Here is a 57,671-nt window from a genome sequence, read left to right on the forward strand (position 1 = left end):
GTCGCTCCTGGACGTAGGGCCCGGTGTGAGCCGGGTCTCGCATGTCCCGCTCTGTGTAACCGCTTACAGAAAGCGGTGTCAAGCCCTGACGCGTCGCTGACCTGGGCTGATGCGTCGAGGTACCGGAACACGCCAGCAACCCCCTCCCGCATGCGGGAGGGGGTCGCGGGGAGAGCGGTCAGACGAGGACGACGACCACGCCGGGGCCCTGGTCCTGGGCCAGCAGGTGGGCCAACACCTCCGGCGAGGTGCTCGCCGGGACCTCGCGGAGCCTGAACCCCGCCGCGTACAGCGCCGCCGCGACGCCGGCGGGGACCGAGCCGGCCGCCACCACCGGGGTGCGCGACGGCGGGGCACTGCACCCCGGGTCCCCCGGCACCTCGCAGGGCAGGTCCGGTCGCGGGGAGTTGCGACGACCCAGCGCCTGCGCCGCCGGGTCGGGCGCCCAGTCCAACACCGTCATGGCCGCCTGCACCCGGGCCCGGGTGGCCACGGCGACGTGGGGGTGCTCGTTGAGCACGCGGGACACCGTCTGCCGGCTCACCCCGGCCATCCGGGCGACGTCCTCGACCGTGGTCGGGTGGTCCGGCGCCACCCGAGCACGGTCGAGCGCGGGCGGGTCAGCCCGCAGCGTCGACGCGGGCACCGTCGCCTCCCCGGAACAGGTGCACCTCGTCGGGCCGCAGACCCACGTGCACGGTGCTGCCGGCCCGCGGCGGGGTGCGCCCGTCGACCCGCACCACCAGGGGGCGACGGCCGTCGCCGGCCCCGAGGGAGCCGTGCAGGTAGGCGTCGGCGCCCAGCTCCTCCACGACGGCGACGTCGAGCCGCAGGCCGGTCCCGTCGCCGGTCAGGTGCAGGGCCTCGGGACGCACCCCGAGCTGGGCGCCCTCCCCCGACCCCAGGGCGCCGCGGGCCGCCGGGCCGACCGGGACCGTGAGGTCACCCAGTTGCACCCCCTCCGCCGTCAGCGTCACCGGCAGCACGTTCATCGCCGGGGAGCCGATGAAGCCCGCGACGAACACGTTCACCGGCCGGTCGTAGAGCTCCCGAGGGGTGGCGACCTGCTGCAGCACCCCGTCCTTCAGGACGGCGACCCGGTCGCCCATCGTCATCGCCTCGGTCTGGTCGTGGGTGACGTAGACGGTGGTGGTGCCCAGCTCCCGCTGCAGCGAGGCGATCTCGGTGCGGGTCTGCACCCGCAGCTTGGCGTCCAGGTTCGACAGCGGCTCGTCCATCAGGAACACCCGCGGCGAGCGCACGATCGCCCGGCCCATGGCCACCCGCTGCCGCTGGCCGCCCGACAGCGCCTTGGGCTTGCGGTCCAGGTGGCCGGTGAGGTCCAGCATCGCCGCGGCCCGGGCCACCCGGGTGGCGATGTCGGCCTTGCCGACCCCGGCCAGCCGCAGCGCGAAGCCCATGTTCTCCCCCACCGTCATGTGCGGGTACAGGGCGTAGGACTGGAACACCATCGCGATGTCACGGTCCTTGGGCGAGGCGTCGGAGACGTCGACCCCGTCGATCCGGATCTCCCCCGAGGTCACCTCCTCGAGCCCGGCCAGCATCCGCAGCGCGGTGGACTTGCCCGACCCCGACGGACCGACCAGCACCAGGAACTCCCCGTCGGCGATCTCCAGGGACAGCTCGTCGACCGCGGGGACCGGGTTGCCCGGGTAGAGCCGGGAGGCCTTGACGTACTCGACGGTGGACATCAGTGGCTCTCCGGTGCGGTCGGGGGTGGGGGTGCGGTGCTGTCCCGGAGGACCAGCAGGGGTCGGTCGGCGGAGAAGGCGGGCACGTCCTCGTCGGAGAGCAACGCCAGCAGCAGGCCGAAGGCCCGCCTGCCCAGGGCCGCGAAGTCCTGGGCCACGGTGGTGAGGCTGGGCGACCAGAGCTCGGCCAGCGGGTGGTCGTCGAAGCCGACGACGCTGACGTCCTCGGGCACCCGGCGGCCGGCGTCGGTGAGGCCGCGGACCACGCCCATGGCGATCTCGTCGTTGCCGGCGAAGACCGCGGTCACCTCGTGGTCCTCGGCCAGCGCGCGGCCGATGGTGCGGCCGGTGGCCGCCGACCAGTCGGCGTCCCACAGTGGGGGGACCGGGGCACCGGCGTCGGCCAGCGCCCGGCGCCACCCGGTGGTGCGCCCGTCCTCGTCGCGCGAGGGCGGGATGCGGACGTGGTGCACGGTCCGGTGCCCCAGGGACAGCAGGTGCTCGATGAGCTCGACCGCCGCGCTGTACTCGTCGAGGACGGCCTGGGGTGCGTCGCTGCCCGGCGCCCCACCGGCGACGACGAGGGGCACGTCGGCCGGGATGCGCTCACGCAGGGCCACCCCGGCCGGGTCGAACTTCAGCAGCACGATGCCCGCCGCGGTCTGGCCGAGCACCAGGTCGATGGCGCGGTCGACCTCGGCGTCGTCGGTGGTCTCGGCGACGGTGATGGACACCGTGTAGCCCGCGGCGCGGGCGGCTTCCTCCACCCCGCGGATGGTCTCGGCGTAGCCGTAGTGCGAGGTGTTGCCGGCCAGCAGCGCGATGTTGCGGGTCTGCCGCAGCGACAGCGCCCGGGCCGTGGCGCTGGGGCGGAAGTTCAGCTCGGCGATGGCGTCGAGCACCCGGTCGCGCTTGTCCGGACGGACCACGGCGGACCCGTTGAGCACCCGGGAGACGGTGGGCACGGAGACGCCGGCGAGCTTGGCGACGTCGGCCATGACAGCCGGCCGCTGACGTCGGACAGGAGGGGCCATGGGGGTCATGGTGCCGGGCTCCCCGGCACCCGCGGGTGCTGGATGCGGCGCACTGGTGGGGGCGTGCGTGAGGGTCACTTCACCGCACCCCCGGTGATGCCCGAGATGATCTTCCGCTGGGCGATGACGAAGGTGAGCAGCAGCGGCAGGCTCATCACGATCACGTAGGCGAAGATCAGGTGCCAGTTCTGCAGGTACAGCCCGGCACTGGCCACCCGGAACAGGTTCAGCGGCAACGTGTCCAGCTGCCCGCCCAGCACGAACAACGCGTAGAACACGTCGTTCCAGATGTAGAGCACGATCAGGATCGTCGCGGTCGAGAGCACCGGGGTGAGCAGCGGCAGGATGACCGTGAAGAACACCCGGACCGGGCCGGCCCCGTCGACGCGGGCGGCCTCCTCCAGCTCGTGCGGGACCGTGCGGATGAAGCCGGTCACGAAGAACACGACCGTGGACAGGTACATCCCGGTGTAGACCCCGACCATCCCGGTGGGCGTGCCGGCCAGGCCGAGCTGACGCAGCAGCAACACGATCGTGACCACGGCGGGCGGCAGCACGATGCCGCTGATCATCAGCGCGTAGACCACGGCCATGCCGCGGCCGCCGCGGCGGGCCAGCACCCAGGAGGCCATGGACCCCAGCACCAGGACCAGGAAGACCGAGGGCGCGACGACCAGGACGCTGCCGAAGAACGCTCGGACCATGTCGCCGTCGGTGACCACCTCCCGCACGTTGGTGAGCAGCTGCCAGCTGCCCGGCGGGGACAGGTCGGGGTCGAAGGCCTCGGCCTGGCTCTTGCTGGCGGTGGACACCACCAGCCAGAACGGCACCCCCAGCAGCGCCAGGGTCGCCAGCACCGCGACGACCGGCTGCAGCGCACCGCGTCCGCGGCGGCGCCGGGACGCCGGCTGCCGGGTGGGGGCCCGCAGGTCGGCCGGGACGGGGGCAGCGGCGATCGTCACAGCACGTCCTCACGCTTGCGCAGGTACCAGATGACCGGGACGGCCATGAGCGTGACGGTCACGAACAGGACCAGGCTCATGGTCGTGGCCTGGGCGAACAGCCCCTGCCCGAAGGTCCGGAAGATGAAGATGTTGAGCAGCTCGGTCGTGCCGCCGGGCCCGCCCTCGGTGGTGGCCTGGACGACGTCGAAGCCGTTCATGGACCCGAGCAGGGCGGTGGCGAAGTTGAAGGTGACCGCCGGGGCCAGCAGGGGGAAGCGGATCCGGCGGAAGGTGTCCCACCAGGTGGCGCCGTCGAGGCGGGCGGCTTCCAGCACGTCCTCGTTGATGGTCTTGAGACCGGCGAGGTAGATGAGCATCGACAGGCCCATCCACTTCCAGGCGTGGATGAGCGCGACGACGACGATGGTCCAGGTCGTGTTGCCCAGCCAGGCGATCTGGACCTCGGTACCGGAGAGGAACCCCAGGGCCTGGTTGAGGCCGCCGTCGGGCTTCAGCAGCGCCTGGAAGACGTAGCCCACGGCGAGCGCGGACATGATCACCGGGATGAAGAACAGCACCCGGCAGACCCGGTTGAGCCGGTTGTCCCGCTCCAGCAGCAGGGCCAGGACCAGGCCGAAGAGGTTCTGGAAGACCGCGACCAGCACCGCGTAGACGACGGTCACCCGCAGGGCGTCGAGCAGGGTGCCGTTGTCGAAGAGCGCCGTGAGGTTGTCGGTGCCGACGAAGGAGATCTCGGACTTGAAGCTGGACCAGTCGGTCAGCGCGTAGAAGAAGTTCGACAGGGTGGGCAGGAAGAAGAAGACGAAGACGACCACGAGGGCGGGGGCCAGGAACCACAGCGGGTGGTCGCTGCGTCGTCGTCGCTTGCCCCGGGGGGCCGCGGGTGGCTGGTCGCCGCCGTCCAGTCTCGGGCGTTCCCGCAGGTCGGTCATGGTCATCGCGAGTCCCTCGTCGGAGTCGGGAGGGGCGACCCGTGGCGGGTCCCCCACCTCGTCGTGGGTCGAGCTGGTGGTGGACCGGTCCGGGACGCGGACCGGTGGTGCCGGGGCGGGCGGTGCGCCCGCCCCGGCACCGTGGGTCAGAAGCCGTCGGCTCCCTGGGCGCGGGCCAGCTCGGCGAACTGCGCCTGCGTGGCCTCGGCGACCTCGGCCGGGGTCTTCGTGCCGGCGATCATGTCGGCGAGGTAGATGTACAGGTCCGGGTTGGCGATCGCCAGGGCCTGCATGGAGCCCACCGAGCCGGACACGGAGTCGGCCGCGGCCTGCAGGGCGTCCGGCACGGTGTCCGGCGTCGTCACGTCGGGCATCAGGGAGACCGTCGACTGGTCGTCGACGAAGTCCTGGTACCCGTCGCCCAGCCAGTAGGACAGCAGCTGACGCGCCGCGGCCTCCTGGTCGTCGTCGCCGGTGTTGAAGGCGACCAGGGCGTTGGTCTGGTCCGGGATGTAGGTGGCGGTGTTGCCCGAGGGCGAGATCGGGAAGAACCCGATGTCGGAGTTCAGGGTCTCGGTGTCGCTGAGCTCCTGCAGCTGGTTGAAGAAGCTGTTGACCTGCACGACCATCGCGGCGTCACCGGCGAGCAGGGCGGCGCCCTGGTCCTCGAAGGTGGCGGTGGCGATGTCCTCGTTGAACAGCCCCTCCTGGATGAGGGCGTCGTAGCCGTCGATCGCGCCCTGGATGGTCGGGTCGGTGAAGGACTCCTCGTTGGCGTTCACCCGGTCCCAGAGCCCGTCCTGCGCTGCGTCGGCGAGCTGCACCTGGACCCACCACTGGGTGGCCCAGCGGTCCCCGCCCATCTCGAAGAACGGCGTGACGCCCTGGCTGTCGAGCTGCCGGCCCAGCGCCAGGAAGGAGTCCCAGTCGGTGGGCAGGTCGGTGACACCGGCGGTCTCGAAGACGCTCTTGTTGTAGTAGACGCCCTCCACGGAGGGCATCGAGACCAGCGCCGCGTACCGGGTGTCGTCCAGGATCCCGGTGATGTCGCGCAGGTCCGGGTCGTAGCCGTCCAGCCACGGCGCACCGTCGAGGGACTGCAGGTTCTCACTGGCGTTGAGCGCGGTGAGCTGGGACGCAGTCGGCTGCCAGAAGGCCAGGTCCGGCATGTCACCGGTGGCCACCCGGGTCTGCACACCCTGCTCGTAGGGGTCGGCGATGGTCTCGACCTCGACCTCGGCGCCGGTGAGCTGCTCGAACCCGGCGATGACCGAGTCGGGCACCGAGGTGGAGTTCTGCGCCGCCCAGATGGTGAGCGTGGTGCCGGACAGGTCGCTGTCCTGGGCGGGCCAGGACGCGGCCTCCCCCGACCCGTCACCGCCGCCGGTACCAGGGTCGCTGCAGCCGGTGAGCGCCATGGACGCGGCCACGACGGTGACCGCCATGCCTCGCAGGGCCTTGGACATGGGTGTGCCTCTCTCGTACAGGGGACGTCCGGACCAACGGTGGTCCGGACGATCGTGCCGGTGGGGTCGTGGGCTCACGACGGCCTCGGGACGACGTCGAAGACCCGGGCGCCGACCCCGGGTGCGGGCGCGTGCACGGTGAGCACGCCGGCGGTGTGGTCCCAGGAGGTGTCCCAGGACGGGAGACCGGCCGGGAAGGCGACGGTGACGTCGACCTCGCGTCCGGCCAGGTGCGGGAGGTGCAGGTGCACCGGGGTGGCCGCCTCGCCGCGCTGCCAGACGGCCACGAGGTCGCCCTCGGCGGTGCGCAGGCCCAGCGACAGCGTGGGGTCGGTCCACCCGGGCAGGCCGGTCGGCCACACCGGGGACGACGTCCGGATGCGGTGCCGCAGGACCTTCGCGACCTCCACCGCCTCCACGACCAGTGCCAGCTCCGACGGGGCCATCCGGTTCAGGTAGCCGGACAGGTAGAACCGGCCGAGCAGCCCGGTGACCAGGCAGAAGGCCACCTGCTCGGGGCTCATGCCCGGCTGCGGGTAGGCCCAGTTGGCGACCTGCTCGGGCAGCACGGACAGCGGGGTGCTGGCTGCGATCGGCGGGTACTTCCACGGGTCCTGCTGGTCGGAGCTGGACTGCATCGCGCTGCGGGACAGGATGGCGGCGTCGGCGCGCATGGCGCCCGAGGAGCAGCTCTCCAGCACCAGGGTCGGGTGCCGGTCCAGGACACCGTCGAGCCAGGCCAGCACGGCGCGGCTGTGGCCGAGCAGCCCGTCGCCGAGGCTGTCGCTGTCGTGGTCGGTCCCCGCGCCGGGGTCGATGTTGTAGTCGAGCTTGAAGAAGCCGACCCCGAACTCGGCGACCAGCCGGTCGACGACGGCGTCCAGGTGCGCGACGGCAGCCGGGTGCCGCAGGTCCAGGTGGTACCGGTCGTGCTCGACCACGCGCTGACCGTGCCGGAGCAGGAACGCCTCGTCGGGCAACCGGCCGGCCAGCGGGCTGGCGACCCCGACGACCTCGGGCTCCAGCCACAGGCCCGGCACCATGCCGGCTGCGCGGATGTGCTCGACGACCTCGCCCAGTCCGCCGGGGAAGCGGGTGGTGGAGGGCAGCCACTCACCGACGGAGTCCCACCAGTGCCCGCTGTCGTCGTACCAGCCGGCGTCGATGCAGAAGACCTCGGCACCCACCGCCGCCGCGGCGTCGACGAGCGGGAGCAGCTTGTCCGTCGTCGGGTCGCCGTCGAGGGTGTTCATGTAGTCGTTGAAGACCACGGGCATCGCGGTGTTGTCCGCGTGCTCGCGGCGGGCGGCCCGGCGGTGGGCGGTGAGTGCCGCAGCAGCCCCGGGCAGCCCCGCCCCGACGGCCACGGTGGCCGGCACCGAGGTGAACGAGGCGCCGGGCGCCAGCACGCAGGTCCACCCGGCGAGGCGCTCGGTCGGTCCGGACAGGGTCAGCGTCCACCCGGCCGTGTCCTCGGCGACCTCGGTGGCCCAGGGGCCGTTGTGCTCCACCTGCCAGGCCCAGGCCAGGTCCCACGGCTCGGAGACCAGCAGCCCCACGGGGAGCGGACCCGAGGTGGACCAGGTGCCAGTCGAGCTGGCCGTGTGGGCGTCCCTCGGGTCGTGACCGGTCAGCTCCTCGGCCAGCTCGGGGAACAGATCGGCCCGCAGCGACCGGGTGCTCCAGCGGTTCTCGGCGAGCCAGTCACTGCGCCCGGAGACCAGCTGCCACTCCGCGGGGAGGTCACCGGTCGAGCCGGCCGGGACGCCCAGCGACATCGACCAGGAGGGGACCGCCTGCAGCACGAGGGGCCGGTCGGAGGTGTTGGTGACGGTGACGGTGGCGCGGAAGGCGGCCACCCCCTCGTGGGCCTGCAGGCTCAACCGGGCGCGGAGCGCGCCGTCCGGGGTCTCCTGGTCCACGACCAGCCCGTCGTCGACCAGCTCGTGACCGGTGTACCGGAGCCGGCCGCCCAGGGTCGTGTGGTCCAGCCGGGGCGACGCCGGTGCGTGCCCACCCCCGACCGCCAGCAGCTCGACCACCGGGACACGGTGGGCGAACCGGACGTCGTGGTCGGGGGTGCGCACGGCGGCCAGCGACACGGGTCCGTCGATGGGTCGGTCGAGGGTCAGCGTCAGCTCGGACGAGCCCCAGACCAGCACAGGTGCCTGCTGGTCGGTGCTGCTCGCACGGTCTGTGATTGCGGTCACGAGCACAAGATACCGATTTCAAGGAGCTTTGCAAGCGCTTTCTCCGCGGTGGCTGACACGTGTCCCGCCTCCGGGTCCGCTGGTGAAACCGCTTGCACCACGTGCATGATGCCGGGCATGCAGACACGAGCCCTCGGGCGCAGCGGATGTGCGGTCTCGGCCCTGGCGCTGGGCACCATGACCTTCGGGGCGGAGGCCGACGAGGACACCTCGCACGCCCTGCTGGACGAGTTCGTGTGCGCGGGCGGCACACTCGTCGACACCGCCGACGTCTACGGCGCCGGGGTGTCCGAGGAGATCATCGGCCGGTGGTTGCGGACCCGACCCGCCGACGTCACCGCCGAGGTGGTGCTGGCCACCAAGGGCAGGTTCCCGATGGGCGAGGGTGCCAACGACGTGGGCCTGTCCCGGCGACACCTGCGCCGCGCCCTGGAGGACTCCCTCCGCCGCCTGGGGGTCGAGCACGTGGACCTCTACCAGGTGCACGGCTTCGATCCGGCCACCCCGCTAGAGGAGACGCTGTCCTTCCTCGACGACGCCGTGCGCAGCGGCAAGGTCTCCTACGTCGGGCTGTCGAACCACACCGGCTGGCAGGTGCAGAAGACCGTCGACCTCGCCGTCCACCGGGGTCTGACCGTGCCGGTGACGCTGCAGCCGCAGTACAACCTGCTGGTCCGCGAGGTGGAGTGGGAGATCGTGCCCGCCTGCGTCTCCACCGGGCTGGGGCTGCTGCCCTGGGGCCCGCTCGGCGGCGGCTGGCTGACCGGCAAGTACCGCCGGGACGAGCAGCCGACCGGGGCGACGCGGCTCGGGGAGGACCCGGCCCGCGGGGTCGAGCACTGGGCCCGGCGCAGCAGCCGGGAGCGGACCTGGGACGTGGTCGACGCCGTCGTCTCCGTCGCCGACTCCCGTGGCTGCACCCCCGGCGAGGTGGCCATCGCCTGGCTGCTGGCCCGTCCCCAGGTCAGTTCGGTGCTCCTGGGCGCCCGGGACCTCGCGCAGCTGCGGGCCAACCTCCCCGCCGCCGACCTGGTGCTGGCAGTGGAGGAGACCGCCGTCCTCGACCGGGCCAGCGACCCCGCTCCGGCCGACTACCCCTACGGGGCGTTCGGCGAGGAGCAGCGGGCCCGCTCGATCTGAGCCCCGGACACGACTGCGCCCCCGGGCCCCGACAGGGCACGGGGGCGCAGCCCGGAGAGGTCAGGCGGTGGGGCGGCGCGCGCCGGCGTAGCCGGGCTTGTCCACGCTGGTGACGGCGACCGGGCGGCCGGAGACGCTGGCGTGCACCATCTGGCCGTTGCCGATGTACATGCCGACGTGGCTGACCGGGCTGTAGAAGAACACCAGGTCACCGGGCTGTAGGTCACCGCGGGAGACGGCGGGGCCCATGCCGGACTGGGTGCGGCTGGAGTGCGGCAGGGAGACGCCGGCCGCGGCGTAGGCGTACTGGGTCAGGCCGGAGCAGTCGAAGCCGTCGGGGCCGGCGGCGCCGACGACGTAGGGCTTGCCGACCTGGGCGAGAGCGGTCTGCACGGCGATGGCGGCGGCCTCGGTCGGCGCAGCGGCCGGGGCTGCCTCCGCGGCGGCCGCGGTGGCGTCCTCGGACACCGCCGGGCCCACGACGGTGCGGAAGACGGTGGCCTGCGCGGTGGCGGTGAGCCGGGCGAAGTCGGCCTCGTAGCCGGCGAGCTGGGTCTCCAGCTCGGCCTGCTGCGCCTGGACGGCGGTCAGTGCCGCGGTGGCGGTCGCGGCGGCCTCGTCGGCGGCGGACCGGGCGGCGGCGGCCTCGGCCTGGGCGGCGGTGAGCTCCCCGACGGTGGCGTTGGTGCTGCGGGTCAGCTGCTCCAGCGTGGCCAGCCGGGTCACCAGGTCCTCGGCGGACGTGCTGGTCAGCATCGCCTCGAGGCCCGAGGGGGTGCCGCCCATGTAGCCGGTGGTGACGATGGCGTGCACCCGCGGGGCGAGCCGGGCGACGGCGGCGTCCGCGGCGTCGGCGAGGGCGTCGGCCTGCGCGGCGGTGGCCAGCTGGGTGTCGGCGGCCAGCTGGGCGTCGTTGACCTGCTCGCCCAGTGCCTCGACCTGCTGGGCGGCGGCGGCCACGGCGGCAGCGGCCTCGGCCGGGGTGTCGGGGGCCGCCGTGGCGGTCCCGGGCACCAGGGCCACGGCGAAGCCGGCCGCCACGGCGAGCGCGGCGACGCGGGTGCTGCGTCGGGTCGTCCAGGTCACGAGGGCCTCCAACGGTGCGCCGTCCACCGGGGAAGGGGTGGATCTCCGAGCGCGTCTCGACGGACGGTAACGACGAGTTGGCTCAGCGTGTGCTCGCCACGCGGGGCACGATCGACGTGTCGACCGGCGCGTCGGGCTCGCGGATCAGCCGGCGGCCGGCTCCTGGCACTCCAGGGCGGCGACGGCGGCGGTGTCCCGGAGCACGGCGAGGAGCTCGGCCGACGTCCACGGCTCGCAGCAGTCGCACTCCCCGCCGTCGGCGAAGCTGCGCAGCCCGAGGGTGCCCCCGGCCCCGTCCTCCCTGATGCGGAGCTGGCCGTCGGCGGGGTCGCGGTGGCACGTGCACTGGGAGGCACACATGCCCAGCCCCCAGCCGGCGACGACGGTGGCGTCCCCGTCCTCCCGGACCTCGCCCAGTTGGAAGACCGACGGCTTCTGGCTCCGCGTCACGCTGCTGCCCCCTCGCCCCGCCCCGTCCTGGACGGACTCGTTCCTGCCGGGCCCCGAGTCTGGGACCGGGTCGTTTCCGGGCCGTGTCGGTGCCGTGAGGGGTGGGTTCCGATCACCGCAGGTCGTCGTAGAGCCCCAGGTGGGCAGCGGCAGCGGCATCCCAGTCGTGCGCCCCCGCCAGCACCCGGCCCGCTCGGGCACGGGCCGGGTCGCGGGTCCCGGCGGCGCTCACCAGCGCGTCGGCGAACCCCGGTGGGTCGACGGCGAAGGCGGCCGTGGCACCGAAGACCTCGCGCAGCACCGGCAGGTCCCGGGTCACCACCGGCACCCCCGCGGCCAGGGCCTCCATCGCGGCCAGCCCGAAGCCCTCCTTGGTCGAGGGGAAGGCGAACACGGCCGCGCCGGCGACCAGCGCGGGCAGCTCGTCGTGGTCGACCGGGCCCAGCACGACCGGCCGGACGCCGAGCTCCGCGGCCCGGGCATCGACCTCGGCCCGGTAGGTCCGGTAGTCGAAGAGCGTCTCCCCGCCGGCGACGACGAGCTCGAGGTCGGGCCGCTGCCGGTGGACCAGGGCCATCGCCTCGACCAGGTCGCGGGTGCCCTTGCGCGGCTCGATCCCGCCGACGGCCAGCACGTAGGCCCCCAGCCGGTCCCGCCACCGTCGTCGCCCGGCCGCGCCCGCCGGGCCGGCGGACCGGGCGAACCGGGCGGCGTCCACGCCGTTGGGGATGACCGTGGCCACCCGACCCCAGCCGGTCGCCACCTCGGCGGCCACGGCGGCCGAGACGCAGACCAGTGCCCGCGGTTCGACGACGGCCCGCTCGTGGCAGGCCGCGAGCTCCGGGGTGGTGAACACGTCCAGGTGGTGCACGGTGCGGACGCAGCCGGGCACGGCGTTGGCCGAGATGCAGTCCTGGGCGTGCACGACGTCGTAGGCCTCGTCCCGGAAGGCCGCGCCCAGCACCGCGATGGAACGCAGGATCCGCGCCCCGACGTCCTCACCCGGGACGTCGGGGAAGGGCACCAGTCGCAGGGTCACCCGGGGGTCGACGGCGCGGAAGAACGCGCTGTCCCCGCCGCGGCCCAGCGACCAGACGTCCACGTCGTGACCGGCCCGGGCCAGCGCCTCGGCCAACGCCAGGGTGTGCACGACCCCGCCGCGGGGCTTCGTCGAGTAGGTGAGCAGCGCGAGCCTCACGAGTAGGCGTCCGGACGGCGCTCGCGCAGGTGGGACAGCACCAGCCGGGAACGGCTGACCTCGCCGGCGACGTCGAGGTCGGCGACGGCGAGACCGGCCTTGGCCCAGGTCCGGGCCAGCACGTCACCGCCGGGTCCGACCACCTTGGACTGGCCCAGGAACCGCAGTCGGCCCATCGTGCCGGTCTGGTTGGCCGAGACCACCACGACCTGGTTCTCCGCGGCCCGGGCGCAGTCGTAGAGGTCGAAGAGCCGGGACTGCCGGTCCTGCAGCAGCCGCGGCGCCCGGTCGGTCAGCGAGGCCGGCCACGCCGACAGGCAGGCCAGCAGGTGGACGCCGTCCCCGGCGAGGGCGCGGGCGGCCTCGGGGAAGGTCTTGTCGTAGTCGACCAGCATGCCCAGCCGGCCGACCGGGGTGTCGAAGGCGGTGAACGCGTCACCGGCCGAGTAGGCGGCCACCTCGCCCGCGGGCTGGTGCACCTTGCGGTGCCTGCCCAGCACACCGTCCCCGGTCAGGCAGACGGCGCTGTTGAAGAACCGGCCGTCAGCGGCCTCGCGGTAGGCCAGGCAGACCACCGTCGGACCGGCCGCGGCGGCCACCCGGGCGAAGACCTCGTCGTCGGCGGCCAGCGCCGGCGGCAGCCCGGTCTCCCCCACCGCACCGAACCCGCCGAGGTAGCCGCCCAGCGTGGCGTCGGGGAAGACCAGCAGGTCCACCCCCTGTGCCCGGGCGTCGGAGGTGATGGCCTCCACCTTGGCCACGCAGGCGCCGACGTCCCGGCCGAAGTGCGCCGAGACCGCGGCGAGCCTCACGCCGTCCGGGACGCCGACGCCGCGGCGGCCGTGTCCGGTGCGCTGCCCAGCCCGGTGCGGGTACCCGCCGCCGTGAGCTCGGTGATCCGTTCGGCGACGAACTCGGCGTCCCGGGCGATGCCGGCGAACCGGCCCGATCCCCAGGTGTGCAGCCACGGCAGCCCGAGCACGAAGAGCCCGGGCGCGGCGGTGACCCCACGGACGTGGGTGGGGTACCCGGCGCCGTCGAAGACCGGCACGTCCACCCACGACCAGTCGGCCCGGAACCCGATCGCCCAGACCACGCTGCTGATCTCGGCGACGTCGAGTGCGGTCGGGTCCTCGTGGGGTGCCCAGACCGGCACGTAGCGGGGCTCGGTGGGCGCGTCGATGCCGGCGGCGTCCACGTGCCGGTCGATGACGTCCTTGGCGCTGTCGTCCACGGCGTCCGCGCGGTCCAGGTGCTCGGTCAGGTTCGGCGCGAAGGTGAGGGTCGTGCCGGCCAGCCCGGTGAGCGTGCCGTAGAGCCGCATGCCCTCCGCGGCGAACGTGCGCAGGTCGATGTCGCGGCCGCCGTCCCGGCCGGTGACGTAGTGGTTGGTGCCGACCCGGGCGGCCTCGCCGTCCCGGTGCTGCTCGACGGGCAGGTCGTAGTGGCCCATGTCGTGCAGCCAGGCGACGACGTCGCGGCCGCGGTACCGGCGCGCGATCCGGGGCGCGCTCCCCACCGCCAGGTGCACCCGGCGGCCGGCCAGGTGCAGGTCCTCGGCGATCTGCGCGCCGGACTGCCCGGTGCCGACGACGAGCACCTCGCCGTCGGGCAGCTGCCCGGGGTTCCGGTAGGCCTGCGAGTGCAGCTGGGTGATCCCGTCGGGCAGCGCCGAGGCGTAGGGCGGGACGACGGGCAGGTGGTAGCCGCCGACGGCCAGCACGACCTGGTCGGCGTGCAGCTCCCCGGCGCTGGTGGCCAGCGTGTAGCCGCCCCCGGCGGCGGGGGCGAGCCGGGTGACGGCCACGCCCTCGTGCACCGGCGGGTCGAACGACGCCGCGTAGGACCGCACGTAGTCGACGATCTCCTCGCGCAGCATGAAGCCGTCGGGGTCGTCACCGGCGTACGGCCAGCCCGGGAGCTGGCACTGCCAGTTGGGCGTGACCAGGCAGAAGGTGTCCCAACGGGCGTCGACCCACTCGTGTGCGACGGTCTCCCGCTCCAGCACGACGTGCTCGACGCCGCGCTGGACCAGGTGCCAGCTGATCGACAGCCCGGCCTGGCCCCCGCCGACGACCGCGACCGGCACGTGTGCCGGCAGGCCGGTGCGGGTGCCGGCGGCCTCGGTGAGCGTCATGCCGGCACCGCCAGCCCGTAGGTCTCGGGACGGCGGTCCCGCAGGTGCCCCATCGACCGCCGCGCCCCGGCGAGCACCTCGCCGACGTCGACGGTGGCGACCGCGGTCCCGGGCGCGACGCCGGTCGTGGCCAGCACGTCACCGCCCGGTCCGACCACCTTGGCGCTGCACACGAAGCGCAGCGAGCCGAAGGTGCCCGACTGGTTCGCCGACACCCAGACGATCTGGTTCTCCAGCGCCCGGGCCTGGTCGAACAGGTCGAACCGGCGGGTCCAGCGGTCCTCCGCCAGGTCGGCGGCAGCACCGGTCCGCGAGCCGGGCCAGGCCGACATGCAGACCACGATCTCGGCCCCGTCGACGGCCAGCGTGCGGGCCGCCTCGGGGAAGGCCTTGTCGTAGCAGATCATCATCCCGATCCGGCCGACCGGCGTCTGGAAGGCACGGAACCCGTCGCCGGCCGCGTAGGAGTTCGACTCCCCCAGCGGCTGGTGCACCTTGCGGTGCACGCCGAGGACGCCGTCCCCGGTGACGGCGACCGCGGTGTTGTACCGCCGGGTGCCGTCGGACTCGCAGAACCCGGCGGTGACCACCACGTCGCCGGCGATCGCGGCCAGCCGGGCGACCTCGGGTCCGTCGACGTCCAGGGCGGGGGGCAGGGCGTGCTCAGGAAGCACCTCGGTCACGCCGTGGTCACCCAGGGATGCCAGGTACCCACCGAGGGTGGCCTCGGGCAGGGCCAGCAGGTGGACGCCGCGGGCCCGGGCGTCGTCCACCAGGGACTGGATCCGGGCAAAGGTGGCGTCGAGGTCGCGGCCGAACGGTGCGGCGACGGCGGCGAGCGTGGTGGTCACGAGCTCTCCTGGGGGTTGCCGGGTGGAGTGCCACGGCGCGGGATCTGCGTCCCTGCCACTCCACGGGAGGCGCCCAGACCGGTCACCGGACCGGTCAGGGCGGAGGTGGTGGAGCCGTCGGGCCAGCGCAGTCGCACGCCGGAGCCGGGGACGAGCTCGCCGCAGGTGCCGGTCGTCGCCGGCCCGGCGGGGGCGACGGCGCGGTCGGCGTCGTCGGTGGTGAGGAAGGCCGAGCCGGGGAAGCAGGTGAACCAGTCGCCGACGTTCGCAGCGTCCGGTCGGGGCACGGCCGCGACGTCCAGGACGGCGCCGCACCCGCTGGCCTCGGCGAGCATCCCCAGCGTCCCGACCAGGCCGGCCATCGAGACGTCCTTGGCCGCGGCGGGGGCGGTCCGGGCGACGACCGAGCCCATCAACTGCAGCTCGGCCGTCGTCCGGCCGGTGGTGGAGTCCCACTGCCGGCCGGTGGCACCGGGCCGCCAGTCCCCGCCGAGGTCGGCCGTCAGCCGGACCTGCTGGCCCGGTCGCCCGCCCGAGGCCGGGACCGGGCGGTCGGTACGACCCAGCGCGGTCACGCTCAACGCCGCGGGGACGCCGAGCTGGGTGTGCCCGCCGAGCACCGGCACGCCCCAGGCCTGCGACCCGGCGCGCAGGCCGGCGACGACCCGGGCCGCGAAGGAGGCGTCCCGCGCGCCGACGGAGTCCAGCAGCCCGAGCGGGGCCGCACCCATGGCGCTGAGGTCGTTGACGTTGACCAGCACGCCGCACCAGCCGGCCCAGCCCGGGTCGCGCTCGACCATCGAGGGCAGGATCGCGTCGCACGCGGCGACGACGTCGGTGCCCGGGACCGGGGCGCCGTCGTCGCCGACGAAGCCCGGGCCGCCCAGGTGCAGGCCGGCCAGCAGGCCGCCCAGCGGGGACTTCGTCGCCTGCGCCAGCGCGGCCAGCCGGCCGATCGGCCAGGTGACGGCGGTGTGCGGCCGCCCGGCGACCTCGGCGGGGCCGACGGTCAGCCAGCCGAGCCGGGTGAACATCGACACGAAGCGGTCCTGCACGGTCGCGTCGAAGCGCAGCGCCCCGGCCTGCTCGGCGCGGGCGCAGGCCGCGGCCACCAGGGCCGGCCCGGTGCCCGGTGCGCTGCCCGGGGCGACGACCAGGCGGGAACCGGTCCACCAGCCGACGTCCGGGCCGTCCGGGTCGGCGGGGGCGAGCCGCACGCCGCCCAGCACCTCGCCCGTTGTTCCACGTGCAACCAGGACGACGGTCCGCCCGTCCAGGTCGGTCGCGTCCAGGTCGGAGCCCGCGAAGAGGCCCTGGTCCTCGACGAACGCCCGCCGCCGGAGCTGCTGGTGCGCCCGGACCCCGTCGTCGTCGGCCTGCTCGAGGCGCCATGCCGGCGGCACGGCGGGCAGCCGGTGGTCGACCAGCAGCACGTTGCGCTCGAGGGAGTCCACGGGCGCCCTCATGCTCCGGCTGCCTGGAGCGCACTGCAGGCACCGCATGCCGCGCACCCGGCGCCCTGGTCGGCACCGCGCATGCCCAGCGCGCGCAGCCCCGCCGCGACCCGGGTGGTGACGTCCTCGAGCACCGCGGGGTCCGGGGGGCCGACGCCGTCGGCCACCGCCAGCGTGCCGGCGAGCGGGCGGTAGGGGACGACGAAGGGGTAGACACCGCGGCGGGCGAGGTCCAGCGCGCCGGCGACCAGCTCGTCGGGGTCCTCCCCCAGCCCGACCAGCAGGTAGGTCGAGACCCTGTTGCGCCCGAAGACGCGCACCGCCTCGTCCCACGCGGCGTCGTACTGGCTCATCGGCACGGTGGCCTTGCCGGGCATCCAGCGGGCCCGTACGTCGTCGTCCAGGGACTCGACGTGGATGCCGATCGCGGTGGCCCCGGCGTCCTTCAGCTCACCGATGGCATCCAGGTCCTGCGGGGCCGGCGGCTCGCACTGCACCTGGACCGGCAGCCCGGGCACCGCCGCGGTGACCGCCCGGACGCAGCGGGCCAGGTGCCGGGCGCCCCGGTCGCGGCCGTTGGTGGTGCCGGTGGTCATCACCATCTGCGCGACGCCGTCCAGCCGCACGGCGGCCTCGGCGACCTCGGCCAGCTGGGCCGGCGTCTTCACCGCGGTGGTCGACCCAGCCGTCAGCGAGGCCTCGATGGCGCAGAACCGGCAGCGGTCGGCCTCGTCGTACCGGATGCAGGTCTGCACGACGGTGGTGGCCAGGACGTCCTTGCCGTGCAGCCGGGCCAGCTGCTCGTAGGGCACGCCGTCGGCGGTGGTGAGGTCGTAGAAGCGGGGGCGCTCGATGGCCTCGGCGTCGAAGCCGAGGTCGGCGCCGTCGAGCAGCAGCCGGCCGCCGCTGATCGAGTACGGGCTGTCGGCGTTGAGCGGCAGCGCCGTCCCCATGCCGTTGAGCAGGACGTGGCCGTCGTCGCTGGGGCCAGCCCCGGCCCGTCTCCGGACCGGGGCGTCGACCCGGACGCCGAGGATCGCGACGTCCACGCGGGTGCTCGTCGTCCGGGTCATGGCCGCGCGACTCAGAGGTTGTAGGTGCTGTTGATGATCGCGCCCTTGCGGGCGTAGTGGATGAGCGCGTCCTGCACGTCCAGCGGGTGGCAGGGGATGCAGCCGGCGATCAGGTCCTCCTCGCGGAGGCCGTGCAGGCTCAGCCCGAAGCGGCAGACGTAGACCGTGCCGCCCTCCTCGATGAACTTCTCGATCTGGGAGTTGATGTTCTGCTCGCCCGGGAAGGCGGAGTCCCCGGTGGTCGGGAAGCCACGGGTGGCCATCGCGTTCATCGCGGCCGGGCCGTAGAAGTACAGGACCGAGTCGTAGCCCTTGCGCAGCGCGCGCAGCGCCTGCAGGCACGCCACGAAGCTGACCGAGGACTCGTGCGCGATGCCGTGCACCAGGGTCAGGTAGCTCTCGCCCTCGCCGGCCTGGTAGTCCGGGAAGATCTTCGTCGAGCCGTAGAGGTTGCTGCCCTTGGGCAGCGAGGGGTGCGGGATCTCGGCGAGGCTGGCCTCCGCGTTGGCCTTGATCTCCTCGGGCGATGCGAGCGGGGTGGTCACAGGGTTCCTCCGTGGGTGTGGGTGGGTCAGGTCAGGCGGTGGAGCTGCTCGAAGTTGCGGCGGAAGACCAGGTCGGCGAGCTCGCCGTCCCCGGTCGCCGCCGCGAGGCGGGCGTGCTCGCCCGCGAAGTCGCCCCAGGGCTGGTCGGAGGCGAAGAGGACGCGGTCGTGGCCCGTGCCGTGCCGCTCGATCTCGGCGGCGAACCAGCGCGGGGCGAAGCCGATGGCCCAGCTGGTGTCGGTGTAGACGCGCTTGCCCCCGGCGACCCAGGCGAAGAACTTCTGGCCGATCAGCTTGATGTGGCCGCTCATCCCGCCGCCCATGTGCACCAGGTGCACGGCGACGTCGTCGGCGTACCGGTCGACCAGCAGGCCGACCTCGTCGATGTCGCTGGCCGCGCCCGGACTGGTGTGCACGTGGACGACGAGGTGGTGCTCGCGGGCCGCTGCGAAGATGCTGTCCAGCTGCGGTCGGCAGGCCTCGTCGGTGGCCCGACCACCCAGCAGGAAGGACAGCTTGAGCGCGCTGACGCCCTGCTCCCCGGCCAACGCCAGCGCCTGCGCCGTGGCGTCGGCGTCCTGGGGGCGGGGGCTGGTCCACAACCCGGCCCGGATCCGCTCGTCGGTCTGGGCGGCCTCGACGACCAGCTCGTTGAGCGCGAAGGACGCCGTCGGGTCGGGCACGCCGTAGTTGGGGATGACCAGGGCGAACTCGGTGCCCTCGCGGTCCAGGTCGGCCTGCAGCTGGGCGATCGTGCCGCGCGCCGTGGTGTCCGGGTTGACCGGCGGGCCGCCGTAGAAGGGGTGAGCGGGCAGCACGCCGAGGTGGCGGTGCGCGTCGTGCACCCACTGCCGGGCCCCCGTGGTCATGGGGAGAACGGTGGTCGCGCGCGGTTTCGGTGTGGTGACGTCCGGAACGAGATGTCGTTACGTGTGACGGGCTCCGGGGGGCCGTGCGTCTCGCCGGTGTTGCCGAGTACGCACGGCCCCGCCCTCAGCCCTGCCCTCAGCCCCGCAGGGCCGCGGCGATCGCGCCGACGTCCTCGACCTTGCCGGTGACGATCGACGTCACCAGGGCGACCGCGGCCTCGTCGGAGATGCCGGCGGGCTCGTCCTCCATCGCCATCAGCGCGAGCGTCGCGGCCAGCGCGAAGGGCCGGTTGCCGTCCACCAACGGGAACGAGGTGGCCAGGGAGTGCAGCAGGGCCGCGCCCTTCTCGGGCACCGTCGGGTAGACCTCGACCCCCGCCGCGGTCGCCCGGGTCCGGGCCAGGGCGGCCACCAGCAGCCCTGCGTCACGCACCCGGACGTCCTCGCCGACCACCCGGGCGGCGATCTGCAGCAGGTCCTCGACGGTCAGTCCCTCCACCGGCCGAGCTCCTGCAGTGCCACCCCGTGCCGGGAGATCTCGTCGTCGAGCACCAGGTCCAGCGGCGTGCGCCGGTCGTGGGCGGCCAGGTACTCCGTCAGCGCCCGCTTGGCGACCTCCTGCATGGAGGCGTGCTCTTCCTGCGCGCGGCGCCGCAGCGCCTCGGTCTGCGCGGCGGTCAGCCGCAGCGTCATGGCCATCTGGAACCCCCGACAGAGTGATACCACCAGCGGTACCACTCCGAGCCGTTTGTGCCGTCTCGTGACTCTGTGCACCCGGGACGAAACGGTTCGTGCCTGGTTTCAGCGCGACACGCCGTCATCGTGCCCGATCCGGGGTGACGGGTGGTGATCGGGGCCACGGCTTCCTAGCTTTCGCCCCGTGACCCAGCCCGCCGTGCCCACCGAGGACGGCCGCCCGCCGTCCGGTGGCCGGCCGTGGCTGCGGCGCGTGCTGACCGGAGCCGTCCTGGGCCTCGGTTCGGCGGCCGCCCTCACCGCCCTCGCCGGACCCGCGGCCGCCGACGACCAGTCGCCCGCGGAAGACCCGGTCGCCACCCAGAGCGCGGCCCAGCCGGCACCCGGGGACGGGCCGTCACCCGCCGACGCCGACCCGGGCGCGGTCCCGGACGCGGCCACCACCAGCCTCCCGGTCGATCCGACGGCCCCAGCCGACCCCGGGTCCGCACCAGGGTCCGTGGACGACGTGTCCGCCGCGACGGCGCCGGCCGGCGACCCACCACCCGCCGACGAGCCCGGGGACGGCGACGGCGACGGCGCCACGACCGACACGACCCCGACCGGCGCGGCATCGTCCGCCGTCACCACCACCGCGGCCGTCCTCGACGGGGACACGGCGGTGGCCCCTGCCGACCCGACCCCGGACACCACCGGGACCACCACCACCGGGACCACCACGACCGCCGGCACCCCGTCGACCGCGGGTCCCTCGACGGCGGGTCCCTCGACCTCGGGTCCGCCGACCGAGGACCCGACCGCCGGCACCGCGACGGCCCCGGCCACCGACGACACCCCGGCCGAGGCCGACGGCGAACCCCGCACCGTCGACGGCGCCGCCGGGTCGACCGCCACCCCAGCCGCGGACGGCACCGTGACGGCATCCGACACAGCGACCGCGGACGGCGCCCTGCCGGTCGCCGTCGCCGGCACCGCGGTCGACCCCGGCGTGCACTGCCTGGCCCCCGCCGGCACCGCCGCCGCGGCGGGTCCCGCCGGCGGCGCCTGGTCGGCTGCGGCCGGCGCCGAGCGCGGGGCCCGCCCGACGCACGCCGGCACCACCGCCACCGCACTGACCGAGTCCGCCCAGCTGCTGCCCACCCCGGCCGGCTCCGCGGTGCCCGCCGGCGCGGACACCGGCCTCCCCCTGGTCCCCCTCGCCCCGGTGCCCGGCAGCCCGGAGGCCCCCGTGGCCGTCTCGGCCGGGTGCAGCACCAGCAGCGCCGGGACCACCGGCAGCGGCCCGGTCGGCGCCCCCAGCGTCGTCGTCCCGCACCCCCCGTCGTCGGCCCTGCTGGCCGGCACCGCCACCGCGCGCAGCCTCGCCGCCGTGGCCCCGGTCGTCGCCGTCGCCGACGACCCCAGCGCCCGCCCCGACTGACCCGGTCGCCCGCGCGCCTCGCCCCGTCCCCGCTGTGTCCGCGGGGGGCACACCACGACGGGCGACCCGGCAGGCAGAACCGGACTGCCTCCCGGACCGCGCACACGGCCCCGCCCACCGAGCACCGCTCGGGACGCCGGCACCACGGGTTCGCGCCACCCACGGGGGCTCGACCGCACCACCCCGCAGCACCCATCCCGCACCACCGTTCGTGCGCAACGACGCACACAGCGCGAAGGAAAACGTCACAGATGAAGCGAACAGTGCGCAACGGCCTCGCCGTCGCGACGATGGCCGGAGGGCTCTTCCTCCTCGGCCAGGCAACCGCCAGCGCGGAGGACGTCAGCGCGACGTCCGAGGCCGTCGGCTCGACCTCGGTCACCGTCGTCGACGTCGGCACCGCCGCCGGGGGCGGCGAGGCCGTGGGCAACACGGCCAGCAACTCCGGTGACGTCACCGGCGGGGACGGCGACAACTCCGGCTCCGCCACCAGCTCGGCCACCACGGTCGTGGCCTCGGTGGACGTGCACAGCGACGGCAACTCCTCGCCCACCACCAGCTCAGGGCCGGCGACCAACACCAGCGACGGCGGGAACGGCGGGGCGGCCACGAACACCACCACCGCCACCGGCGACACCACGGCGGGAGGCGGCACCGCGACCGGCGCCGACGTCGACGCCAGCTCCGAGTCCGTCGGCGGCGGCGGCTCCTCCGAGGGCGGAGCCGGGGGCGGCGCGGTGACGGCGGTCGACGCACCGACCGTCGCCGGCGGCGGCGAGGCGGTCGGCAACGAGGCCGACAACAGCGGCGACGTGACCGGTGGGGACGGCGACAACTCCGGTGCGGCCACCAGCGGGGCCGGCGGGCTCGTCCTGTGCGCGAACGTGCACAGCGACGACGACTGCAACCCGGAGACCTCGTCCGGGGCGGCCACCAACACCAGCACCGGCGGCAACGGCGGGGCGGCCGGCAACACCACCACCGCCAGCGGCACCACCAGCGCGGGCGGCGGCACGGCGACCGGCTCGGACGTCGACGCCTCCTCCGAGAGCGTGGACCTCAGCGCGTTCCTGGAGTGGCTGGCCGGCCACCTCGGCGGCCAGCAGGGCACCGGTGGCTCCGGGGGCGCCGGGGCCGGGACCGTCGTCTACGCCCCGACCGCGGCCGGCGGCGGGACGGCGACCGGCAACACCGCCGTCAACAGCGGGGACGTGACCGGTGGGGACGGCTGGAACAGCGGCTCCGCGGACAGCAGCGCCACCGTCTACGTCGTCTGCTTCAACTACAAGAGCGACATGAACTGCAACCCGGTGACCACCACCGGGCCGGCCACGAACACCAGCACCGGGGGCAACGGCGGGAACGCCGCGAACAACACCTCGGCGTCGGGCAGCACCTCGGCCGGTGGCGGCAAGGCCGTCGGCGGCGGGGTCTCCGGCAGCTCGGAGTCCGTGGGCGGTGGCGGCGCGGGCACCCTGGTCATCGCCCCGACCGTGGCCGGCGGCGGCAGCGCCGAGGGCCAGTACGTGCACAACAGCGGCAACGTCACCGGCGGCAACGGCCACAACAGCGGCTCCGCCACCAGCAGCGCCACCGTCTACGTCATCTGCTTCAACTACAAGAGCGACAACAACTGCAACCCGGTGACCACCACCGGCGCCGCCACCAACACCAGCACCGGCGGCAACGGCGGCTCCGCCACCAACGGCACCTCGGCCTCGGGCAACACCTCGGCCGGCGGTGGCTGCGCGGTGCACGCCGCCGGCGGCTGCCCGGTCGACCACGTGGCGCAGCCGGGCACCCCGGCCCACCCGGGCACCCCGGCCCAGCCCGGCACCCCGGCGCACCCGGAGACCCCGGCTGCCCCGGCCGCCCCGGTCGTCCACCCGGCGGCCCCGGCCGTCGCGCCGGTCGCCGTCCACCCGGTCGCCGTCGTCCACCCGGTCACCGTCGTCCACCCGGCCTCGGCCGCGGCGGTCCACACGGTCACCACCGGCTACACGCCCGTCGCCGCCGGCTCGTCCTCGGACTCGCTGGCCTACACCGGTGCCGACCTCGCCGCCCCGCTGTCCCTGGGCCTGCTGGCCCTGGGCGCCGGTCTCGGCCTGTCGCTGGTCTCGCGCCGGCGTCAGCTGCAGGAGGTCTGACCCACCCCCGGACCGCCGTCCCCTGCCCCGGGGCGGCGGTCCGGAGCACCACCCACGACTGCCCCGTCCCCGCTCCGGGGGCGGGGCGGTCGCGCGTGCGGGTCAGACCAGCTCGACGCCGGGGTACAGCGGGTGGGCACCGACGATCTCGGCGGCGCGGGCCCGGGTGCGCTGGGCGACGGCGGCGTCCAGCCGGTAGCGCACCTTGGACTCCCCCTCGGCCTGCGTGGCGGTGAGGACGTCGGCCACCAGCTCGCCCACCTCGGTCAGCTCGGCCTCCCCCAGCCCGCGGGTCGTCAGCGCGGGGGTGCCGAACCGGATGCCGGAGGTGTACCAGGGGCCGTTCGGGTCGGCGGGCACGGCGTTGCGGTTGGTGACCAGCCCGGCCTCCAGCAGCGCCGCCTCGGCCTGGCGCCCGGTCAGGCCGGCGGCCCCGACGTCGGCGAGCACCAGGTGGTTGTCGGTGCCACCGGTGACCAGCCGGACGCCGCGGCGCAGCAGCCCCTCGGCCAGCGCCCGGGAGTTGGCGACGACCGCCTGCGCGTAGTCCGCGAAGTCGGGACGACGGGCCTCGGCGAAGGCGACGGCCTTGGCCGCCATCACGTGCGGCAGCGGCCCGCCGAGCACCAGCGGGCAGCCCCGGTCGACCGAGGGCGCGTACTCCGCGGTGCACAGCACCATCCCGCCGCGCGGCCCGCGCAGCGACTTGTGCGTGGTGGTGGTGACGACGTCGGCGTGCGCCACCGGGTCCAGGTCACCGGTCAGCACCTTCCCGGCGACCAGTCCGGCGAAGTGCGCCATGTCGACCATCAGGGTGGCGCCGACCTCGTCGGCGATCTCCCGCATCGCGGCGAAGTCGACCAGCCGCGGGTAGGCGGAGTACCCGGCGACCAGCACCAGCGGGCGGAACTCGCGGGCCTGGGCGCGCAGCGCCGCGTAGTCGATCAGCCCGGTCTCCGGGTCGGTGCCGTAGCTGGCCTGCTCGAACATCTTGCCGCTGATGTTGGGCCGGAACCCGTGCGTGAGGTGGCCGCCGGCGTCCAGGCTCATGCCCAGCATCCGCTGGTCCCCCAGCGAGCGGCGCAGCACCGCCCAGTCCTCGGTGGTGAGCGCGTCGACGTTCTTCACCCCGGCCTCGGCGAGGGCCGGGGACTCCACCCGGTGGGCCAGGATCGACCAGAAGGCGACCAGGTTCGCATCGATCCCCGAGTGCGGCTGCGGGTAGGCGTGCTCGGCGCCGAACAGCGCGCGGGCGTGCTCGGCGGCCAGCTCCTCGACGGTGTCGACGTTCTGGCAGGCCGCGTAGAACCGGCGCCCGGGGGTGCCCTCGGCGTACTTGTCGGAGAACCAGTTGCCCATCGCCAGCAGCACGGCGGGTGAGGCGTAGTTCTCGCTGGCGATGAGCTTGAGGCTCTCGCGCTGGTCGGTGAGCTCCTGGCCGATCGCTGCGGCGACCCGCGGCTCGACCTGGGCGATGACCTCGAGGGCGCTGCGGAAGGCGGTGCTCGCCGCGGACGCGGTGGACACGGTGGACGGGGTGCTGGTCATGAGGGGTGCCTCCGGGCTCCGGTGGGTGCCCAGGCGCGCGGCGTCACGACGGGACCGCTCCCCGGTGGTGACCCACCTGTGCGCCAGTCACGGTCCGCGGCGAGGGTACCCGGCGGCACCGGGCACCCTCGCGGTCTCAGCCGGCCGGCGTCTCAGCTGGCCGGGCTGACGGAGCTCATGTTGAAGTCCGGCACCCGCAGCATCGGCATCCGGGCCCGGGTGAACCAGTCGTTCCACTCCCGGGGCAGCGTCTGCTCGCTGCGGCTGGCCTGGGTGGCCCGGCCCAGCAGGGACACCGGGGACTCGTTGAACCGGAAGTTGTTGACCGCACCGGTCACCTCGCCGTCCTCGACGAGGAAGACGCCGTCCCGGGTGAGCCCGGTGAGCAGCAGCGACTGCGGGTCGACCTCGCGGATGTACCAGAGCGTGGTCAGCAGCAGCCCGCGCTCGGTGGAGGCGATCATCTCCTCGGTCGACACCGTCGACGTCGGGTCCTCCAGCACCAGGTTGTCCAGCGCGGCGGTGGCCGGGGCGGTCTGCTGCAGGGCCCAGGCGCGCGGCCGGATCAGGTTGGTCAGCGTGCCACCGGAGATCCAGTCGATCGCCGGGGTGGCCATCCCGTTGTCGAACACCGAGGACATGCCCGAGGAGCCACCGACCACCTGGAAGGGCGCGCACTCCAGGCCCGGCTCGTTCGGGTCGCTGCGCAGGGTCAGCGGCAGCGCCGCGATCCGCTCGCCGATCCGGTTGCCGCCGCTGGCCCTGGCGTAGACGTTGCGGCCCTCGTCGGCGTCCCGGGCCTCCATCGTCCAGTAGGCGTAGATCATCAGGTCGCTGACCGTGGAGGGCGGCAGCAGCGTCTCGTAGCGGCCGGCCGGCAGCTCGACCCGGCGCTGGGACCAGGCCATCTTGCGCTGCACGTCGGCGGCGAGGGCCTCGACCGAGACGTCGGAGAAGTCCCGCGTCCCGACCCCGGCCCACACCGAGCGGCCGAAGTCGCGGCTCTTGCCGTTGAGCTCCACCCGGCCGGTGGGCTGGTCGTGCCGCAACCGCAGGCCGGTCGAGGTGCCCAGGTAGGTGGTGGACATCTGGTGCTCGGCGAACCCGAACAGCAGCTCGTCGCGGGCGCCGGCCTCGCCGAAGGCCTGGCCCAGCGCGGGGGCGAAGTCCCGGAAGACCTCGATGGAGGTGGAGGCGGGCTCGGCGTCCCAGTCCCCCGACCCCGGGGGCACGTCGCTGACCAGCGGCACGGCGTCCTCGGCCGGGCCGGCGTCGCGCGCGGCCTGCTCGCTGGCGGCGACCAGCGCAGCGACGTCCGGGGTCCCGGTGCGGGCGACCGTGCCGGTGGCCATGCCCGCGCCGCCGTCGACGAAGCTGATGACGACGACCTGCCGCGAGCGCATCGCGCCGTTGGTGGTCAGGCTGTTGCTGGCCCAGCGCAGGTTCGCCTCGGAGCTGTCGACGACGTAGGTGACCTGCCCGTCGACGGTGGAGGCGGCCAGCGCGGCCTCGACGATCTGCTGTCCGGTCATGGCGCTCACTGACCGCCCTCCTGCACCGTGTTGAGGATGGTCGTGTTCTCGAACAGCGCGCTCGGGCAGCCGTGGCTGACCGGCGCGACCTGGCCCGGCTGGGCCTTCCCGCAGTTGAAGGCGCCGCCCAGGACGTAGGTCTGCGGACCGCCCACCCGGGTCATCGAGCCCCAGAACTCCGTCGTCGTCGCCTGGTAGGCGACGTCCTTGAGCTGGCCGGCGAGCTGGCCGCCCTCGATCCGGTAGAACCGCTGCCCGGTGAACTGGAAGTTGTACCGCTGCATGTCGATCGACCAGCTCTTGTCACCGACGACGTAGATCCCGCGGTCGACGCCGGCGATGATCTCCTCGGTGCTCGGCCCGCCGGGTGCCGGCTGCAGGGAGACGTTGGCCATCCGCTGCACCGGCACGTGCGCGGCGCTGTCGGCGAAGGCGCAGCCGTTGCTCCGGGAGAGTCCGCCCTTGGGCGCCGTGTTGCGGTCCACCTGGTAGCCGACCAGCACGCCGTCCCTGACGATGTCCCACTGCTGGCCGGCGACGCCCTCGTCGTCCCAGCCGACGGTGGACAGGCCGTGCACCGCGGTGCGGTCCCCGGTGACGTTCATCAGCGGCGAGCCGTACTGCAGGCTGCCCAGACCGTCGACGGTCGCGAACGACGTCCCGGCGTAGGCGGCCTCGTAGCCCAGCGCCCGGTCCAGCTCGGTGGCGTGCCCGATGGACTCGTGGATGGTGAGGAACAGGTTGGACGGGTCGACGACCAGGTCGTAGCGGCCGGCCTCGACCGAGGGCGCCTTCGTCTTCTCCCGCAGCAGCTCGGGGATCTCGGCGAGCTCGCCGCGCCAGTCCCAGGTGTCGCCGGTCAGGTACTCCCAGCCGCGCCCGGCCGGCGGGGCCAGCGTGCGCATCGACTCGAAGCCGCCGGTGGCCCGGTCGACGGTCAGCGCGGTGAACGTCGGGTGGATCCGGACCCGCTGCTGGCGGGTGCGGGTGCCAGCGGTGTCGGCGTAGTACTTCTGCTCCTTGACGTGCATGACGTCGCTCTGCACGTGCTCGACGCCGTCGGCGGCCAGCAGCCGCTCGGACAGCTCGACCATCAGCCCGGTCTTCTCCGCCTCCGGGACGGCGAACGGGTCGACCTCGTAGGCCGAGACCCACTCGGCGTCGGGGTACACCGGCTCGGGGGCGAGCTCCACCCGGTCGGTGTTCACCGCGGCCGACACCTGGGCGACCAGCATCGCCTCCTCGGCCAGCCGGACCGCCTCCGCGGCGGTCAGCACGACCCCGGCGGCGAAGCCCCAGGTGCCCTCGTGCACGACCCGGACGGCCAGGCCCAGGTCCTCCCCGTCGGCGGCCGCCTCGACCCGGGCGTCGCGCAGCCGCAGCGTCTGGGTGCGGATCCGCTCCACCCGGATGTCGGCGTGCTCGCAGCCCAGGTCGACGGCCCGGGTGAGGGCCGCGTCGGTGAGCGCGGACAGCGGGAGAGCGAGGAACGACTCGTCGACCGAGCGGTGTTCTGCCACGTCCCTTGTCTACCAGCCGGGACCGACGGAGGAGACTCGGTTCGTGAGCACTGCTGAGGACCCGTACCGCGTCTCGATGGTCTGCCTGGGCAACATCTGCCGCTCCCCGATCGCCGAGGTGGTGCTGCGGCAGATGGTCGAGGACGAGGGGCTCGGGGACCGGGTCGTCGTCACCTCGGCCGGCACCGGGCACTGGCACGTGGGCGGCCCGATGGACCCCGGCTCCGCCACCGAGCTGCGCGCGCACGGCCTGGACCCCTCCCGGCACGTGGCCCAGCAGATGACGGCCGACCGGGTCGGGGAGTTCGACCTGCTCGTCGCGATGGACACCGCCAACCTCGCCGACCTGCAGGAGATGGTGGGCGACCGGCGCCGTCCCCGCGTCGTGCTGCTGCGCGACCTGGACCCCGACGGCGACCCGGACCAGTCCGTCCCGGACCCCTACGGCGGGGGCCCCGAGGGCTTCAACACCGTGTACCGGCAGGTCGAGGCAGCGTGCGCCGGCCTGGTCGCCGGACTGCCGGAGCTCCTCGCCGACCGGTGAGTCGCCCCGGGGACGCCGGGTAGGGCCTCGGGGTGCCCGGAGACGACGTCACCCTGACCTTCGGCGGGACCGCGACGACCCTGCTCCGGCTGGGCCCGTTCACCCTGCTCACCGACCCCAACTTCCTGCACCGCGGCCAGCTCGCCCACCTGGGGTACGGGCTGCGCAGCCGCCGGCTGACCGACCCGGCGATCACCCCGGCCGACCTGCCCGAGCTCGACGCCGTGCTGCTCAGCCACATGCACGGCGACCACTGGGACCGGGTCGCCACCGCCGAGCTGCCCAGGCCGCTGCGGGTGGTGACGACGCCGGAGGCCGCGCGCTGCCTGGCCGACCGCGGGTTCACCGCCACCGAGGACCTCCGCCCCTGGCAGACCACCACCCTCGACCGGGACGGCGCCACGCTGCGGGTCACCTCGGTGCCCGGCGTGCACGGCCCCGGCCCGCTGGCCCGGCTGCTGCCGCAGGTGATGGGCAGCGTGCTGGAGCTGGTCCGGGACGGTGCGGTCACCTGGCGGGGCTACGTCACCGGGGACACCCTGCTGCGCCCGGTGCTGGCCGAGGTGCTCGAGCGCTGCGGCCCGCTGGACGCGATGGTGCCGCACCTGGGCGGCACGAGGATCGGACCGTTCCTGGTGACCATGGACGCCCGTCAGGGCACCGACCTGGTCGAGCTGCTGCGCCCGGGGCTGACCGTGCCGGTGCACTACGACGACTACGGGGTGTTCCGGGACCCGCTGGGGGCCCTCGTGCAGGAGGTGGCCCGGCGACGGGCGCCCGGCGTCGTGCGGACGGTGGCGCGCGGGCAGACCGTGGACCTGCGCCCCTGAGCTCAGCCGCGGGCCTCCGCGGCCAGCCGCATCGCCCGCTCCTGCACCTGCGCACGCAGCTCCCGCTCGTCGACGGTGGTGGAGACGCCGTCCCGGACCACCTGCCGGCCGGCGACCCAGGTGTCGCGCACGTGCCGGGAGCCGACCGACCAGACCAGGTGGGTGAGCAGGTCGGTGGGGTCCCCGACCGGCACGAAGGCGATGTCGTCGCTGTCCACGTGCACCAGGTCCGCGCGCCGGCCCGCGGTCAGCTGGCCCAGGTCGGGCCGGTCGACGGCGGCCGCGGCCGCGCCGGTGGCCAGCCAGAAGGCCTCCGGCGCGGTGATCGCGGTGGCGTCCCGCTCGCGCAGCCGGGCCAGCTGGGCGGCCAGCCGGAGGTCCTCGAAGAGGTCCAGGTTGTCGTTGGACGCCGGCCCGTCGGTGCCCATGCCGACCCGGATGCCCAGGTCCAGCATGTCCCGCAGCCGGGCGGTGCCACTGGCCAGCTTGGTGTTGGAGCCCGGGCAGTGCGCGACAGCGACGTCGTACTCCCGCCACAGCTCCAGGTCGGCGTCGTCCATGTGCACGCAGTGGTCGGCCAGCACCCGGCCACCGAGGACGTCGTGGGCGGCCAGCAGCTGCGGGACGCTCAGCCCGTGGGTGGCCAGCAGCTCGTCGCCTTCGGTGGCGGTCTCCGCGACGTGGATCGTCAGCAGCAGGCCGTGCTCCCGGGCTGCCACACCGGCGTCCCGGAGGACCTCCAGGGGCACCGTGTAGGCCGAGTGCGGGCCGATGCCGAACTCGACCTGCGGGTCCGAGGAGGCGGCCAGCGACACCGCCGTCTGCAGCTGCTCGTCGAAGGTCCCGTGGCCGGGCAGGCCGATCAACGGGTTGGCCACGATCGTCCGGGCGCCGGTGGCCCGCACCGCCGTCGCGATCCGCTCGGGCTGGAAGTACATCTCCACGCTGGTCGTCACGCCGTGCCGCAGCATCTCCGCCGACGCCGCGGTCATCGCGACCTCGATGTCCTCGGGGGTCAGCCGGGCCTCGCGCGGCCACATCACCTCGCGCAGCCAGCGGTCCAGCGGCAGGCCCTCGCCCTGCCCCCGGAACAGCACCATCGGCGCGTGCGAGTGGGTGTTGACCATGCCGGGGGTGAGGACGCCGGGGAGGGCGGTCACCTCGGCCCCGGGGGCCTCCGGGGCGTCGCCCGCGGGGCCCACCCAGCTGATGACGCCGTCCTCGACGTCCAGCACGGCGTCGGGGACGACGGTGCCGGCCCGGTCCCCGACGACGACGGCCCGGGCGGTGAAGCGCTGCATGTCCCCGGACGGTAGTGCGCCTGACGCCGACCCCGCCGATACCGTGGGCCCATGTCCGTCCTCGCCGCAGCAGCGTCCGCCGACCAGGGCGGGATCACCGGGTGGCTGCTCGACGTCGTCCAGACCCTGGGCCCGGTGGGCGTCGGGTTCGCGATCCTGCTGGAGACCGTCGTCCCGCCGATCCCCAGTGAGGCCGTCCTCGGCCTGGCCGGGGTGCTGATCAGCGAGGACACGAGCCTGCTCGTCCCGATGATCGTGGCCGCCACCCTCGGGTCCGTCGTCGGAGCTGCGGTGCTCTACCAGGTCGGCCGGTCGCTGGGCCCCCGTCGCTCGCACCTGTTCCTCGACCGGCTGCCGCTGGTCAAGACCGAGGACGTCGACCGCACCTTCGACTGGTTCGTGCGGCACGGTCGGTCCGCGGTGTTCTTCGGCCGGATGGTGCCGATCGTGCGCAGCTTCGTCTCGGTGCCCGCGGGCGTGGTGAAGATGCCGTGGCCGCAGTTCCTGCTCTACACCGCGGCCGGGTCGCTGATCTGGAACAGCCTGCTGATCGGGCTCGGGGTCGCCCTGGGCCCGGTGGTCAACGACTACCTGCACTACGTCGACTACCTGATCTACGTGGCCGTCGTCGGTGCCGTCGTCTGGTTCGTCTACCGGGCCGTCAAGGAGAAGCGCGAGCAGCGCCGCACCGGCCCGCCCGGCCGGCACTCCGCCGACCGGGTCGTCGAGCGGCACGGCGAGCGCGAGGACGTCGACACCCCGTGACCGGTCGGTCCCGGCCGCGGGTCGTGGCCTTCGACGTCAACGAGACGCTGCTGGACCTGGCCCCCGTCCGGGACGCCCTGGTCGCGCACGGCGTGCCCGGCGAGCTGTTCGGCACGGTCTTCTCCCGCACCCTGGGCACCGGGTTCGCCGCGGCCACCGCCGGCACCTGGTGCTCCTTCCGGGAGGCATTCGACGCCGCGCTGACGCAGCTGACCGACCTCTCCGCCGCGGACCGGTCCGGCGTGGCCGACGCCTTCGGTGGGCTCTCCCCGCACCCCGACGTCGCCCCGGCGTTGCAGCTGCTGGCCGACGCCGGCGTCCGGGCCGTCACGCTGACCCACGGCGCACCCGGGGTCGCCGAGGCCGGCCTGGCCCGCGGCGGGGTGGACCACCTGGTCGAGCGGTCGCTGTCCTCGGAGGCGATCCGGGCCTGGAAGCCGGCCCGCGAGGTGTACCTGTGGGCCGCGGGGGTGTGCGACGTCGTCCCGGCGGACCTGGCGCTGGTCGCCGTCCACGCGTGGGACGTGCACGGCGCCCAGCAGGCCGGGCTGACCGGTGGCTGGGCCGCCCGGGCCGAGCGTCGGCACGCCGCGGTGTTCGGCGAGCCGCACGTGCGCGGCGCGGACCTCGTCGAGGTGGTCCGCGGCCTGCTGGCACTGCCCCCCACCGGGTGAGCGGACCTGCCGGGACCGGATGGCTGCACTAGCGTGACCGCGACGCTCACCGGCGCCTCGCCGGTGCCTCTCCGAGCACGATGCAGACCACGATGGGGGCCACCCGTGTCCGACCGCCCAGACGACCGCCGAGCCGACGACGACGCCGGCCGAGCCGCCGGGGACGACGTCGAGGCCCCCTCGCAGGACGCCCCGCGCCGCACCGACGGCGACCGGTGGCAGGCCTCGGTGGACAGCTGGTCCGGCAGCGGGACCGAGAGCCCCACCGAGTCCACCCGGGAGATCCGGCTCGACGGCTCCCCCGAGCCGGCACCGGCTGCCGCGGACTGGGCGCAGTCGGCGAGCTGGGAGCAGTCCAGCTGGCAGACCCCCGCCGCCGCCCCGGCGGCCGCGTCGTGGGAGCAGTCCGCCGCGCAGCCCACCACGCCGGCCGACGAGCGCAGCTGGGAGCAGACCCAGCAGGACCAGATCGCCTCCTGGCAGCAGCCGCCGTCCTGGCAGCAGGACGCGCAGGCCGAGAGCGCGAGCACCCCGGCCCAGCCCGCGGGCCCGGCCCAGCCCGCGAGCCCGGCCCAGCCCGCGAGCCCGGCCCAGCCCGCGAGCCCGGCGCCCGCCGCGGAGAACGGCGCGGCCTCCTGGCGCCCGGCCGACCAGCCGCCGCCGGCCTGGGAGCCCAGCGGCGCCTGGCAGTCCCCCACCGCGACCCCGGGACAGCCGTCGGCCCCGCAGCAGCAGGCCCCGCAGCAGCAGGTTCCGCAGCAGCAGGCCCCTCAGCAGCAGGCCCCTCAGCAGCAGGCGTGGGAGCCCCCGCCCGGCGCCCGTCCCTGGGAGCAGCAGGACGGTGCCCGGCACCAGTCCCCGGCCACCCCGCCCCAGGGCCAGCCGCAGGGCCAGCCGCAGGGACAGCAGGGCCCCTACGGCCAGCCCGCCCCGCAGGACCAGTCCGGCCAGCAGGGCCAGCAGTGGGGTCAGCAGCAGCCGTCCTCCGGCGGGTGGGGCAGCCAGGGCAGCACGTCCTCGAGCTGGCAGCCGCAGGGCCAGCAGTCGGCCGGCCCGCCGCCGTCCCTGACCTCCCAGTCGCTGCTGCGCCAGACCACCGAGACCCCGACCCGGGGCTGGCGCCGGTTCGTGCACAAGGCCAGCGGCGGCACCTACAACCCGGGGCTCTCCCCCGCCGAGGTCGAGCACCGGGCGCTGGTCGCCCGGGTGACCACGCCGGTGCGTGGCAGCAACCGGATCGCCGTCGTCAGCCTCAAGGGCGGCATCGGCAAGACCACCACCACCTGCTGCCTGGGCCTCACGCTGGCCCACCACCGCGGGGACCGGGTCGTCGCCGTCGACGCCAACCCCGACGCCGGCACCCTGGCCGAGCGGCTGACCAACGTCACCGACGTGACCGTCCGCGACCTGCTCGCCGCGGTCGAGGAGATCCGGTCGTTCACCGACGTCTCGGCGTTCACCTCGCTGGCCGGTCGCCTGCAGGTGCTCGCCTCCGACCAGGACCCGGCGCTGTCCGAGGCGTTCAGCGAGGAGGAGTACCGCACCGTCGCGGACATCCTGGCCCGCTACTTCAACATCATCCTGACCGACTCGGGCACCGGCCTGTTGCACTCGGCGATGTCCGGGACGCTGGCCATCGCCGACTCCCTCGTCGTCGTCGGCGCGCCCTCCGTGGACGGCGCCAGCCGGGCCAGCAAGACCCTGGACTGGCTGATCGCGCACGGCCACGAGGAGCTCGTGTCCCGCTCGGTCGCCGTCATCTCCAGCGTCCGGCCCAACACCGGCGACGTCGACATGGGCATGGTCCGGGACCACTTCGCCGCCCGCTGCCGCGCCGTGGTCGAGATCCCCTACGACCAGCACCTGGTCACCGGCGGGCTCATCGACCTGGACCGGGTCGGCGCGCCCGCCCGGCAGGCGTTCCTGGAGCTGTCCGCGCACGTCGCCGACGGCTTCGCGATGCCCCCGCTGCAGCGCAAGCCCGTCGCCTGACCCCGGTGCAGCGGCTCGTCGACACCCCGCACGGCCCCGCGCGGGTCACCGTCGACGAGCCGGCCGGGGCCGTCGTCGGCATCTTGCTGCTGGGGCACGGCGCCGGCGGCGGCATCGAGGCCCCGGACCTGCTGGCCGCCACCGCGGCCGGCACGGACGCCGGGTGGCGGGTGCTGCGGGTCGAGCAGCCCTGGCGGGTCGCCGGCAAGCGGATCGCCCCCGCCCCGCCCCGGCTGGACGAGGGCTGGCTGGCGGTGCACGCCGGGGTCACCGACCTGCTGGCCGGCCCGGTCGTCCTCGGGGGCCGCAGCGCCGGTGCCCGGGTGGCCTGCCGGACCGCCGCCGCACTGGGCGCGGCCGGTGTGCTGTGCCTGGCGTTCCCGCTGCACCCGCCCGGCAGGCCGGAGAAGACCCGGATCGCCGAGCTGACCGGCGTCGTCGTCCCCACGCTGGTGGTGCAGGGCCGCACCGACGCCTTCGGCGGGCCCGACGAGGTGACCGCCGCGCTGGCCGGTCACCCGGCGCTGGTGGCCCCCGTCCGCGGCGACCACGCGATGAAGGCCGACCCGGACGCCGTCCGCGCCGCCGTCGCCGGCTGGCTGCCCACCCTCGGCTGAGCCGCCCTCACCCGAGCCGGACGCACCTGCCCCTGGACGCACGACCGCCCGGCACCTGACGGGCAGGTGCCGGGCGGTCGGGACGTGCAGGGCTCAGCGGCGGAAGCGGCGGACCACCAGTGCCACCAGGACCAGGGCACCGACGCCGATCGCGGCGGGCTTGGCGAACTGGGTGAACGCAGCACCGCCGGCGACCTCGAGCAGGTCGATCGGCTCGGGCTCGGACTGCACCGGGCGCGGGCGCGAGGCGGCCGGGCCGGAGGTGCCGGGCTTGTTCGGCGGGGCGGTGGTGCCCGACGGCGGCTTGCTGGGTGCCTTCGCGGCCGAGGATGCCTTGTCCGCGGCCTTGTCGGCGGCCTGGGCGGTGGCCGCCCCGGCGGTGCGGGCGGCCTCCGCGACCGGGTTGTCGGCGTCGGTCGAGGCGACCGACTCGGCCACCTCGCCCACGGCACCGGCAGCCGTCGCGGCGGCCTCGGCGACCGCGCCCTTGACGGTGGGCTCCTGCTTCTCGGCAGCGGCGGCCTGGTCCAGGGCGTGCTGCTCGTCGCTGGTGCCCAGCTGGGCGGCGAGCTTGTCGGCGAACTGGCCCAGCAGCTTGTTCCCCACGTCGGTCATCACGCCGCGGCCGAACTGGGCCGGGCGGCCGGTGATGTTGAGGTCGGTGAGCACGTTGACCCGGGTCGAGGTGCCCTCGTCCTGCAGCTGCGCGGTCACGACGGCGGCGGCCGTGCCGTTGCCGCGCTGGTCCTTGCCGCGGGCGTCGATGACGGCCTTGTGGGTGGCCTCGTCCTTCTCGATGAAGGAGGCCTTGCCCGCGTAGGTCAGGTTGATCGGGCCGAGCTTGACCTTGACCCGCCCGGTGAAGTCGTCACCGGTGACGGAGTCCAGGGCCGCGCCGGGCATGCAGGGCGCGATCCGCTCGATGTCCAGCAGCACCCGCCAGGCGTCGTCGATGGGCACGGGGACGATGAACGAGTTCTCCAACTGCACTGCTGGACCTCCAGGTGGGTGGCGGACAACGGCCGGCCCGCCCCTCTCGGGACGGGCCGGCCGGTGCACGAGGAACTGCTGTGGTGGGGCCTTGATCCGACGCTACAGCCCAGCGGCCGCGGTCACAGCTCGTCGGGTGAGCACCCGGGCGAGGTGCTGGCGGTAGTCGGCCTGGGCGTTCAGGTCGCTGCTGGGCTCGGTGCCCTCGGCGGCCTGGGCGGCGGCCGCGGTGACCGTCTCCAGGCTGACGTCGGCCCCCACGAGGGCCGCCTCGACCGCGCGGGCGCGGATCGGGGTGGACCCCATGTTGGTCAGTCCGATGCGGGCCTCGGTGATGCGCGAGCCCTCCCGGCGGACGGCCGCGGCGACGGCCACGATCGACCACGCCTGGGCCACCCGGTTGAACTTCTCGTACCGGACGCCCCAGTCGCTGCCCAGCTTGGGCACCCGGACCTCGACGAGGAGCTCACCGTCGGCCAGCGCGGTGGTCAGGTAGTCCACGAAGAACTCCGTGGCCGGCACCGTGCGCCGCGCGCCGCCGAGACCGGCGATGACGAACTCGGCGTCCAGGGCCAGCGCCACGGCCGGCAGGTCACCGGCCGGGTCGGCGTGCACCAGGGCGCCGCCGAAGGTCCCGCGGTGCCGGACGGCGGGGTCGGCCACGGTCTCGGTGGCCTCGGCGATCAGCTTCCCGTACTGCGCGATCAACGGGTCGGTGATCACGTCGTGGTGGGTGGTCATCGCACCGATGACCAGGCTGTCGCCGTCCTCGCGGACGCCGCGCAGCTCGGTCACCCGGGTGATGTCCACGACCGTCTCCGGTGCGGCCAGCCGCAGCCGCATGACCGGGATGAGCGACTGCCCACCGGCCAGGATCTTCACGTCCTCCCCGCCGGCGGCGATGGCCTGCAGGGCCTCGTCGACGGTGGTGGGGCGGGCGTAGGCGAACGACGCTGGGATCACTTGGCTGCCTCCTCGATGCCGGACTCGGTGGTGCGGGCGCCGCCGTAGGCGTTGCTGCCCTCGGCAGCGCGGGCCCCGCCGTCCCCGCCCTGGTGGATGGCCCGCCAGACCCGCTCGGGCGTCATCGGCATCAGGATGTCCTTCACGCCCAGGTGCCGGACGGCGTCCAGCGCGGCGTTGACCACGGCCGGGGTGCTGGCGATGCAGCCGGCCTCGCCGACGCCCTTGGCACCCAGCGGGTTGTCCGGGGCGGCGTGCGTGGTGTTGCCGGTGTCGAAGTGCGGCAGGTCCATCGCCGAGGGCACCAGGTAGTCCACGAACGTGCCGGTGGTCAGGTTGCCGTCGGCGTCGTAGATGGCCTCCTCGTACAGGGCCTGGCTGATGCCCTGGGCGAGCCCGCCGTGCATCTGCCCCTCGACGATGATCGGGTTGACGATGTTCCCGATGTCGTCGACGCAGGCGTACTTGCGGATCTTGACGAAGCCGGTGTCGGTGTCGACCTCCATCGCGCACAGGTGGGTGCCGTGCGGGAAGGAGAAGTTCGTCGGGTCGAACGCGGCCTCGGCGTCGATCGAGGGCTCGATGCCCTCCGGGTAGTCGTGCGAGGCGAAGATCGCCAGCGCGATCTCCTGGATGGCGAGCCCGGCGCCCGGCGTCCCCTTGACCGAGAAGCGGCCACCGGAGAACTCCAGGTCGTCCTCGCTGGCCTCGAGCAGGTGCGCGGCGACCTTGCGGGCCTTGGCGACGACCTTCTCGGCGGCCTTGACCACCGCGGTGCCACCGACGACCAGCGAGCGCGAGCCGTAGGTGTCCAGGCCGCGGGCGCTGACGGCGGTGTCACCGTGCAGCACCTCGACGTCGTCGAAGGGCACGCCCAGCTCGTCGGCGACGATCTGGCTCCAGGCCGTCTCGTGGCCCTGGCCGTGCGGGGTGGAGCCGGTGACGACCTCGACCTTGCCGGTGGGCAGCATCCGGATGGAGGCCTGCTCCCAGCCGCCGGCGCCGAAGGACAGCGAGCCGAGCACCCGGGAGGGGGCCAGGCCGCACATCTCGGTGAACGTGGAGATGCCGATGCCCAGCTGGACCGGGTCGCCGGACTCGCGGCGGCGCGCCTGCTCGGCCCGCAGCTCGTCGTAGCCCAGCAGCTCGAGCGCGGCCTGGGTGGCCTGCTCGTAGTCACCGGAGTCGTAGGACAGCCCGGCCACCGTGGTGAACGGGAACTCCTCGGCGTTGATCCAGTTCTTGCGGCGCAGCTCCATCGGGTCCATGGACAGCTCGACGGCGAGCTCGTCCATGATCCGCTCGATCGCGAACGTCGCCTCGGGCCGGCCGGCGCCGCGGTAGGCGTCGGTGGGCACCTTGTTGGTGAAGACGCCGTCGCACTCGAAGCGGTAGGCCGGGAACTTGTAGATGCCCGGGAACATGAAGGCGCCCAGCGCCGGCACACCCGGGGTGATCAGGCGCAGGTAGGCGCCCATGTCGGCCAGCAGCCGGACCCGCAGGCCCTTGACGTTGCCCTCGCGGTCGGCGGCGACGTCGATGAACTGGACCTGGTCGCGCCCGTGGTGGGCGGTCATCAGGGACTCCGAGCGGGTCTCGGTCCACTTGATCGGCTTGCCCAGGCGGCGCGCGATCAGCAGGGCCAGGATCTCCTCCGGGTTGACCTGCAGCTTTCCGCCGAAGCCGCCGCCCACGTCGGGGGCGATGACGCGCAGCTTGTGCTCGGGGATGCCGGTGGTCAGCGCCGCCATCACGCGCAGGATGTGCGGGATCTGGGTGGCCGACCACAGGGTGTAGTTGTCGCCGGTGACCCCGACGACGACCGAACGCGGCTCCATGAACGCCGGGATGAGGCGCTGCTGGACGAAGCGGCGGGACACCACGACCTCGGCGGCGTCGAACGCGGCGTCGGTGTCGGTGCCCGTGCCGGCCTCGCCGGCGTCGAAGACGAAGTGGTAGCTGGTGTTGGACTCGGTGTGGTCGTGGACCAGCGCCGAGCCCTCCTTCACCGCCTCCTCCATGTCCAGCACGACCGGGAGGGGCTCGTAGTCGACGTCGATGGCCTCGACGGCGTCCACGGCGGCGGTGCGGCTGCGGGCCACCACGATCGCCACGGCCTCACCGACGTGGTTGACGCTGTCCACGGCGATCGAGGGGTGCCCCGGGTTGACCATGTCGGGGGTGACCGGCCACGCGCAGGGGATCGAGCCCTGCTCGTCCTTGAAGTCCTGGCCGGTGTAGACCGCGACCACGTTGGGCCGGTCCTTCGCCGCACTGACGTCCAGGTTGCTGATCGTCGCGTGCGCGATGGGGCTGCGCAGCACCGACATGTAGAGCATGCCGGGCAGGACCATGTTGTCGGTCCAGGTGGTCTTGCCGGTGATCAGCCGGGCGTCCTCCTTGCGGAGTCGCGCCGAACCGACCTCCTTGGCCGGGGCGTCCGGTGTCGCGGTGCTCGGGTCCTCGGTGAGGGTCATGCCTGCGCTCCCGTCGTCTCGACGGAGTGGGCGCCCGCCGAGCTCATCTCGCCGGCGGCCTGCTGGACCGCCTTGACGATGTTCTGGTAGCCGGTGCAGCGACAGAGGTTGCCCTCGATGCCCTCGCGGATCTCGTGCTCGCTGGGGTCCGGGTTGTTCTTGAGCAGGTCGATCGAGGCCATGATCATCCCGGGCGTGCAGTAGCCGCACTGCAGTCCGTGCTGCTCGTGGAAGGCCTTCTGCACCGGGTGCAGGGTGGCGCCGTCGGCGACGCCCTCGATGGTGGTGACCTCGCTGCCGTCGGCCTGCACGGCCAGGACGGTGCAGGACTTCACGCTCTCGCCGTCCAGGTGCACGGTGCAGGCGCCGCAGTTGCTGGTGTCGCAGCCGACGACCGTGCCGACCTTGCCGAGCTGCTCTCGCAGGTAGTGGACCAGGAGGGTCCGGGGCTCGACGTCGTCCGAGTAGGACGCCCCGTCGACCCGCACGTTGATCTGCGTCATGTCCTCCGCCTCGTTGCAGGGTGCTGTGGCAGCGGTCACCCGCTCCGCCCTGGAGTGTGCCGACGCACACAGTCCTTAGGCCACGCTTACCTGTCGACGACGCGAGGACCACACCCGCACGGGCGTCGCTGCGACCCACTCGGGGCCGCAAGCACGGGCGATCCGGCCTCAGGCGTCCGCAGTCGCCCGCGGGGGCAACGTTGCAGGCCGTTGCAGCTGACGGGCCTCCCGGCGCCGCAGCACCGCCGAGACGGCGAGCACCCCGAGCCCGACGACGGCCAGCGCCACGCCCACCGGCGACGTCGCGCGGTACCCCAGGCCCGCCGCGATGACCGACCCGCCGAGCAGCGCGCCCAGCGCGTTGGCCGCGTTCAGGGCCGAGTGCCCGGCCGCCGCGCCGATCAGCTCGGCGTCCCCGGCGACCTCCATCAGGCGCAGCTGCAGGGTCACCACGAGCACCGAGGTCACCACCGAGACCAGGCACGCGACGACCAGCAGGGACACCGGGTGCAGGGCGGCGACGCCCATCAGGCCCAGCAGCAGACCGGTCGCCACCATCGCCCCGACCAGCGAGCGGAACAGCGCGACGTCGGCCAGCTTCCCGCCCAGCAGGGTGCCCAACACGCCGCCGATGCCGAAGGCCAGCAGCACCACGGGCACGAAGCCCGCGCCGGCGCCGGTGACCTCGGTGGTGATCGGCGCGATGTAGGCGTAGAGCGCGAACACCCCGCCGAAGCCGAACACCGCGGCCCCGATGGTCAGCCAGACCTGGGGCAACCGCAGCGCGGCCAGCTCGGTGCGCACGGTGGCCTCCGGGGTCCCCGGAGTCCGCGGTACGACGGCGACGACGGCCACCGCGGTGAGGACGGCGACCACCGCGACCGCCACGAAGGCCGACCGCCAGCCCAGCTGCTGCCCCAGCCAGGTGGCGGCGGGGACGCCGGCGAGGTTGGCCGCGGCCAGCCCGAGCATCACCGCGCTCACCGCCCGGCCCTTGAGGCCCGGGGCCACCAGCGAGGCGGCGACCAGCGACGCGACGCCGAAGTACGCACCGTGCGGCAGCCCGGCCAGGAAGCGGGCGACCAGCAGCGTCCCCTGGCCGGGGGCGAGCACGGTGAGCACGGTGCCGGCCAGGAACGCGGCCAGCAGGCCCAGCAGCAGGGCCCGGCGGGGCAGCCGGGCGGCGGTGGTCGCGATGACCGGCGCCCCGACGACGACGCCGAGCGCGTAGGCCGACACCAGGTGGCCGGCGCTGGGGATGTCGACGTCGACACCGCGGGCGATCTCGGGCAGCAGGCCCATGGTGACGAACTCGCTGACCCCGATGCCGAAACCGCCCAGGCTCAACGCGCCGATCGCCAGCGCCACCTGCAGCCGGCCGAGACCCCGGGGCGTCACGGGTCGGGTCGCCGTCGCGGCGGGCTCGGCGCTCAGGGGCTCGGTGCTCAAGGGCTCGGCGCTCAGGGGCTCGGCGCTCAGGGGCTCGGCGCTCAGGGGCTCGGTGCTCACGGAGCAGGCCAAGGGCAGCGGGGCGCGGGCCATTCCGCCCGTCGGCCGGTCGGGCCGGTCAGCGGGAGGGACGCCGCAGCCGCAACAGCTGGCCGGCGGCGGCCGCCCGCCGCGGGGAGCTCACCGGGAGGACGTCGAGCAGGCCCTGCCAGACGGCGGCGTCGTCGGCGGCCTCGGGCAGCCGGCTGTAGCGCAGCAGCAGCTCCGGGCGCTGGGAGCGCAGCACGGCCGAGCGCAGCGAGCCGGTGAGCCGGGCCCGCGCGGTGCGCACGCCGGGGGCCTCCGAGCGGGGCAGCAGCGCCCCCGGGTAGCGCTCGAGCGCGGGGCCCACGGCGCCGCGGGCCAGCAGCCGGCGGACCTGGTCCAGGTCGGTGTCCAGCGCGCTGGTCAACCGGTAGGGCCGGGAGCCCAGCAGCTCGGTGCCCTCCCCGAGCAGCCGGCGCAGCCGGGACAGCTCGGCGCGCACGGTGACCGCGGCGGCGTCCCCGGGGTGCACCTCGACGGCGAGCTGCTCGGCGCTGCGGCCCTCACCGGCGACGGCGGCCTCGGCCAGCAGCAGGAGCAGCTCGGAGTGCCGCAACGACAGCTCGGTGCGTCCGGCCGGGGTGGTGAGCCGGGCGCGCTCGCGGCCCAGCACCTCCAGCAGCGGGCTGACCGGCCGGGCGGCCGGCGGCGGCGCGGACGAGCGCCCCAGCTGGTCGCGGTGCAGCCAGCGCAGCTCGGACTCCGCGGCGGCGACGGTGGCCCGGACGAGGGTGAGCACGTGCGGGCTGGCGACGTGGTCCCCGCCGGTGACGTCGATGGCGCCCAGCACCAGGCCGGTGACCGGGTCGTGCACCGGGGCCGCCGAGCAGCTCCAGTGCTGCACCGGGCGGCTGTAGTGCTCGCCGCCGTAGATCTGCACCGGGGTGTCCAGGGCCAGGGCGGTGCCCGGGGCGTTGGTGCCGGCGACGTCCTCGCCCCAGCGGGCGCCGGCCACGAAGTGCATCCGCTCGGCCTGGCCACGCAGCTGGGAGTCCCCCTCGACCCAGAGCATCCGGCCGGCCGCGTCGGTGACCGCGACGATCATCTTGTCGGCCTCCGCATCGGCGACCAGCAGCCGGCGGATGACCGGCATGACCGCGGCCAGCGGGTGCGCCTCGCGGTAGGCCAGCAGCTCGTCGTCGAGCAGGTCGACCGGGGGCGGGGCACCGTCGGGGTCGACGCCGTTGCCCAGGCTGCGGCGCCAGGAGTCCCAGACCACCGAGCGCACCTGGTCCCGGCGGGGGGCGCCGCCCCGGGTGACCATCGCCTCGTGGGCGGCCCGCAGCCGGCGGGTGGCCACGGCGGTGGGCGCGCCGTCGGGCAGCGCGAACCAGGGGTTCAGCGTCGTCACGCGTCACCCTGCCCCGTCGTGCCCGCCCAGTGGCTCATGTCACGCCCATCGTGACCGGTGCGACCCGATTACGCCAGGAGTGCCGTCCCCGGCGGGGGGAGGGGTCAGTCGCCGGTCTCCCAGGCCGGCAGCTGCCACGGCCGCACGACGGTGGCCAGCACGACCCCCGCGAGGGCGAAGGCGGCGACCACGACGGTGCCGATGGCGGCGCCGTCGTTGCCCAGCACCCCGACCAGCGGGGCGACGACGGCGCCGACGCCGAACTGGACGGCGCCGAGCATCGCGGCGGCGGTGCCGGCGGACTCCCCGTGCCGGCTCAGCGCGATGGCCGGGGCGTTGGGCAGGGCCAGGCCGCTGCCGGCGAGCACGACCCAGATCGGGATCGCGACGCCGAACAGGCCGCCGGTGCCGGTGGAGGCGAGCACCAGCAGGACGACGCCGGCGGCCCCGGCCAGGGCCAGGCCGCCGACCAGGATCGCCTGGGGCTGGAAGCGGCGCAGCAGCAGCGGGTTGAACTGGGTGGCCCCGATCAGCCAGATCGCACCGGCACCGAAGAGCAGCCCGAACTGCTGCTCGTCGAGCCCGAACTCGTCCTGGTAGACGAAGGAGGCACCGGAGACGTAGCTGAACAACCCGGCCATGGTCAGCCCGGCGACGACGACGAGACCCACGAACACCCGGTCGCGGAACAGCCCGGCGTAGGCCCGGACGGTGACGCCGAGCCCGGCCGCGGCCCGTCGCTCGGGCGGCAGCGTCTCCGGCAGCGCGGCGCCGACGACGAGCACCAGCAGCAGGCCGTAGACGGCCAGCGCGACGAAGACGCCCCGCCAGGAGGTGTAGCGCAGCAGCTCCCCGCCCAGCGTGGGCGCGAGGACGGGCGCCGCGCCGATGACCAGGAACAGCCGGGACAGCAGCGTCGCCGCGGCCCGCCCGGTGTAGAGGTCGCGGACCACGGCCAGCGCGATCACCGCGCCGGCGGCGGTGCCCACGCCCTGCAGCACGCGCAGGGCCCCCAGGACGGCGATGTTCGGCGCGATGAGCACCAGCAGCGAGGCGACCACGTGCAGCGCGGTGCCGGCGATCAGCGGGCGCTTGCGGCCGAAGCGGTCCGAGAGCGGGCCGAGGACCAGCTGGCCCAGGGCGAGCCCGAGCAGGGTGCCGGTGAGGGTGAGCTGCACGGTGGCCGACGACGTCGCCAGGTCCTCGGCGATCGTCGGCAGCGCCGGCAGGTACATGTCGATGGTGAGCGGCCCCAGCGCGACGAAGGCGCCCAGGGTCAGGGCCAGCTTGGCCCGACCGGGCGGCGGCTTCGTGCCCGTGCGGGCGGTCTGCTGGGTGTCGGTGGCGGTGCTGATGGCGGTGCTCCTCGCGTCGTCGTCGTGCCGCCCCGGAGGAGGACACAGCAGACGCCAAGCCACCGGCGGACGGTCCTGTTCCCCGACCCGCCCGACGTCACCCGCTGTTCACGTCGGCGCTCAGCCGCGCGGCGGCCTCGCGGGCAGCAGCGCCCGGACGTCCCGGGCCCGCCAGGCCCCGCGCCAGAGGCCCACGCCGTAGGCCAGGTCCTCCAGCCGGCGGGCCGCGGCGAAGCGGAGCAGCCCGACCCGCTGCCGGTGCGGCCACCAGGCCCCGACGGCGTCCACGGTGGCGGCCAGCAGCACCAGCCGGCGGGCCCGCCGGCTGCCCAGCAGCGGGACGGCGAGCGGCCAGTGGTGCCGGGTGACCGAGCGGGCCAGCGTCCGGCCGGCCGCGAACGACCCGCGGACGACCAGCGTCGCGGCCAGCCCGGTCGGTGGCGGGTCCCCCAGCCGACGGGCCAGTCCCCGCGTGGCCACCGCGAGCACCCCGGCCGCGGCCAGCGCCCCCGCCCGGCCGCCGAGCAGCACCAGCGCCCAGGCCGCCGCCGACCACGGCGACATCACCACCGGGGCCACCGCCGAGCCGTGCCGCTGGGCCAGGAGTGCCGCACCGGTGCCGTAGAAGGCGCGGCGGCGCAGCCACTCCCCGGTCCGGGCGGGGTGCTCGTGGGCGACCCGGGCGGCCGGTTCGTAGCGGACCCGCCAGCCGGCGGCGGCCAGCCGCCAGACCAGGTCGACGTCCTCGGCGACCTGCATGGACTCGTCGAAACCGTCGCCGAGGGCCTCCCGGCGGGCCAGCAGGGCGGCACTGGGCACGTAGGACACCCCGGTCAGCGGGGCGACGGCGGCCGGGTGGTCCCCCATGTCCAGCGCGCTGACGGCGTCCTCGTAGCCGGTGACCCAGCCCGGCCGCTCCCCCGGCAGCGCCGAGATCCGCGGTGCCACGAGGGCCAGCCGGGGGTCGGCGAGGTGCGCGGCGAGCACCCCGAGCCAGCCCGGTCGCGGCACGCAGTCGGAGTCCAGGAAGGCGACGGCACCGGTCCGGGCCGCCCGCAGTCCGGCGTTCCGGGCGGCCGAGGGGCCCCGGCTGGTGTCGTGCCGGAGCACGTCGGCCCGGTGCCGGGCGCTGACCGCGGCGAGCCCGGCCGGGTCCGCGGACCCGTCGTCGACGACGGTGACAGGGAGGTCCGCGGTCTCCGGGTCGGCGCGCAGCGCGGCCAGCAGCCGGTCCAGCTCGGCGGCCCGGTCCTTGACCGGCACGACCACCGTGACGTCGGCGGGGACCACCGGCGTCGGCCGGGGGTGGGCCAGGCCGCTGTCCAGCAGCCGGGCGGCCAGGGTGCCCGTCGTCCGGTCCCGCACGGTGAGCCCGCCCTCGACCAGCAGCGCGCGGGCGCGCGGGGTGAGCCGCAGCAGCCGCAGCGGGGAGCCGCCGAGCAGGGTCCCGCCGTCGTCCCGGTGCCGGGTGCGGGGGTCCAGGACGACGGCGAACCCGTCGGGCAGCCGGGCGTCGGGCGCCGGCCTCACCGGGGCGGGGAGACCGGGACGTCGTACCTGTGGACGGAGTCGTCCACGGTGACGAGGACCAGCCCCTCGACGAGGGCCTGGGCGATGAGCATCCGGTCGGAGGGGTCCCGGTGGTGTGGCGGGAGGTGAGCCAGCACCGCTGCGTGTGCCGACGTGAGGGGCAGTTCCGTGAACGACTCGTCCGGGCTGGTCCCGAGCAGGTGGTCGGCGACGTCGAGCTTGCCGAGAGCGGACTCGACCGCCAGCTCGGCGGTGGTGACCGCCGAGAAGAACACGTCGTCGGTCGAGTCGGCCAGTGCCCGCCGCACCGGGTCCGGGAGCAGTGACTCGTCCCCTCCGGCCCACCGGACCAGGACGTGGGTGTCGAGCAGGAACCTCACTCGCCGTACCAGTCCTTCTCGTCCTGCTCGGTGGACTCGTCGGAGTCCGGCGCCATCTGGATCTGGCCCTTCCAGCGTCCGGGGGCGCGGCTCGGGACGGCGTCCACGATCGGGGCCAGCCTCGCCACGGACCGCCCGTGCCGGGAGATGACGATCTCCTCACCCGCCTCGACCCGCTTGAGCAGCGCGGACAGCTGCGCCTCGGCGTCGTACACGCTGACGACCGTGGTCATGACGCCCAGGATGTCTGGTCGGAGTTGGTCAGACCAGTTCCTGCGCCGCCACCGCGGGCCGCCGGAGGGCCAGGGTGCCCAGGAACCCGACGAGCAGGGCGAGCAGCACCCCGAGGTTGGCGTAGGCCCAGTCCCCGGTGCGACCGCCCAGGCCCAGCGGACCCAGCAGGTAGCCCTGCCAGTCCAGCCAGCCGGCCATCGCGTTGGTGACCAGGCCCCAGCCCAGCAGCGTGCCGACGACCAGCAGCGCCAGCGGCACCGGCGGGACCGAGCCGTAGCGGCCCCGGGCGTCGTAGAGGTCGGCCTCGGCGTAGTCGCGGCGTCGCAGCGCGATGTCGGCCAGCACCACCCCGCACCAGGCGGCGACCGGGACGCCCAGGGTGATCAGGAAGCCCTGGAACTGCACGATGAAGTCGCCCTCGGCGACGAAGACCACCCAGACGGCGCCCAGCACCATCAGCACGCCGTCGACGCCGGCCGCGGCCGCGCGCGGGATGCGGACACCGGCGGCCAGCAGGGCCAGGCCGGAGGAGTAGATGTCCAGCAGCGCGCCACCGACCAGGCCGAGCACCGCCACGACGACGAAGGGCACCAGGAACCAGGTCGGCAGCAGCTCGCCCAGCGCGCCGATCGGGTCGGCGCCGATGGCGGCGGCGAGGTCGCTGTCCGAGGCGGCCAGCAGCAGGCCGGTGACGAGCAGGACCACCGGGGCCAGCGCGGAGCCGAACGTGGTCCAGCCGACGACGCCGCGGCTGGAGGCGGTGCGCGGCAGGTAGCGGCTGTAGTCGGCCGCGGCGTTGACCCAGCCGAAGCCGTAGCCGGTCATCACGAAGACCAGCGCGCCGACGACGAACGCCGTCGACCCGGCGGGCACCGCACCGACCGCGGCCCAGTCGACCTGCGGCAGCACGAGCACCAGGTAGACCACGGTCAGCACGCCGCTGACCACGGTGATCACCGTCTGCATCCGCAGGATCGTGTCGAAGCCCAGCACGCCGCCGACCACCACGAGCCCGGCGACGACCAGCAGCGCGACCACCGTCGTCGCCGTCCCGCCGCCCCAGCCGAGCTGGGTGAACACCGTCGCGGTGGCCAGGGTCGCCAGGCTGGTGAGCACCGTCTCCCAGCCGACGGTCAGCACCCAGGAGAGCACCGCCGGCACCCGGTTGCCGTGCACCCCGAACGCCGCCCGGGACAGCACCAGGGTGGGCGCGGAGCCGCGCTTGCCGGCGATCGCGATGAACCCGCACAGCGCGAAGCTGACGACGATCCCGACCAGCCCGGCCAGCGTGGCCTGCCAGAACGAGATGCCGAAGCCGAGCACGAACGAGCCGTAGGACAACCCCAGCACGCTGACGTTGGCCCCGAACCAGGGCCAGAACAGCTGCCTGGGGGTGCCCCGCCGTTCGTCCTCGGCGATCACGTTGATGCCGTTGGTCTCCACCGCCACGGCGGGACCCTACGTCCGCCGCGGTGCCGCGCTCAGCCCAGCAGCCGCCCGGCCGGGTCGACCCGCCAGGTGCGGACGGCGCCGACCAGCCGGTCGACCATCCCGGCGAGCAGGACGGCGCCCTCCCCGGCGGAGGCCCCGGTCGGGTCACCCAGCACGCCGTTCGGACTGACCCCGGCCACGCCCTCGGCCCGCAGCCGGGGCAGCAGCGCACCGATCGGCGTCGTCTCCCCGGGCTCGGCGAGGTCCTCCCGCACGGTGCGCGGTTCCACGTGCAACAGCAGCGAGGTCTCGGTCCGGCCCGCGTGCGCGTCGCCGCCGGGGACGCCGCAGGGGAACCAGGCGACGTCCCGGCCCTCCTGGCGGAGCAGCGGGACGGCGCTGCGCAGCGCCTCCAGGTTGCCGCCGTGGCCGTTGACCACCAGCAGCCGTCCGGCCCACCGCCCGGCGGAGCGGCCGTACTCGACCAGCAGCCCGGTCAGCGCCTCGGTGCCCAGGGAGATCGTGCCGGGGAACCCCTCGTGCTCACCGCTGGCGCCGTAGGCCAGGGCGGGGGCGAGCAGCAGGTCGCCCAGCTCGTCGACGGCGGCCTCGGCCACGGCGCAGGCCACGGTGGTGTCGGTGCCCAGCGGCAGGTGCGGACCGTGCTGCTCCACCGACCCCAGCGGCACGACGACGGTGGGCAGTGGCGGCAGCTCGGGCGAGCGGGCGGCGCGCAGGACGCTCACAGCTCCCCCGCCACCCGGTCGGCCTCCACGCTCGCCGCGACCGCGGTCCGGGGCGCCAGCACGTCACCGACCCGGTGCACCTCCAGGCCACTGGCGGCCAGCTGCGCCCACAGCGCGTCGTCGGGGGTCGGGGGGACGGCGGTCACGACCCAGTCCACCACCCGGGTCTCCTCGACCCCGGTCAGGTGGTGCAGCAGCCGGACGACCCGGCGTCCGTCGCTGCGGGCGCGCACACCCAGGACGACCCGCTCCACGGTCTGCGCGATGCCCGCGACGGCCGCCCGCCGGTGCCAGAGCTCCCGGTCCAGCGTGGGCCCCAGGTCCTGCGCGGACACCAGCGCCCCGGTGACCACCTCGACGGTGCACCCCGCCGCAGCCAGCGCCTCCGCGGTGGAGGGGGCGTGCGGACCGCCCAGCTCGTCGACCACCAGCACCGACCCGGAGGGTGTGACGGACCGGTCCAGCACCGCGCGGACGTCGGCCACCCGGGCGTCGTCCCCAGCCCAGTCGGGTCGCGCCGGGCGGGCGCCGGTGGCCAGCACGACGACGTCGGCGTCGGTGGGGACGCCGTCCACCCGGCAGCCGGTCCGCACGGTCACCCCGGCCCGGTCGCAGTCGGCCACGGCCGCCGTCACCAGGCCCCACAGCTCGCCCCGGCCCGGCGCCCGGACGGCGTCGCGCAGCTGGCCGCCCACCTCGTCGGCGGCCTCCAGCAGGCACACCCGGTGGCCCCGGCGGGCGGCCGCCGCAGCGGTGCGGAGCCCGGCCAGGCCGGCGCCGACGACGACCACCGACCGCGGCCGGGTCGGGACCGGCAGCGGGACGGACTCCCGGCCGGTGCGCGGCTCCTGCAGGCACCCCAGCCAGCGGTTGGCGCCGACCCGGGCGGCGCACTCGCCGTTGCAGCCCACGCACGGCCGGACCGGCTCCCCGCGCCGCACCTTCGCGACGAAGTCCGGGTCGGCGACCTGGCCACGGACCACCCCGACCAGGTCGCAGTCCCCGCGCTCCAACGCCGCCTCGGCCTGCTCCGGGGTGGTGACCCGGCCGACCCCGACCACCGGCAGGTCGACGGCGGCCCGGATCCTCGCCGCCAGCGGCAGCGCGTAGCCCGCCGGCGTCGCCATCGAGGGCTCGACCAGGTAGAGCGACTCGGTGGCGACACCGACGGTGGTGGACAGCCAGTCGACGTCGCCGGTGGCCGCGAGCAGCCCGGCGACCGCGACGGCGTCCTCCGTCGTCGTCCCGCCGGGCTCGGCGGCGGCCAGCCGGACACCGAGCAGCCGGTCCGGCCCCAGCACCCCGCGGACCGCGGCGACGACGTCGAGCAGCAGCCGGGCCCGCTGCTCGACCGGGCCGCCCCACCGGTCGGTGCGCCGGTTGGCTGCCGGGGACAGGAACGCCCGCAGCAGCGAGGACTGGCTGGCCTGCAGCTCCACGCCGTCCATCCCGCCGGCGACGACGTGCCCGGCGACCAGCTCGAACCCGGCGACGACGGCGGCCAGGTCGGCGTCCGTGGCCTCCCGGGGCACCTCGCGGAACAGCGCGTCGGCGACCGGGGAGGGCGCCAGCAGCGGCACCCGGGACAGCAGCGAGCTGCCCTGCCCGCCGTTGTGGCCGAGCTGGGCGACCACCAGCCCGCCGTGCCCGTGCACGGCGTCGGCGATCGCGCGGCAGCCGGCCACCACGGCCGGGTCGGTGCCGTCGACGACCTTCTCGTAGGGCCGGTCGTCGGCCGACACCGACAGCTCCTCGGTGACCACCAGCGCGGCCCCGCCGGCGGCGCGGGCGGCGTAGTAGGCGGTGTGCGCCGGCGTCAGCCGCCGGTCCACCGCCTGGTTGGTCAGGTGCGCGCAGAAGACCACCCGGCCGGCCAGCACGTGCCCGCGCAGCCGGAGCGGCTCGAACAGGCGCGGGAACGGCACACCGTGACTCTGCCGTACCGCCCCACCCACCTGCGCCAGCCCGGTTGCCACCCCTCGCGCCGGGGCACACCCCGCCCATGACTGACGACTCCACCCGCAAGGTCTCCGGCCTCCTGTCCGACCAGCGCCTGGGCATGCTCACCACCACCGACCGCGACGGCACCCTGATCAGCCGGCCGATGGCCCTGCAGGAGGTCGAGTTCGACGGCGACCTGTGGTTCTTCGCCGCCCGGGACTCCCGCAAGGTCGCCCACATCACCGCGAACCCGCACGTCAACGTGGCCGTCGGCTCCGGCAGCACGTGGATCTCGCTCACCGGCACCGCCGCCGTCGTCACCGACGACGCGAAGAAGAAGGAGCTGTGGAACTCCGGCGTCGCCGCGTGGTTCCCCGACGGCCCCGACGACGACGAGATCGTGCTCATCAAGGTCGACGGCGACTCCGCCGAGTACTGGGACACCCCCGGCGGCCGCGTCTCGACGCTGCTGAGCTTCGCCAAGGCCAAGGTCACCGGCGAGGCGTACTCCGGCGGGGAGAACGAGAAGGTCGACCTGCCCTGACCTCGCAGCGGCTGCACAGCGGGTCCTTCTGCTGCTCCCGCCGCCCCGCCGCCCCGCCGCCCCGCCGCCCCGCCGCCCCGCCGCCCCGGGAGCGTGGATCAGGGGCGTTCACCAGAGTCCGTCCTCCCACACCACATCTCGTGGGGGAGGACGGACTCTGATCAGGGACCCTGATCAACGCTCCTCGGGCGGGGGCGGGCGTGGGCGGGCGGGCGTGGGGCTGCGGGCGGCGGGCGGCGGGGTCAGTCGGTGAAGACGGCGGTCAACGCGCGGGCGACGTCGGTGTGGTCGCGGACCAGCCGGATCCGGCCGCGACCCCTCCTGGCGAGGTCGCGGCCCAGGTCGACGTCGTCCTCGCCGGAGGTGTCCAGCAGGACGTCCAGGCGGGGCAGCCGGGCGGCGGCGGTCCGCGGGTCCGGGCCGGCGTTGTGCACGCAGTCGCTGAGCAGCAGCACCCGGGCGTCGCGCTGGGGCACCCCGGCGAGCAGCCGGCCCGCCGTCTCCAGCGCGAAGGACACGTTGGTCAGGCCCTGGGTGGGCACCCGGAGGAGCAGGTCCAGCACGCCCAGCGGCTCGACCGGGGCGCCGAGCGGCACCAGCACCGCCGCGTCGGACCAGAAGGCGACGACGGCCAGCCGGTCCCGGCCCAGCTCACCGGCCAGCGCGCCGACGGTGGCCGCCGCGGTGCGCAGCCGCTCGCCCTTCATCGACCCGGAGACGTCGACGACGAGCACCACCGAGCGGGTCCGGCGGAGCCGCTCGCGGACGACCACGTCGTCGTCCTCGGGCAGCGGGGTGCCGGCGATCGCGTCCAGCGTGCGTTCCAGGTCCAGCTCGTCGGAGCCGCCGGTCCAGCGCTGGGAGGTGAGCTCTCCGACGCCCCGGCGGGAGCGCCGGTCCCGCGGCGGGCGGGGCACGGCGAGCCGGCGGGCGATCTGCCGGGCCCGCTGCCGGGTGCGCGCGTCGGCCTCGGACTCCACCGACAGGTCGGCCAGCGCGATCAGCTCGGCCGGCTCGTCCGTCGTCCCGGGGCCGGAACCGCCGCGCTGGGCGGCGGTCTGCCGTTGCCGGCGCCGGTCCCCCGAGGACAGCGCCAGCCCCGAGCCGCCCTTGGACGGCTCGTACGTCGAGGGCTGTTCGGTCAGCTGCTTGGGCCGGCGGCGCAGCGGCGTGGTCCCGCGGTGCTGTCGAGCGCTCCCCGGCCGGTCGCGGCGGGTGACCGGGGAGTCGGCCTCGACGGTCCTTCAACCCGGCTCGGCCGTCGCGGGCTGCAGCAGGAAGTGGTCCTCCCAGATCTCCCGGAGCACGCCCTCGGGGGTCTGCTCGGCGATCTCGTCCAGGTGCACCCGGCCGCTGAGCGCGACCAGCACCGCATCCCAGACGACGCCGGTGTAGTCCGCCGGCAGGTCCCGCGGCGGGGCGACGTCGGGGGCCGGGGGCAGCGCGACCCCGCGCATCGCGGCCAGCTGGGCGGCCACCAGCGCGACGTCGATGGCGCCGCGCACCGAGCTGCCCTGCCGGACGTCGTCCCGCTCCCGGGTGGCCCGGGTGAGCGCCACCGCGTCGGCGACGAGCCGGGCCGAGCCGACGCCGGTGCGGCGGGCGACGATGCCGCGCTCGGCGTCGGCGTCCTGGTAGTCGACCGCGAGCCGGCACATCCGGTCGGACACCGAGGTGGGCATCCGCGTCGTCCCGACGGCGTCGTAGGGGTTCATCGAGGCGACCACCCGGAAGGTGGGCAGCGCCTGCACGGTGCCGACCGTGGGCACGGTGATGGTGCGCTCGGCCATGGCGGTGAGCAGGGTGTTCAGGGTGTCCTCGGGGGCCCGGTTGAACTCCTCGACGTAGAGGAACCCGCCCTGCCGCATCGCCTCCACCAACGGCCCGGGCACGAAGTTGTCCGCGGTGTAGTCCTCGCGGAGCACCCGGGCCGGGTTGTGGTGCCCGACCAGCCGGGTGGGCGTGAGGTCGGCGTTGCCCTCGACGAGCAGCAGCGGGATCCCCCACTCGCCGGTGATGGCGCGCAGCAGCGTCGACTTGGAGGTGCCGGGCGGGCCCTCGATGAGGACGTCGCGGCCGGCGGCGACGGCGGCCAGCAGCAGGTCGGTCTCGCGTTCGCGGCCCACCAGGTGGGCGGCGACGCGGTCGCGGACGGCGCGGACGTCGGCGGTCGCCGACGTCGTCGTCCGGTGGTCCAGGTCCATGTCGTCCCGTCGTGAGGGGGGCGGCCGGGGGTGTCCCCGGCCGCCCCGGTGGTCACTTGACCGTGTAGCCGGCGTCGACCGGGAGGGTCACGCCGGTGATGTAGCGCGCCTCGTCGGAGACCAGGAACAGGACCGCGTTGGAGATGTCGACCGCCTCCACCCACGGGACCGGCAGCGCGTTGGTGGACTCGAAGACCGGCGCGGCCTTCTCCCGGGTCGGCGACGGGTCGTCGGGCGCGAAGAGCCCCCAGGTCTTCTCGTTCTGGATCATCACCGTGTCGACCCCGGTGGGGTGCACGCTGTTGACCCGGATCGAGTGCTGGGCGAACTCGTTGGCCAGCGTCCGCATCACCCCGACGACGCCGTGCTTGGCCGCCGTGTAGTGGATCGTGTTCGGGGTGCCCTTGAGGCCCGCCGTCGAGCTGGTCAGCACGATCGACCCGCCCCGGCCGCCCTCGATCAGGTGCGGCAGGGCCACCTTGCAGGTGTTCCAGACGCCGGTCAGGTTGATGTCGATCATCTCCCGCCAGGCCTCGTCGGTGAGCTCCAGCGCGGGCTGGACCTCGAACACCCCGGCGTTGCCGAGCACGATGTCCAGCCGGCCCAGCTGGGCGACGCCGTCGTCGACCGCGGCCTTCATCGCCGCGGAGTCCCGGACATCGGCCTTGGTGGCCACGATCCGCCGGTCCAGCGCCTCGACCTGGCGGACGGTCTCCGCCAGGTCCTCCTCGGTGGCCGGCGGGTACATGCCGATGCTCTCGATCGGCCCGCAGACGTCGACGGCGATGATGTCGGCGCCCTCCTGGGCCAGCCGCAGCGCGTGGCTGCGGCCCTGGGACCGGGCCGCACCGGTGATGAACGCGACCTTGCCCTCGACCCTCCCCGTCACTTCTGCACCGCGCCGGCGTCGACGGGCAGCTGGACGCCGGTGACGTACCGGGCGTCGTCGCTGACCAGGAAGAGGATCGCGTTGGAGATGTCGACCGGCTCGACCCACTCGATCGGCAGCGCGTTCATCGTCTTGAAGGACTCGGCCGCCTCGTCCCGGGTGACCTCGGACTTGGGCTTGTCGGGCCGGAAGAGCCCGTAGGTCTCCTCGTTGTGGATCATGTCGGTGTTCACCGACGTCGGGTGCACCGAGTTGACCCGGATCATGTCCGGGGCGAACTCGTTGGCCATCGTCTTCACCAGCCCGACGACGCCGTGCTTGGCGGCCACGTAGTGCGACAGGTTGGCCAGGCCCTTGATGCCGGCCGTGGACGAGGTCAGCACGATCGCGCCGCCCCGCCCGCCGGCCCTGATGTGCGGCACCGCCGCCCGGACGGTCTTGAAGACGCCGGTCAGGTTGACCGCGATCATCTCGTCCCACATGTCGTCGGTCAGCTCCTCGACCGGCGCGAACGTGGCGATGCCGGCGTTGGCCAGCACGATGTCCAGCCGGCCCAGCTGCGCGACGCCGTCGTCGACCGCGGCCTTGAGTGCCGCGGAGTCCCGGACGTCGGCGACGCTGGCCACGATCCGCCGGTCCAGCGCCTCGACCTGCCGGACGGTCTCCGCCAGGTCCTCCTCGGTGGCCATCGGGTAGCCGACCGACCCCATCTGCGCGCACAGGTCGACCGCGATGACGTCGGCCCCCTCCTGCGCCAACCGGATGGCGTGGCTGCGGCCCTGACCGCGTGCCGCACCGGTGATGAAGGCGACCTTGCCCTCGAGCTTGCCCATCGGTTCGTTCCTCTCGTCGGGTCCCCCGCTGCGTGACTGAGCGCGGTCCGACCCAGCGGGGGTCGGACCGTCAGGGCCCCTGCGGGGCCGCGGCCACCGGCCGCCCGGTTCGCGGCTTCCACGCCGCGGGGCCGCGGAGGTACCAGGGCTTGCTGACCGGGAGCGACTCCAGCGCCGGGGTGGGGCTCACGCGTCCACTGCCTCGCGGTCGGAGACGGCGAGCGCGGCCCGCCGTCCCTCGAGCACGGCGTCGAGCACGGTGCGGGGCGCGACGACGTCCCCGGCGAAGTGTTCGCGTCCCTCGTCGGGCAGCACCCGACCGGGCAGCCGGTGCCCGGCGTCGACGACGGCCGCGCACGGCACCTCGACGACCGCGCCGCTCCACCGGTGCTCCAGCACGGCGACCCCGGCCGCCCAGGACCTCAGCAGCACCGCGGTCTCCCGGCGGACCCCGGCCCGGGCCAGCCGGCCGTTGGCGTCGGCCAGGTCGCCGGTGGCCCCCAGCCCCGAGCCGACCAGGTCGTCGGGTGTGGCCAGGGTGACGGCGCGTCCGGTTCCGGCCAGCAGCTCGGCGACCCCGACGCCGACCGGGCCCCCGACCGGGTCGTGCACCACCACCGGGCCGTCGGGGAGCTGCCCGCCGGCGAGCACGTCGGCCGCCGGGACCGCGCCGGGGACCACGGGGACCCCGGCCAGCCCGCCGGTGGCGACGACGTCGGCGTCGTCGGTGCGGCCCTCGGTGACCGTGACCCCGAGCCGGGCGCACTCGCCGACCAGCCAGTCCGCGAAGTCCTGGAATCGTTCCCGCCGCGGGGCTGCGGCGACCACGGGTAGCAGCCCGGCGACCGCCGGGGCCACCACCTCGACGTCGTGCCCGCGCAACGCGAGCACCCGGGCGGCCTCCAGACCGGCCGGACCGGCCCCCGCGACGACCACCCGGGGACGCGTCCCGGGGTCGGCCACGTCGACGTCGGGCTCGGTGGTCTCGTGGCCGCTGCGCGGGTCGACCACGCAGCTGACCGGCGGGTTGCGGGTGTCCAGCACCTGACAGGCCTGGTTGCACAGCAGGCACGGCCGGGGACGCCGGCCGGCGCGGACGGTGGCCACGAGGGTCGCGTCGGCGATCTGCGCGCGGGTCATCTCCACCGCGGCGTACCCGTCGGCCAGCAGCTCCTCGGCCCGGTCGACGTCCACGACCGAGCCCTGCGCCACGACCGGGGTCGGCCCGGCGGCCGAGACGAGTTCCACGTGGAACGCCGGGACCCGGTGCGCGGTGGGCCGGTACGCGGCCAGGTCCAGCGCACTGCCGCGGACCAGGGTGAGCAGGTCGACCAGCGGGGCCAGCCCGGCGACCAGCGCCAGGCACGAAGACGGCGTCAGCCCGGCCCAGGGCGCGGACTCGTCCACCGAGAGCCGCAGCGCCAGCAACCGGTCCGGGCCCTGCGCGGCACGGACCGCGGCCAGCACCTCGCGCAGCAGCAGCGACCGGTCGGCGCCGTGGGCGTCGGTGCGCCGGTTGGTCAGCCCGGAGAGGAACTGGCGCAGCAGGGAGCGCGGCCCGGCATCGACCTCGACGCCGTCCAGCCCGGCGGCCACGGCGGTGGCCGCCGCCCCGGCGAACCCGGCGACCAACGCACCGAGCGCCTCGTCGTCCAGGGGCTGCGGGACCTCGCGGGTGACCACGTCGGGCACCCGGGACGGGCCCCACAGGGCCGCCCGGGTCCAGGCCGAGGAGCCCTGGCCGCCGGTGTGGGTCAGCCCGGCCAGCACCACGGTGCCGTGCGGGCGGCAGGCGTCACCGACCGCGGCCCACCCCGGCGCACAGGCGGCGGCGAGCGGGGCGCGCTCGGAGGGCTGGTCGGAGGGGTGCACCGACGCCGCCTCCACGACGACGACCCCCGCGCCGCCCACGGCCCGTCGCGCGTAGTACGCGACGTGCCGCGGCGAGAGAGCCCGGCCGGAGCCGAGGTTCGTCTCGTGCGGGCCGAACAGCACCCGGGAGGGCGCCGTCCGACCCGCGAGCGGGAGGGGGTCGGTCAGGCGCACGCGCTACCGGACGTCCAGGCCGGCCAGCGGCGACTCGTCGCAGATCTTCGCCGGCGGGATGGAGGGCATCCCCAGCAGCGTGGGCTGGCCGCGGACGGGGCCCTTGTGCGAGTGGTCGATGTGCGACTTGGGCGTGACCAGCTCCAGGTCCCGGGCGGCGAGGGCGTTCTCGCCGTAGCCCTGCACGCACTCGGGGTCGGGCCCGTCCAGCGGCAGGCCGGTGAAGAACTTGGCGGCCATGCAACCGCCCCGGCAGGAGTCGAAGTGCTGGCACTTGGTGCAGGCGCCACCGGTCTGCGGGTTGCGCAGGTCGGCGAAGAGCTCGCTCTGCTGCCACACGGTCTGGAAGCCACCGGGGCTGCGCACGTTGCCGGCCAGGAAGTTCTCGTGGATGGCGAACGGGCAGGCGTAGACGTCCCCGACCGGGTCGATGAGACAGACCACGCGACCGGCGCCGCACAGGTTCAGCCCGGGCAGGGCCTCCCCGAACGCGGACAGGTGGAAGAAGGAGTCCCCGGTCAGCACGTTGTCGCCGTTGGCCAGCAGCCAGTGGTACAGGTCCTTCTGCTGGGCCATCGTGGGGTGCAGCTCGTCCCAGACGTCGGCCCCGCGACCGGAGGGCCGCAGCCGGGTCAGTCGCAGCTGGGCGCCGTAGGAGTCGGTGAGGGCCCGGAACTCGTCGAGCTGCCCGGCGTTCTCCCGGGTCACCACGACCGAGACCTTGAAGTCCTTCATCCCGGCCTCGGCCAGGTTCTCCAGGGCCGTGATCGCGGTGTCGAAGGAGCCGGTGCCGCGGACCCGGTCGTTGACCGCGGCAGTCGCGCCGTCCAGGGAGATCTGCACGTCGACGTAGTCGGTGCGGGCCAGCTGGGCGGCCCGCTCCTTGTTCAGCTTCACGCCGTTGGTGGAGAACTTGACCCCGACGTCGTGGCCGATGGCGTAGTCGAGCAGGTGCCAGAAGTCCGGGCGGACGGTGGGCTCGCCGCCGCCGACGTTGACGTAGAAGACCTGCA

52 protein-coding genes and 1 riboswitch (1 of these 53 cut by a window edge) are annotated in these 57,671 nt (G+C 74.8%); of the genes, 10 read left to right on the forward strand and 42 right to left on the reverse strand.

Going from position 1 to position 57,671, the window contains the following annotated elements:
• Positions 1-178: 178 nt before the first annotated feature.
• The 7 genes from ASG41_RS23645 to ASG41_RS13010 all read right to left on the reverse strand — a co-directional run bounded on the left by ASG41_RS23645 (position 179) and on the right by ASG41_RS13010 (position 8,319).
• Positions 179-595, reverse strand: coding sequence for a LacI family DNA-binding transcriptional regulator (locus ASG41_RS23645; RefSeq protein ID WP_200938861.1), 417 nt, complete (start codon positions 593-595; stop codon positions 179-181).
• Positions 596-620: 25 nt separating this feature from the next.
• Complete coding sequence (locus tag ASG41_RS12985) at positions 621-1,712, reverse strand: ABC transporter ATP-binding protein (protein ID WP_056295364.1); 1,092 nt, start codon at positions 1,710-1,712, stop codon at positions 621-623.
• On the reverse strand, positions 1,712-2,746 hold the full coding sequence (locus ASG41_RS12990) for a LacI family DNA-binding transcriptional regulator (RefSeq protein ID WP_056295368.1): 1,035 nt from the start codon (positions 2,744-2,746) through the stop codon (positions 1,712-1,714). The genes ASG41_RS12985 and ASG41_RS12990 overlap by 1 nt, the downstream gene beginning before the upstream one ends.
• A gap of 74 nt (positions 2,747-2,820) precedes the next feature.
• Positions 2,821-3,708, reverse strand: a complete 888-nt coding sequence (locus ASG41_RS12995; RefSeq protein WP_200938862.1) for a carbohydrate ABC transporter permease — start codon at positions 3,706-3,708, stop codon at positions 2,821-2,823.
• Positions 3,705-4,649 (reverse strand): carbohydrate ABC transporter permease, encoded by a 945-nt coding sequence (locus ASG41_RS13000; protein WP_082556900.1) that lies wholly within the window; start codon positions 4,647-4,649, stop codon positions 3,705-3,707. The genes ASG41_RS12995 and ASG41_RS13000 overlap by 4 nt, the downstream gene beginning before the upstream one ends.
• 140 nt (positions 4,650-4,789) lie before the next feature.
• Positions 4,790-6,109, reverse strand: coding sequence for an ABC transporter substrate-binding protein (locus tag ASG41_RS13005; RefSeq protein ID WP_056295371.1), 1,320 nt, complete (start codon positions 6,107-6,109; stop codon positions 4,790-4,792).
• A 74-nt stretch (positions 6,110-6,183) separates the two neighbouring features.
• A complete protein-coding gene (locus tag ASG41_RS13010; protein ID WP_157519405.1) occupies positions 6,184-8,319 on the reverse strand; it encodes a glycoside hydrolase family 36 protein in 2,136 nt (711 codons plus the stop codon).
• A 117-nt stretch (positions 8,320-8,436) separates the two neighbouring features.
• On the opposite strand from ASG41_RS13010, the gene ASG41_RS13015 reads away from it, so the two are divergent.
• Positions 8,437-9,459 carry an aldo/keto reductase gene (locus tag ASG41_RS13015; protein ID WP_056295374.1) on the forward strand — a complete coding sequence of 341 codons (1,023 nt, stop codon included), beginning with the start codon at positions 8,437-8,439 and terminating at the stop codon, positions 9,457-9,459.
• 60 nt (positions 9,460-9,519) lie between these two features.
• Here the strand turns inward: ASG41_RS13015 and ASG41_RS13020 are convergent, their stop codons facing one another.
• The 12 genes from ASG41_RS13020 to ASG41_RS13075 form a co-directional block, all read right to left on the reverse strand.
• Positions 9,520-10,545 (reverse strand): C40 family peptidase, encoded by a 1,026-nt coding sequence (locus tag ASG41_RS13020; protein WP_056296518.1) that lies wholly within the window; start codon positions 10,543-10,545, stop codon positions 9,520-9,522.
• 144 nt (positions 10,546-10,689) lie between these two features.
• Positions 10,690-10,995, reverse strand: a complete 306-nt coding sequence (locus ASG41_RS13025; RefSeq protein WP_056295376.1) for a hypothetical protein — start codon at positions 10,993-10,995, stop codon at positions 10,690-10,692.
• A gap of 112 nt (positions 10,996-11,107) precedes the next feature.
• Entirely contained in the window at positions 11,108-12,193 is a 1,086-nt protein-coding gene (locus ASG41_RS13030) for an MSMEG_0565 family glycosyltransferase (protein WP_056295380.1), read from the reverse strand.
• Positions 12,190-13,005: a carbon-nitrogen hydrolase family protein gene (locus ASG41_RS13035; RefSeq protein WP_056295383.1), complete on the reverse strand. Its 816-nt coding sequence runs from the start codon at positions 13,003-13,005 to the stop codon at positions 12,190-12,192. The genes ASG41_RS13030 and ASG41_RS13035 overlap by 4 nt, the downstream gene beginning before the upstream one ends.
• Positions 13,002-14,330, reverse strand: a complete 1,329-nt coding sequence (locus ASG41_RS13040) for an MSMEG_0569 family flavin-dependent oxidoreductase (protein ID WP_056295386.1) — start codon at positions 14,328-14,330, stop codon at positions 13,002-13,004. Before ASG41_RS13040 ends, ASG41_RS13035 begins: the two co-directional genes overlap by 4 nt.
• On the reverse strand, positions 14,327-15,181 hold the full coding sequence (locus ASG41_RS13045) for a carbon-nitrogen hydrolase family protein (protein ID WP_056295389.1): 855 nt from the start codon (positions 15,179-15,181) through the stop codon (positions 14,327-14,329). The genes ASG41_RS13040 and ASG41_RS13045 overlap by 4 nt, the downstream gene beginning before the upstream one ends.
• Positions 15,178-16,647 (reverse strand): MSMEG_0567/sll0787 family protein, encoded by a 1,470-nt coding sequence (locus tag ASG41_RS13050; protein ID WP_082556901.1) that lies wholly within the window; start codon positions 16,645-16,647, stop codon positions 15,178-15,180. The genes ASG41_RS13045 and ASG41_RS13050 overlap by 4 nt, the downstream gene beginning before the upstream one ends.
• On the reverse strand, positions 16,644-17,684 hold the full coding sequence (locus ASG41_RS13055; protein WP_235564775.1) for an MSMEG_0568 family radical SAM protein: 1,041 nt from the start codon (positions 17,682-17,684) through the stop codon (positions 16,644-16,646). The genes ASG41_RS13050 and ASG41_RS13055 overlap by 4 nt, the downstream gene beginning before the upstream one ends.
• Positions 17,685-17,719: 35 nt before the next feature.
• On the reverse strand, positions 17,720-18,253 hold the full coding sequence (locus ASG41_RS13060; protein ID WP_082556902.1) for an MSMEG_0572/Sll0783 family nitrogen starvation response protein: 534 nt from the start codon (positions 18,251-18,253) through the stop codon (positions 17,720-17,722).
• Between the two features lie 26 nt (positions 18,254-18,279).
• Positions 18,280-19,122: an amidohydrolase family protein gene (locus ASG41_RS13065; RefSeq protein ID WP_056295395.1), complete on the reverse strand. Its 843-nt coding sequence runs from the start codon at positions 19,120-19,122 to the stop codon at positions 18,280-18,282.
• A gap of 136 nt (positions 19,123-19,258) precedes the next feature.
• Positions 19,259-19,621, reverse strand: coding sequence for a Fic family protein (locus tag ASG41_RS13070; protein ID WP_056295398.1), 363 nt, complete (start codon positions 19,619-19,621; stop codon positions 19,259-19,261).
• Positions 19,609-19,815, reverse strand: a complete 207-nt coding sequence (locus tag ASG41_RS13075; RefSeq protein ID WP_056296523.1) for a hypothetical protein — start codon at positions 19,813-19,815, stop codon at positions 19,609-19,611. The genes ASG41_RS13070 and ASG41_RS13075 overlap by 13 nt, the downstream gene beginning before the upstream one ends.
• A 187-nt stretch (positions 19,816-20,002) precedes the next feature.
• Here ASG41_RS13075 and ASG41_RS13080 point away from each other — a divergent pair, with 187 nt between their 5' ends.
• Together ASG41_RS13080 and ASG41_RS13085 are read left to right on the forward strand one after the other, a co-directional pair.
• Positions 20,003-21,238, forward strand: coding sequence for a hypothetical protein (locus ASG41_RS13080; RefSeq protein ID WP_056295401.1), 1,236 nt, complete (start codon positions 20,003-20,005; stop codon positions 21,236-21,238).
• A gap of 251 nt (positions 21,239-21,489) precedes the next feature.
• Entirely contained in the window at positions 21,490-23,385 is a 1,896-nt protein-coding gene (locus ASG41_RS13085) for a hypothetical protein (RefSeq protein ID WP_157519407.1), read from the forward strand.
• Positions 23,386-23,487: 102 nt separating this feature from the next.
• Here ASG41_RS13085 and ASG41_RS13090 read toward each other — a convergent pair whose 3' ends face one another.
• The 3 genes from ASG41_RS13090 to ASG41_RS13100 all read right to left on the reverse strand — a co-directional run bounded on the left by ASG41_RS13090 (position 23,488) and on the right by ASG41_RS13100 (position 27,985).
• Positions 23,488-24,933, reverse strand: a complete 1,446-nt coding sequence (locus ASG41_RS13090; RefSeq protein WP_056295409.1) for a glycine hydroxymethyltransferase — start codon at positions 24,931-24,933, stop codon at positions 23,488-23,490.
• Positions 24,934-24,953: 20 nt separating this feature from the next.
• Positions 24,954-25,034: riboswitch (ZMP/ZTP riboswitch) on the reverse strand.
• A 51-nt stretch (positions 25,035-25,085) separates the two neighbouring features.
• Positions 25,086-26,465 carry a metallopeptidase TldD-related protein gene (locus tag ASG41_RS25290; RefSeq protein WP_304438032.1) on the reverse strand — a complete coding sequence of 460 codons (1,380 nt, stop codon included), beginning with the start codon at positions 26,463-26,465 and terminating at the stop codon, positions 25,086-25,088.
• Between the two features lie 5 nt (positions 26,466-26,470).
• The gene (locus tag ASG41_RS13100; RefSeq protein ID WP_056295415.1) at positions 26,471-27,985 is read right to left on the reverse strand and encodes a TldD/PmbA family protein; all 1,515 of its coding nucleotides are present in this window, start codon (positions 27,983-27,985) and stop codon (positions 26,471-26,473) included.
• Between the two features lie 43 nt (positions 27,986-28,028).
• On the opposite strand from ASG41_RS13100, the gene ASG41_RS13105 reads away from it, so the two are divergent.
• Entirely contained in the window at positions 28,029-28,529 is a 501-nt protein-coding gene (locus ASG41_RS13105) for a low molecular weight protein-tyrosine-phosphatase (RefSeq protein WP_200938864.1), read from the forward strand.
• Positions 28,530-28,561: 32 nt separating this feature from the next.
• Positions 28,562-29,359, forward strand: a complete 798-nt coding sequence (locus tag ASG41_RS13110) for an MBL fold metallo-hydrolase (protein WP_056295418.1) — start codon at positions 28,562-28,564, stop codon at positions 29,357-29,359.
• Positions 29,360-29,361: 2 nt separating this feature from the next.
• Here ASG41_RS13110 and ASG41_RS13115 read toward each other — a convergent pair whose 3' ends face one another.
• Entirely contained in the window at positions 29,362-30,660 is a 1,299-nt protein-coding gene (locus tag ASG41_RS13115) for an amidohydrolase family protein (protein WP_056295421.1), read from the reverse strand.
• Positions 30,661-30,711: 51 nt separating this feature from the next.
• On the opposite strand from ASG41_RS13115, the gene ASG41_RS13120 reads away from it, so the two are divergent.
• The 4 genes from ASG41_RS13120 (at position 30,712) to ASG41_RS13135 (ending at position 34,708) form a co-directional block, all read left to right on the forward strand.
• Positions 30,712-31,425 (forward strand): DedA family protein, encoded by a 714-nt coding sequence (locus ASG41_RS13120; RefSeq protein ID WP_082556903.1) that lies wholly within the window; start codon positions 30,712-30,714, stop codon positions 31,423-31,425.
• Positions 31,422-32,099, forward strand: coding sequence for an HAD-IA family hydrolase (locus tag ASG41_RS13125; RefSeq protein ID WP_056295424.1), 678 nt, complete (start codon positions 31,422-31,424; stop codon positions 32,097-32,099). The genes ASG41_RS13120 and ASG41_RS13125 overlap by 4 nt, the downstream gene beginning before the upstream one ends.
• A gap of 105 nt (positions 32,100-32,204) precedes the next feature.
• Positions 32,205-34,091 carry a MinD/ParA family protein gene (locus tag ASG41_RS13130; RefSeq protein WP_056295426.1) on the forward strand — a complete coding sequence of 629 codons (1,887 nt, stop codon included), beginning with the start codon at positions 32,205-32,207 and terminating at the stop codon, positions 34,089-34,091.
• 5 nt (positions 34,092-34,096) lie between these two features.
• Positions 34,097-34,708: an alpha/beta family hydrolase gene (locus ASG41_RS13135; RefSeq protein ID WP_235564776.1), complete on the forward strand. Its 612-nt coding sequence runs from the start codon at positions 34,097-34,099 to the stop codon at positions 34,706-34,708.
• Between the two features lie 93 nt (positions 34,709-34,801).
• Here the strand turns inward: ASG41_RS13135 and ASG41_RS13140 are convergent, their stop codons facing one another.
• From ASG41_RS13140 to ASG41_RS13200, 13 genes are all read right to left on the reverse strand, one after another.
• Positions 34,802-35,698 carry an SRPBCC family protein gene (locus ASG41_RS13140; protein WP_056295429.1) on the reverse strand — a complete coding sequence of 299 codons (897 nt, stop codon included), beginning with the start codon at positions 35,696-35,698 and terminating at the stop codon, positions 34,802-34,804.
• A gap of 102 nt (positions 35,699-35,800) precedes the next feature.
• Positions 35,801-36,661: a xanthine dehydrogenase family protein subunit M gene (locus tag ASG41_RS13145; RefSeq protein ID WP_056295431.1), complete on the reverse strand. Its 861-nt coding sequence runs from the start codon at positions 36,659-36,661 to the stop codon at positions 35,801-35,803.
• A complete protein-coding gene (locus tag ASG41_RS13150; protein ID WP_056295437.1) occupies positions 36,658-39,138 on the reverse strand; it encodes a xanthine dehydrogenase family protein molybdopterin-binding subunit in 2,481 nt (826 codons plus the stop codon). The genes ASG41_RS13145 and ASG41_RS13150 overlap by 4 nt, the downstream gene beginning before the upstream one ends.
• On the reverse strand, positions 39,135-39,641 hold the full coding sequence (locus ASG41_RS13155) for a (2Fe-2S)-binding protein (RefSeq protein WP_056295440.1): 507 nt from the start codon (positions 39,639-39,641) through the stop codon (positions 39,135-39,137). Before ASG41_RS13155 ends, ASG41_RS13150 begins: the two co-directional genes overlap by 4 nt.
• A gap of 168 nt (positions 39,642-39,809) precedes the next feature.
• Entirely contained in the window at positions 39,810-41,150 is a 1,341-nt protein-coding gene (locus tag ASG41_RS13160; RefSeq protein WP_235564777.1) for an MFS transporter, read from the reverse strand.
• A 58-nt stretch (positions 41,151-41,208) separates the two neighbouring features.
• Positions 41,209-42,525, reverse strand: coding sequence for a hypothetical protein (locus ASG41_RS13165; protein WP_056295444.1), 1,317 nt, complete (start codon positions 42,523-42,525; stop codon positions 41,209-41,211).
• A 104-nt stretch (positions 42,526-42,629) separates the two neighbouring features.
• Positions 42,630-43,943, reverse strand: a complete 1,314-nt coding sequence (locus ASG41_RS13170) for a multidrug effflux MFS transporter (protein WP_235564778.1) — start codon at positions 43,941-43,943, stop codon at positions 42,630-42,632.
• A gap of 57 nt (positions 43,944-44,000) precedes the next feature.
• Positions 44,001-45,410 carry a mycofactocin biosynthesis glycosyltransferase MftF gene (gene mftF, locus ASG41_RS13175; protein WP_056295448.1) on the reverse strand — a complete coding sequence of 470 codons (1,410 nt, stop codon included), beginning with the start codon at positions 45,408-45,410 and terminating at the stop codon, positions 44,001-44,003.
• The gene (locus ASG41_RS13180; protein ID WP_056295450.1) at positions 45,407-45,790 is read right to left on the reverse strand and encodes a type II toxin-antitoxin system VapC family toxin; all 384 of its coding nucleotides are present in this window, start codon (positions 45,788-45,790) and stop codon (positions 45,407-45,409) included. The genes mftF and ASG41_RS13180 overlap by 4 nt, the downstream gene beginning before the upstream one ends.
• Positions 45,787-46,023: a type II toxin-antitoxin system Phd/YefM family antitoxin gene (locus ASG41_RS13185; protein ID WP_056295453.1), complete on the reverse strand. Its 237-nt coding sequence runs from the start codon at positions 46,021-46,023 to the stop codon at positions 45,787-45,789. The genes ASG41_RS13180 and ASG41_RS13185 overlap by 4 nt, the downstream gene beginning before the upstream one ends.
• Before the next feature lie 28 nt (positions 46,024-46,051).
• Positions 46,052-47,473: a cytosine permease gene (locus tag ASG41_RS13190; RefSeq protein ID WP_056295456.1), complete on the reverse strand. Its 1,422-nt coding sequence runs from the start codon at positions 47,471-47,473 to the stop codon at positions 46,052-46,054.
• Positions 47,474-47,505: 32 nt separating this feature from the next.
• Complete coding sequence (gene mftE / locus ASG41_RS13195; RefSeq protein ID WP_082556905.1) at positions 47,506-48,201, reverse strand: mycofactocin biosynthesis peptidyl-dipeptidase MftE; 696 nt, start codon at positions 48,199-48,201, stop codon at positions 47,506-47,508.
• Complete coding sequence (locus ASG41_RS13200; protein ID WP_056295459.1) at positions 48,198-50,126, reverse strand: FAD-dependent oxidoreductase; 1,929 nt, start codon at positions 50,124-50,126, stop codon at positions 48,198-48,200. Before ASG41_RS13200 ends, mftE begins: the two co-directional genes overlap by 4 nt.
• Before the next feature lie 77 nt (positions 50,127-50,203).
• On the opposite strand from ASG41_RS13200, the gene ASG41_RS13205 reads away from it, so the two are divergent.
• A complete protein-coding gene (locus tag ASG41_RS13205) occupies positions 50,204-50,686 on the forward strand; it encodes a pyridoxamine 5'-phosphate oxidase family protein (RefSeq protein WP_056295462.1) in 483 nt (160 codons plus the stop codon).
• A gap of 242 nt (positions 50,687-50,928) precedes the next feature.
• Here ASG41_RS13205 and ASG41_RS13210 read toward each other — a convergent pair whose 3' ends face one another.
• The 6 genes from ASG41_RS13210 to mftC all read right to left on the reverse strand — a co-directional run.
• The gene (locus ASG41_RS13210) at positions 50,929-51,666 is read right to left on the reverse strand and encodes a VWA domain-containing protein (RefSeq protein ID WP_235564779.1); all 738 of its coding nucleotides are present in this window, start codon (positions 51,664-51,666) and stop codon (positions 50,929-50,931) included.
• 264 nt (positions 51,667-51,930) lie between these two features.
• Positions 51,931-52,890, reverse strand: a complete 960-nt coding sequence (locus ASG41_RS13215; protein ID WP_056295468.1) for a MoxR family ATPase — start codon at positions 52,888-52,890, stop codon at positions 51,931-51,933.
• A gap of 52 nt (positions 52,891-52,942) precedes the next feature.
• Positions 52,943-53,779 (reverse strand): mycofactocin-coupled SDR family oxidoreductase, encoded by an 837-nt coding sequence (locus tag ASG41_RS13220; protein WP_056295470.1) that lies wholly within the window; start codon positions 53,777-53,779, stop codon positions 52,943-52,945.
• The gene (locus ASG41_RS13225; protein WP_056295473.1) at positions 53,776-54,612 is read right to left on the reverse strand and encodes a mycofactocin-coupled SDR family oxidoreductase; all 837 of its coding nucleotides are present in this window, start codon (positions 54,610-54,612) and stop codon (positions 53,776-53,778) included. The genes ASG41_RS13220 and ASG41_RS13225 overlap by 4 nt, the downstream gene beginning before the upstream one ends.
• 186 nt (positions 54,613-54,798) lie before the next feature.
• On the reverse strand, positions 54,799-56,658 hold the full coding sequence (locus ASG41_RS13230; protein ID WP_056295477.1) for a mycofactocin system FadH/OYE family oxidoreductase 1: 1,860 nt from the start codon (positions 56,656-56,658) through the stop codon (positions 54,799-54,801).
• A 3-nt stretch (positions 56,659-56,661) separates the two neighbouring features.
• Positions 56,662-57,671, reverse strand: partial view of a mycofactocin radical SAM maturase gene (mftC, locus tag ASG41_RS13235; RefSeq protein ID WP_056295481.1) — the 3' portion only. 223 nt of this gene lie beyond the right edge of the window; 1,010 of the gene's 1,233 nt are visible here — the last part of the coding sequence; its start codon lies beyond the right edge, outside the window; it ends in the stop codon at positions 56,662-56,664.

Source organism: Modestobacter sp. Leaf380 (assembly GCF_001424485.1).
Classification (GTDB): Bacteria; Actinomycetota; Actinomycetes; order Mycobacteriales; family Geodermatophilaceae; genus Klenkia.

Excerpts from the sequence above, each read along its gene's own strand:
- ASG41_RS12985 (WP_056295364.1), bottom strand. The coding sequence starts at position 1,712 with ATGTCCACCGTCGAGTACGTCAAGGCCTCCCGGCTCTACCCGGGCAAC.
- ASG41_RS12990 (WP_056295368.1), bottom strand. The coding sequence starts at position 2,746 with ATGGCCCCTCCTGTCCGACGTCAGCGGCCGGCTGTCATGGCCGACGTC.
- ASG41_RS13000 (WP_082556900.1), bottom strand. The coding sequence starts at position 4,649 with ATGACCATGACCGACCTGCGGGAACGCCCGAGACTGGACGGCGGCGAC.
- ASG41_RS13005 (WP_056295371.1), bottom strand. The coding sequence starts at position 6,109 with ATGTCCAAGGCCCTGCGAGGCATGGCGGTCACCGTCGTGGCCGCGTCC.
- ASG41_RS13015 (WP_056295374.1), top strand. The coding sequence starts at position 8,437 with ATGCAGACACGAGCCCTCGGGCGCAGCGGATGTGCGGTCTCGGCCCTG.
- ASG41_RS13040 (WP_056295386.1), bottom strand. The coding sequence starts at position 14,330 with ATGACGCTCACCGAGGCCGCCGGCACCCGCACCGGCCTGCCGGCACAC.
- ASG41_RS13050 (WP_082556901.1), bottom strand. The coding sequence starts at position 16,647 with ATGAGGGCGCCCGTGGACTCCCTCGAGCGCAACGTGCTGCTGGTCGAC.
- ASG41_RS13065 (WP_056295395.1), bottom strand. The coding sequence starts at position 19,122 with ATGACCACGGGGGCCCGGCAGTGGGTGCACGACGCGCACCGCCACCTC.
- ASG41_RS13075 (WP_056296523.1), bottom strand. The coding sequence starts at position 19,815 with ATGACGCTGCGGCTGACCGCCGCGCAGACCGAGGCGCTGCGGCGCCGC.
- ASG41_RS13085 (WP_157519407.1), top strand. The coding sequence starts at position 21,490 with ATGAAGCGAACAGTGCGCAACGGCCTCGCCGTCGCGACGATGGCCGGA.
- ASG41_RS13090 (WP_056295409.1), bottom strand. The coding sequence starts at position 24,933 with ATGACCAGCACCCCGTCCACCGTGTCCACCGCGTCCGCGGCGAGCACC.
- ASG41_RS25290 (WP_304438032.1), bottom strand. The coding sequence starts at position 26,465 with ATGACCGGACAGCAGATCGTCGAGGCCGCGCTGGCCGCCTCCACCGTC.
- ASG41_RS13115 (WP_056295421.1), bottom strand. The coding sequence starts at position 30,660 with ATGCAGCGCTTCACCGCCCGGGCCGTCGTCGTCGGGGACCGGGCCGGC.
- ASG41_RS13120 (WP_082556903.1), top strand. The coding sequence starts at position 30,712 with ATGTCCGTCCTCGCCGCAGCAGCGTCCGCCGACCAGGGCGGGATCACC.
- ASG41_RS13150 (WP_056295437.1), bottom strand. The coding sequence starts at position 39,138 with ATGACCCTCACCGAGGACCCGAGCACCGCGACACCGGACGCCCCGGCC.
- ASG41_RS13155 (WP_056295440.1), bottom strand. The coding sequence starts at position 39,641 with ATGACGCAGATCAACGTGCGGGTCGACGGGGCGTCCTACTCGGACGAC.
- ASG41_RS13185 (WP_056295453.1), bottom strand. The coding sequence starts at position 46,023 with ATGACCACGGTCGTCAGCGTGTACGACGCCGAGGCGCAGCTGTCCGCG.
- ASG41_RS13205 (WP_056295462.1), top strand. The coding sequence starts at position 50,204 with ATGACTGACGACTCCACCCGCAAGGTCTCCGGCCTCCTGTCCGACCAG.
- ASG41_RS13215 (WP_056295468.1), bottom strand. The coding sequence starts at position 52,890 with ATGGACCTGGACCACCGGACGACGACGTCGGCGACCGCCGACGTCCGC.
- ASG41_RS13225 (WP_056295473.1), bottom strand. The coding sequence starts at position 54,612 with ATGGGCAAGCTCGAGGGCAAGGTCGCCTTCATCACCGGTGCGGCACGC.